General features: G+C 71.4%; 41 protein-coding genes and 2 tRNA genes. 33 read left to right on the top strand and 10 right to left on the bottom strand.

Translation table 11 applies throughout. The features are described from left to right. Nucleotides 1-167: 167 nt before the first annotated feature. A complete protein-coding gene (locus AAG827_RS11715; protein ID WP_341926164.1) occupies nucleotides 168-734 on the top strand; it encodes a hypothetical protein in 567 nt (188 codons plus the stop codon). A gap of 4 nt (nucleotides 735-738) precedes the next feature. Next, nucleotides 739-1647, top strand: coding sequence for an alpha/beta hydrolase (locus AAG827_RS11710; RefSeq protein ID WP_341926163.1), 909 nt, complete (start codon nucleotides 739-741; stop codon nucleotides 1645-1647). Here the strand turns inward: AAG827_RS11710 and AAG827_RS11705 are convergent. Then, nucleotides 1622-2686: a hypothetical protein gene (locus AAG827_RS11705; protein WP_341926161.1), complete on the bottom strand. Its 1065-nt coding sequence runs from the start codon at nucleotides 2684-2686 to the stop codon at nucleotides 1622-1624. The genes AAG827_RS11710 and AAG827_RS11705 overlap by 26 nt on opposite strands. A gap of 110 nt (nucleotides 2687-2796) precedes the next feature. Here AAG827_RS11705 and AAG827_RS11700 point away from each other — a divergent pair, with 110 nt between their 5' ends. From AAG827_RS11700 to AAG827_RS11645, 12 genes are all read left to right on the top strand, one after another. Next, nucleotides 2797-3297 (top strand): ribose-5-phosphate isomerase, encoded by a 501-nt coding sequence (locus AAG827_RS11700; protein WP_341926160.1) that lies wholly within the window; start codon nucleotides 2797-2799, stop codon nucleotides 3295-3297. Between the two features lie 5 nt (nucleotides 3298-3302). After that, on the top strand, nucleotides 3303-4151 hold the full coding sequence (locus AAG827_RS11695; protein ID WP_341926159.1) for a DNA-formamidopyrimidine glycosylase family protein: 849 nt from the start codon (nucleotides 3303-3305) through the stop codon (nucleotides 4149-4151). 28 nt (nucleotides 4152-4179) lie between these two features. Then, nucleotides 4180-5283 (top strand): PP2C family protein-serine/threonine phosphatase, encoded by a 1104-nt coding sequence (locus AAG827_RS11690; protein ID WP_341926158.1) that lies wholly within the window; start codon nucleotides 4180-4182, stop codon nucleotides 5281-5283. A gap of 125 nt (nucleotides 5284-5408) precedes the next feature. After that, nucleotides 5409-5482, top strand: a tRNA-Gly gene (locus AAG827_RS11685). A 44-nt stretch (nucleotides 5483-5526) separates the two neighbouring features. Continuing rightward, nucleotides 5527-5599, top strand: a tRNA-Pro gene (locus AAG827_RS11680). 40 nt (nucleotides 5600-5639) lie between these two features. Then, on the top strand, nucleotides 5640-7061 hold the full coding sequence (gene tig / locus AAG827_RS11675) for a trigger factor (RefSeq protein WP_341926157.1): 1422 nt from the start codon (nucleotides 5640-5642) through the stop codon (nucleotides 7059-7061). 78 nt (nucleotides 7062-7139) lie between these two features. After that, nucleotides 7140-8330, top strand: coding sequence for a hypothetical protein (locus AAG827_RS11670; protein ID WP_341926156.1), 1191 nt, complete (start codon nucleotides 7140-7142; stop codon nucleotides 8328-8330). Continuing rightward, entirely contained in the window at nucleotides 8327-8791 is a 465-nt protein-coding gene (locus AAG827_RS11665) for an SRPBCC family protein (protein WP_341926154.1), read from the top strand. Before AAG827_RS11670 ends, AAG827_RS11665 begins: the two co-directional genes overlap by 4 nt. 118 nt (nucleotides 8792-8909) lie before the next feature. Beyond that, nucleotides 8910-9515, top strand: coding sequence for an ATP-dependent Clp protease proteolytic subunit (locus AAG827_RS11660; RefSeq protein ID WP_341926165.1), 606 nt, complete (start codon nucleotides 8910-8912; stop codon nucleotides 9513-9515). A 5-nt stretch (nucleotides 9516-9520) separates the two neighbouring features. Beyond that, nucleotides 9521-10132 (top strand): ATP-dependent Clp protease proteolytic subunit, encoded by a 612-nt coding sequence (locus tag AAG827_RS11655; protein ID WP_341926153.1) that lies wholly within the window; start codon nucleotides 9521-9523, stop codon nucleotides 10130-10132. Between the two features lie 149 nt (nucleotides 10133-10281). Continuing rightward, the gene (gene clpX, locus AAG827_RS11650; protein ID WP_341926152.1) at nucleotides 10282-11565 is read left to right on the top strand and encodes an ATP-dependent Clp protease ATP-binding subunit ClpX; all 1284 of its coding nucleotides are present in this window, start codon (nucleotides 10282-10284) and stop codon (nucleotides 11563-11565) included. Between the two features lie 132 nt (nucleotides 11566-11697). Then, entirely contained in the window at nucleotides 11698-12282 is a 585-nt protein-coding gene (locus AAG827_RS11645) for a hypothetical protein (RefSeq protein ID WP_341926151.1), read from the top strand. A 22-nt stretch (nucleotides 12283-12304) separates the two neighbouring features. On the opposite strand, the gene valS is transcribed toward AAG827_RS11645, so the two are convergent. Then, nucleotides 12305-14917, bottom strand: coding sequence for a valine--tRNA ligase (valS, locus tag AAG827_RS11640; protein WP_341926150.1), 2613 nt, complete (start codon nucleotides 14915-14917; stop codon nucleotides 12305-12307). 75 nt (nucleotides 14918-14992) lie between these two features. Between valS and AAG827_RS11635 the strand changes: the two genes are divergently transcribed. Then, the gene (locus tag AAG827_RS11635) at nucleotides 14993-15874 is read left to right on the top strand and encodes a GNAT family N-acetyltransferase (RefSeq protein WP_341926149.1); all 882 of its coding nucleotides are present in this window, start codon (nucleotides 14993-14995) and stop codon (nucleotides 15872-15874) included. Between the two features lie 18 nt (nucleotides 15875-15892). On the opposite strand, the gene AAG827_RS11630 is transcribed toward AAG827_RS11635, so the two are convergent. Next, a complete protein-coding gene (locus AAG827_RS11630; protein ID WP_341926148.1) occupies nucleotides 15893-17002 on the bottom strand; it encodes an NAD(P)-dependent alcohol dehydrogenase in 1110 nt (369 codons plus the stop codon). A gap of 65 nt (nucleotides 17003-17067) precedes the next feature. Between AAG827_RS11630 and AAG827_RS11625 the strand changes: the two genes are divergently transcribed. Together AAG827_RS11625 and AAG827_RS11620 are read left to right on the top strand one after the other, a co-directional pair. Then, nucleotides 17068-18432, top strand: coding sequence for a folylpolyglutamate synthase/dihydrofolate synthase family protein (locus tag AAG827_RS11625; RefSeq protein ID WP_341926147.1), 1365 nt, complete (start codon nucleotides 17068-17070; stop codon nucleotides 18430-18432). Continuing rightward, nucleotides 18429-18824, top strand: coding sequence for a DUF4233 domain-containing protein (locus AAG827_RS11620; protein ID WP_341926146.1), 396 nt, complete (start codon nucleotides 18429-18431; stop codon nucleotides 18822-18824). Before AAG827_RS11625 ends, AAG827_RS11620 begins: the two co-directional genes overlap by 4 nt. Before the next feature lie 7 nt (nucleotides 18825-18831). On the opposite strand, the gene AAG827_RS11615 is transcribed toward AAG827_RS11620, so the two are convergent. The 3 genes from AAG827_RS11615 to AAG827_RS11605 form a co-directional block, all read right to left on the bottom strand. After that, entirely contained in the window at nucleotides 18832-19332 is a 501-nt protein-coding gene (locus tag AAG827_RS11615; RefSeq protein WP_341926145.1) for a SigE family RNA polymerase sigma factor, read from the bottom strand. Beyond that, nucleotides 19319-20710: a hypothetical protein gene (locus tag AAG827_RS11610; RefSeq protein ID WP_341926144.1), complete on the bottom strand. Its 1392-nt coding sequence runs from the start codon at nucleotides 20708-20710 to the stop codon at nucleotides 19319-19321. Before AAG827_RS11610 ends, AAG827_RS11615 begins: the two co-directional genes overlap by 14 nt. A gap of 66 nt (nucleotides 20711-20776) precedes the next feature. Further along, on the bottom strand, nucleotides 20777-22114 hold the full coding sequence (locus AAG827_RS11605) for a PLP-dependent aminotransferase family protein (protein WP_341926143.1): 1338 nt from the start codon (nucleotides 22112-22114) through the stop codon (nucleotides 20777-20779). Nucleotides 22115-22183: 69 nt separating this feature from the next. Between AAG827_RS11605 and AAG827_RS11600 the strand changes: the two genes are divergently transcribed. From AAG827_RS11600 to AAG827_RS11575, 6 genes are all read left to right on the top strand, one after another. Further along, the gene (locus AAG827_RS11600) at nucleotides 22184-22858 is read left to right on the top strand and encodes a pyridoxamine 5'-phosphate oxidase family protein (protein WP_341926142.1); all 675 of its coding nucleotides are present in this window, start codon (nucleotides 22184-22186) and stop codon (nucleotides 22856-22858) included. An 18-nt stretch (nucleotides 22859-22876) separates the two neighbouring features. Then, complete coding sequence (ndk, locus tag AAG827_RS11595; RefSeq protein ID WP_341926141.1) at nucleotides 22877-23284, top strand: nucleoside-diphosphate kinase; 408 nt, start codon at nucleotides 22877-22879, stop codon at nucleotides 23282-23284. An 80-nt stretch (nucleotides 23285-23364) separates the two neighbouring features. Further along, the gene (locus AAG827_RS11590; protein WP_341926140.1) at nucleotides 23365-23901 is read left to right on the top strand and encodes a hypothetical protein; all 537 of its coding nucleotides are present in this window, start codon (nucleotides 23365-23367) and stop codon (nucleotides 23899-23901) included. Next, nucleotides 23901-24200: a hypothetical protein gene (locus tag AAG827_RS11585; RefSeq protein ID WP_341926139.1), complete on the top strand. Its 300-nt coding sequence runs from the start codon at nucleotides 23901-23903 to the stop codon at nucleotides 24198-24200. The genes AAG827_RS11590 and AAG827_RS11585 overlap by 1 nt, the downstream gene beginning before the upstream one ends. Further along, nucleotides 24197-25951, top strand: a complete 1755-nt coding sequence (locus AAG827_RS11580; protein WP_341926138.1) for an alpha/beta hydrolase — start codon at nucleotides 24197-24199, stop codon at nucleotides 25949-25951. Before AAG827_RS11585 ends, AAG827_RS11580 begins: the two co-directional genes overlap by 4 nt. Nucleotides 25952-25962: 11 nt before the next feature. Beyond that, on the top strand, nucleotides 25963-26475 hold the full coding sequence (locus AAG827_RS11575; protein WP_341926136.1) for a hypothetical protein: 513 nt from the start codon (nucleotides 25963-25965) through the stop codon (nucleotides 26473-26475). Nucleotides 26476-26540: 65 nt separating this feature from the next. Here AAG827_RS11575 and AAG827_RS11570 read toward each other — a convergent pair whose 3' ends face one another. Further along, entirely contained in the window at nucleotides 26541-26849 is a 309-nt protein-coding gene (locus tag AAG827_RS11570; protein WP_341926135.1) for a GIY-YIG nuclease family protein, read from the bottom strand. A 366-nt stretch (nucleotides 26850-27215) separates the two neighbouring features. On the opposite strand from AAG827_RS11570, the gene AAG827_RS11565 reads away from it, so the two are divergent. Genes AAG827_RS11565 through AAG827_RS11530 form a run of 8 tightly spaced genes read left to right on the top strand, consistent with a single transcriptional unit; the run spans nucleotide 27216 to nucleotide 36070 of the window. Continuing rightward, the gene (locus AAG827_RS11565; protein WP_341926134.1) at nucleotides 27216-28244 is read left to right on the top strand and encodes a rod shape-determining protein; all 1029 of its coding nucleotides are present in this window, start codon (nucleotides 27216-27218) and stop codon (nucleotides 28242-28244) included. Next, nucleotides 28244-29176, top strand: coding sequence for a rod shape-determining protein MreC (gene mreC, locus AAG827_RS11560; protein ID WP_341926133.1), 933 nt, complete (start codon nucleotides 28244-28246; stop codon nucleotides 29174-29176). The genes AAG827_RS11565 and mreC overlap by 1 nt, the downstream gene beginning before the upstream one ends. Further along, nucleotides 29173-29685 (top strand): rod shape-determining protein MreD, encoded by a 513-nt coding sequence (gene mreD / locus AAG827_RS11555; protein WP_341926132.1) that lies wholly within the window; start codon nucleotides 29173-29175, stop codon nucleotides 29683-29685. The genes mreC and mreD overlap by 4 nt, the downstream gene beginning before the upstream one ends. Then, nucleotides 29682-31811, top strand: a complete 2130-nt coding sequence (mrdA, locus tag AAG827_RS11550; RefSeq protein WP_341926131.1) for a penicillin-binding protein 2 — start codon at nucleotides 29682-29684, stop codon at nucleotides 31809-31811. Before mreD ends, mrdA begins: the two co-directional genes overlap by 4 nt. Continuing rightward, complete coding sequence (rodA, locus tag AAG827_RS11545; RefSeq protein ID WP_341926130.1) at nucleotides 31808-33049, top strand: rod shape-determining protein RodA; 1242 nt, start codon at nucleotides 31808-31810, stop codon at nucleotides 33047-33049. Before mrdA ends, rodA begins: the two co-directional genes overlap by 4 nt. Before the next feature lie 59 nt (nucleotides 33050-33108). Then, on the top strand, nucleotides 33109-33666 hold the full coding sequence (locus AAG827_RS11540; RefSeq protein WP_341926129.1) for a hypothetical protein: 558 nt from the start codon (nucleotides 33109-33111) through the stop codon (nucleotides 33664-33666). A gap of 38 nt (nucleotides 33667-33704) precedes the next feature. After that, a complete protein-coding gene (locus tag AAG827_RS11535; protein WP_341926128.1) occupies nucleotides 33705-34391 on the top strand; it encodes a YcnI family protein in 687 nt (228 codons plus the stop codon). Beyond that, the gene (locus AAG827_RS11530; protein WP_341926127.1) at nucleotides 34388-36070 is read left to right on the top strand and encodes a copper resistance protein CopC; all 1683 of its coding nucleotides are present in this window, start codon (nucleotides 34388-34390) and stop codon (nucleotides 36068-36070) included. Before AAG827_RS11535 ends, AAG827_RS11530 begins: the two co-directional genes overlap by 4 nt. Nucleotides 36071-36076: 6 nt before the next feature. Here AAG827_RS11530 and AAG827_RS11525 read toward each other — a convergent pair whose 3' ends face one another. Next, complete coding sequence (locus tag AAG827_RS11525) at nucleotides 36077-36955, bottom strand: hypothetical protein (protein ID WP_341926126.1); 879 nt, start codon at nucleotides 36953-36955, stop codon at nucleotides 36077-36079. Continuing rightward, entirely contained in the window at nucleotides 36952-38073 is a 1122-nt protein-coding gene (locus tag AAG827_RS11520) for an ionic transporter y4hA (protein WP_341926125.1), read from the bottom strand. Before AAG827_RS11520 ends, AAG827_RS11525 begins: the two co-directional genes overlap by 4 nt. A 64-nt stretch (nucleotides 38074-38137) precedes the next feature. Between AAG827_RS11520 and AAG827_RS11515 the strand changes: the two genes are divergently transcribed. Together AAG827_RS11515 and AAG827_RS11510 are read left to right on the top strand one after the other, a co-directional pair. Continuing rightward, nucleotides 38138-40078 carry a TIGR03960 family B12-binding radical SAM protein gene (locus AAG827_RS11515; protein WP_341926124.1) on the top strand — a complete coding sequence of 647 codons (1941 nt, stop codon included), beginning with the start codon at nucleotides 38138-38140 and terminating at the stop codon, nucleotides 40076-40078. A gap of 567 nt (nucleotides 40079-40645) precedes the next feature. Next, nucleotides 40646-41941 carry an HNH endonuclease signature motif containing protein gene (locus AAG827_RS11510; RefSeq protein WP_341926123.1) on the top strand — a complete coding sequence of 432 codons (1296 nt, stop codon included), beginning with the start codon at nucleotides 40646-40648 and terminating at the stop codon, nucleotides 41939-41941. Nucleotides 41942-42715: 774 nt separating this feature from the next. On the opposite strand, the gene AAG827_RS11505 is transcribed toward AAG827_RS11510, so the two are convergent. Beyond that, nucleotides 42716-43212, bottom strand: a 497-nt coding sequence (locus AAG827_RS11505; RefSeq protein WP_341926122.1) for a hypothetical protein, incomplete at its 5' end; no start/stop codon positions are given.

Below are 43212 nucleotides of genomic sequence, written 5' to 3'. Positions count from 1 at the left end.
TCGCTGGCGCTCCTCGGGCTCGACCAGCGAGTGTTTCGGTGGTCGAGCCGCGAGGGCCGCCAGGCCCGAGGGTGTCGAGACCCGGTGAGGTGCCTGGGGTCTCGGGGCACGTCGTACGTCCTGGGTCTCGACGCGACCGGATCCGCAGGACCTTCTAGGCTCGGCCCATGACCGCCATGTACCTGCCGACGTTCTACGTCAAGCAGAAGTTCGCGATGACCACCAACCGCTACGAGCTGTTCGCGGCCAACCCCGACGGCACCTTCGGGCAGTCGATGGGCGTGGCGCAGCAGAAGCGGCTGGCCTTCAAGGAGGAGGTCACCTTCTACGCCGACGACACGATGACCCGGCCCGTCTTCAGCTTCAAGGCGCGCAAGAAGATCGACCTCAACGCCGGCTACGACATCTTCGACGAGGCCCACAACCAGATCGGGTTCTTCCGCAAGGACTTCGGCGCCAGCCTGATGCGCTCGACCTTCCACATCGAGGGGCCGGGCTACGCCGGCACCGGCCAGGAGCGCAGCCAGGCGATCGCGATCATCCGGCGCTTCACCGACATCCCGTTCCTGCCGATCCACTTCGACTTCGTCGGCGCCAACGGCGAGCCGCTCCTCGGGGTGGAGCGCCAGGGTTCGGTGCGCGACAAGTACACCGTCCACGTGCCCGACCAGCGCATCGACTTCCGCGTCGCCGCGGCGATGGCGGTCGGGCTCGACGCGCTCATGCAGCGCTAGGTCCGTGCTGTTCCCGGAGGCCCGCCGCGCCGTCGAGGCGGCGGCGGGCGAGCTGGCCGTGCACGACCCCGCCTTCGACATCGTCGCGGCACGCGCCGAGGCGCAGCGGGTCGCACTCGCCGAGCCGCGTGAGGACGTCGGTGCGGTGAGGGACGTCGACGCGGACGGCGTGCCGTGCCGGCTCTACGTCCCCCAGGACGCCCAGCCCGGGGTGGTGGTGCACCTGCACGGCGGCGGCTTCGTGCTCAACGACGTCGAGGTCCACGACGCCTCGGCCCGGCGGTTGGCCAACCGCACCCGCACGGCCGTGCTGAGCGTCGACTACCGGCGCCCGCCCGAGCACCGCTTCCCGGCGGCTCCCGACGACGTCGACACGGTGCTCGCCTGGCTGGCACGCGAGGGCGCGACCCACGGCCTCGACGGCCCGACGTACGCCCACGGCGACAGCGCCGGCGCCAACCTCGCGCTGGTCGCGGCCCTGCGCCACCCGGGGCGCTTCGACGCGGTCGTGCTGATCTATCCGTTCCTCGACCCCCAGCAGGGCTTCGACTCCTACACGACGGCCGCCGACGGCTTCGACCCGCGCGAGGCCGCCTGGTACTGGGCGCAGTACGCCGGCAGCCCGGCGGACCTCGCCGATCCCGACCTCGCGCCGCTGCTTGCCGAGCCCGACCGGCTCGCCACGCTGCCCCCGACGCTGGTGGTGACCGCCGAGCACGACCCCCTGCGCGACGAGGGCGAGCACCTCGCGGTGCTGCTCGCGGAGCAGGGGGTCGACGTGGTGGCCACTCGTTACCTCGGGCAGACCCACGGCTTCTGGCGCCACGACCGGGTCTTCCCGGCCGCCGGTCAGCTGATGCTCCAGGTGGCCGGCTTCCTCGACGGGATCAGGAGCCGTAGGTCTGCAGGGTGATGCGCGAGGCGACGCGGGACGCGCGCTCGCAGTCGCCGCCGATTGTGCAGCGCACCAGCACCTCGCGGTGCTTGCCGTCGATGCGCAGGTTCATCACGACGAGGAACGCCCTGCTGCCCTCGAGGACCAGTTGATCGTTGTCGTTGAAGGCGTCGTTGTAGCCGCCTTCGTAGGTCCTCAGGATCCGGCCGGTGCGGACGTCGCGCATCTGCGGTGAGTAGGTCTCGTACTCGGTGGTGAGCAGTACGGAGCCGTCGCCCGAGAGGTCGAAGGGGATCATCTCGTTCTCGAACCCTTGCTTCCAGACCACCCGGTCGGGCTGCGAGATCCGACGGAGCTCCGTGCCGTCGGAGGTGGCGTTGGCGAACCAGCCGTGCCGCAGGCTCGCGAACCTGACGTCGGAGTAGCGGTTGCCCGCCTGCACCCAGACCCGCTCGAACGTGCCGTCGCCCCGCCAGGCCTTGAGGACGCGCGAGCTGCCGATGAGCGCGCGGTGGGGCGTGACGTCGAGCAGGGTCCAGAACTCCTCCTCGGTCGAGATCCACGTGCGTCGGACGGTGCCGTCGACCAGGCTCACCTTCGCCAGCCGGGTGCGGTAGCGGGCGTCCGTGCTCGCGACGTAGAGCACGTCGCCGGCGATCTGCCACTCGCCCCCGCGGAAGAGGTCGCGGTGCGGCTCCCCGACGCGGACGACCCGGCCGGACGGTCGCACCCTGAAGGCCGCGCTCCTCCCGGCGCCGTACGGCGCCCAGACGATCGCGTCCCGCCGCCAGGCGCCGATCAGGCGGGCGCCGCCGGTGACCTCCGCGGGTGGGGTGAAGGTGACGGTGCGACCGCCCGGGAAGCGGACCACGTTGCCGACCATCGAGATGACCCGCGGTGCCGGACCGCGCTCCAGCCGGAGCGGGTGCTGCAAGGTGTCCGGAGGACCTGTCGGCGCCCGTACGGCGGCCGGGGCCGAGGCGGGCAGCAGGCTCACGGTGAGGGCGGCGAGGACGCCCGCGGCGAGGGCGGCGAGGCGGCGGGGGTGATGAGGCACAGGATCTCCCGAGAACGATCGTGGATGGGGTGTGACGTGGGGCTCTTCCAGAAGGTGTGACGCCTGGACGGCACGTCGGGTTGTCGCCGCCGTCTGAAAAGATGCGCGCCATGCGCGTCCACGTGGGATCCGACCATGCCGGCCTCGAGCTCAAGGACCACCTGGTGGCCTGGTTGAGCGAGCACGGCTACGAGCCCGTCGACCACGGCCCCTTCGTCTACGACGCCCTCGACGACTACCCCGTCTTCTGCCTGCGCGCCGCGGAGGGCGTGGCCGAGGACCGGACCGCGGGGCTCGACAGCCTCGGCGTGGTCGTCGGCGGCTCCGGCAATGGCGAGCAGATGGCCGCCAACAAGGTCGCGGGCATCCGCTCGGCACTCGTCTGGTCGGAGGAGACCGCGGTGCTCGCCCGCGAGCACAACGACGCCAACGTCGTGTCGGTCGGCGGCCGCATGCACTCGCTCGAGGACATGACCCGCTTCGTCGAGGTCTTCCTCGCCACCCCCTTCTCCGGCGACGAGCGCCACGTGCGGCGGATCGCCCAGCTGGGCTCCTACGAGCGCACCGGTGACCTCCCGCCGCTGCCGGAGTCCGCCGTCCGCGATGCCTGACCGCGATGCCTGAGGGCCACACCCTCCACCGGCTGGCCCGTGACCTGACCGACGCGTTCGCCGGTCGCACCGTGAGCGTGGGCAGCCCCCAGGGGCGCTTCGCCGACTCCGCCGCCCTGCTCGACGGCCAGGTGCTCGAGAGCGCCGAGTCCTGGGGCAAGCACCTCTTCATCGGCTTCCCGGGTGAGGTCTTCGTCCACGTCCACCTCGGTCTCTACGGCACCTTCGCGGTGCACCCGGACGTCGAGGAGGTCCCCGAGCCGGTCGGCCAGGTGCGCCTGCGCCTCGTGGCCCGCGATGCGCGGGGCTCGTCGTACGCCGACCTGCGCGGCGCCACCGCCTGCGACCTGGTCACCCGCGAGCAGCGCGACGCCGTCCTCGCCCGCATCGGCCCCGACCCGTTGCGCCTCGACCAGGACCCGGACCGGGCCTGGGACCGGATCCGGCGCAGCCGCTCGGCCATCGGCGGGCTGCTCATGGACCAGTCGGTCCTGGCAGGTGTCGGCAACGTCTACCGCGCCGAGGTCCTCTTCCGGCACCGCACGCACCCCCTGCGGCCCGGCAACACGCTCCAGGTGAGCCGTTGGACGGCGATGTGGGACGACCTCGTGGTGCTCATGGCCGAGGGGGTGCGCACCGGTCGCATCGACACCGTGCGTCCCGAGCACACGCCTGAGGCGATGGGCCGCCCGCCACGGGCCGACGACCACGGCGGCGAGGTCTACGTCTACCGCCGTCACGGCCAGCCGTGCCTGGTGTGCGGCGCCTCGGTGCGCACCGACGTCCTCCAGGCGCGCAACGTCTTCTGGTGTCCGCGTTGCCAGCCCACGTTCCGCTCGCGGGCCCTACGCTGAGGCCCTCCCCTCCGCCCCCAGGAAGCCCATGACTGCCACCGTCGACGCGCAGCGCTCCGCCGTGGCGCCTCCGTGGCGCCGCGCGTGGTCGCGCTACCGGCGTCGCGGCCTGACCGCGGAGACCCGGATCGCGTTCTGGCTCGTGGTGGTCGCCGTGGGCATCACCCTCGCCGTCGCCGTGTGGCCGGTGGATATGCCGTTCGTGGCGCTGATGCTGCCGCTGCTCGCGGCCAGCATCCTGCTGGGACCGCGCTCCTTGCCGTGGTTCGTCATCTTCCTGATGGTCCTCGTGACGGTCACCGTGACCCTCCAGGTCGACATCACCCCCCGCATCGTCGCTGCCACGGCCGTGCAGTTCGCCATGGGCTCCTTCGTGCTCGCGACCAGCTTCCGGCGCTCCAGCCTCGGCGTCGGCGGCATGCGCGGCGAGTCGATGTTCATCGACCTGCGCGACCGCATCCTCACCCAGGGCGGCATCCCCGCCCTGCCGGAGGGCTGGCTGGTCCAGTCGGCCCTCACCTCGGCCGGCGGCACGCCGTTCGCCGGTGACTTCGTGGTCGCGTCGCGGCGTCCCGACGGGTCGGCCCTCGACGTCGTCGTGGTCGACGTCTCGGGCAAGGGGGAGGAGGCCGGCACGCGCGCCCTGCTGCTCTCCGGGTCGTTCGGCGGCCTGCTCGGCGCCCTGCCGCCCGACCAGTTCCTGCCTGCGGCCAACGACTACCTCCTGCGCCAGGACTGGGACGAGGGCTTCGCGACCGCCGTCCACCTCTCGCTCGACCTCGCCAGCGGCGACTTCCAGATCCGTACGGCGGGCCACCCGCCGGCCGCGCACCGCCTGGCCGGGTCCGGTCGCTGGTCGGTGCTGCGCACGGACGGGCCGATCCTGGGGCTCATCGACGAGGCGGAGTTCCACTGCGCGACCGGCCGTCTCGGGCGCGGCGACGCGCTGCTGCTCTACACCGACGGCATGGTCGAGGAGCCCCGGCGCGACATCGACCTGGGCATCGACCGGATGCTGGGCCAGGCCGAGTCGCTGCTGCGCGGCTCCTTCGACGGAGCGGCCGCCCGCCTCACCGAGGCGCTCGGGTCGCGCGACGACGACCGCGCGATGCTGGTCGTCCACCGCACCTGACGAGCGCGGGTGGTGCGGCGGTGGGGGCGTGTCCGCCCGGCGGGGCCGTTTGGGGGTCTGTGCCGCCCGTGTGGCACGATGACAACCGCACATTTCACGCTCAGGACGGGTGTGAGGTGAGGCGCGCGGATGTAGCTCAATGGTAGAGCTCCAGTCTTCCAAACTGATTACGCGGGTTCGATTCCCGTCATCCGCTCCAAGGAGCTCCTCCGCACCCGCGGAGGGCGTCTTGAGCACGCAAGACGGGGCGTAGCGTAGTGGCTAGCGCGCCTGCTTTGGGAGCAGGAGACCGCAGGTTCGAGTCCTGTCGCCCCGACGCACCAGCCTTTCAATCCACATCCATGAGGAGAACACCTGTGAAGAGCGCCGTCGAGAACTTGAGCCCGACCAGGGCCAAGCTGACTGTCGAGGTGCCCTTCGAGGAGCTCAAGCCGAGCCTCGACGCGGCCTACAAGAAGATCGCCCAGCAGATCAACATCCCCGGCTTCCGCCGCGGCAAGGTGCCCCCGATGGTCATCGACCGTCAGGTCGGGCGCGGCACCGTGCTGGACGAGGCGATCAACGAGGTGCTGCCGCAGAAGTACATCGAGGCCCTCCAGGCCAACGACCTCCAGCCGCTCGCGCAGCCCGAGATCGAGGTCACCAAGTTCGAGGACAACGAGACCCTCGAGTTCACCGCCGAGGTCGACGTGAAGCCGAGCATCGAGCTGCCCTCCTACGAGGGCATCGAGGCCGAGGTCGAGGACGTCACGGTCTCCGACGACGACGTCGACGAGCAGGTCAAGGCCCTGCGCGAGCGCTTCGCGACCCTGACCGACGTCGAGCGCCCCGCCGCCGACGGCGACTTCGTCGTGCTCGACCTCAAGGCCGTCAAGGACGGCGAGGTCGTCGAGGGCGCCGAGGTCACCGGCATGAGCTACCAGGTCGGGCGCGGTGGCATGGTCGAGGGCCTCGACGAGGCGCTGGTCGGTCTGTCCGCCGGCGAGGACAAGACGTTCTCCTCCGAGCTCGTGGGTGGCGACCAGGTCGGCGAGGCCGTCGAGATCCAGGTCAGCATCAGCCAGGTCCAGGAGCAGGAGCTGCCGGAGTTCGACGACGACTTCGCCCAGCAGGCCTCCGAGTTCGACACGATCGAGGAGCTCTCCGCCGACGTGCGCGAGCGCCTCGGCCGGGGCAAGCGCCTCGAGCAGGCTGCCGCCGCGCGCGACGCCGTCCTCGAGGTCCTGCTCGAGAAGGTCTCCGTGCCGCTCCCCGAGAGCATGGTCACCGACGAGCTCAACGCCCGCCGACAGAACATCGAGCAGCAGCTCGCCTACGCCGGCATCTCGATGGAGAAGTACCTCGAGGACGAGGAGCAGACGGTCGAGGAGTTCGAGGCCGACCTCGACCGCCGGGTCCGCGACGCCGTCGCCGCGCAGTTCATCCTCGACGAGATCGCGAAGAAGGAGGAGCTCGGCGTCGACCAGCAGGAGCTCTCCAGCCACCTGGTGCGCCGGGCCCAGCAGTCGGGTCAGGACCCCCAGGAGTTCGCCAACCACATGTTCGAGCACAACCACATCCCGGAGATGGTCCAGGAGATCCTGCGCGGCAAGGCGCTCGCTGCGATCGTCGAGACCGCGGTCGTCAAAGACGCCTCCGGCAACGTGGTGGAGCTGAAGAACCTGCGTCCCGACGGCACGATCGGTGAGCCCGAGGCCCCCGCGGCCGAGGCCGACGAGGTGGCTGCGGAGTCGGACGAGACCCCCGCGGAGTCGGACGAGGCTCCCGCCCAGGCCTGATCCGGGCCGATCCTGGTGTGACACGGACCCTGCCGGATTGAGTGCACAACTGTGCACTCGATCCGGTAGGGTCCTGCCATGTCCGAAGCCTCCGTGGTCCCGCCAGGTCCCAGTGTCGTCGACGCCCTGTCGCTGCTCTCCGAGGTCGCCGGGGAGCTCGTCGTCAAGAGCGCGCGCGACACCCACTTCGCCATCGCCGACCGCGTGGGCAGCGTGGCCCGCCGCGCCACCGGCGGCACCTCGACGGTCCCCGACCTCCTCCACCGCGGCATCGCCGGAGCGGTCTACGGCGGCCTGACCGCCGGCCTCCACGCGGCCTCGGTCGGCCTGGACAAGCTCGCCGCCACCGGTGTCGGCCCCCGTCTCGAGGAGACGCCGCGCGGTCGGTTCGTCAGCTCGGCCGTCAACGGCCTGATCGGCGACACCCTGCTGCGCGACCGGCCCCAGATGGCGATCCCGATGGCCGTGCGCCTCGAGGGGCGCGACGTCGACCTCGCCCACGACGCCCTCGCCTCGTCGTACCCCGACGCGAGCGGGCGCCTGGTCGTCTTCCTGCACGGCCTGTGCGAGAACGAGTCCTACTGGGACCTGCACCGCGACGACCTCGGCACGACCTACGGCGAGGCGCTGGCCGGGCAGGGGTGGTCGCCGGTCTTCCTGCGCGCCAACACGGGACTGTCGCTGCGCGAGAACGGCGTCGCGCTGGCCGCGCTGATGCAGCGTCTGGTCGACGCGTGGCCGGTCCCGGTGACGCGGGTCGCCCTGGTCGGTCACTCCCTCGGCGGGCTGGTGATCCGTGCGGCCGGTGCCGTCGCCGCCGAGCCGCCGGCCTCGGGCCGGCCGTGGGCCGAGCGCATCTCCGACGTCATCACCCTCGGCACGCCCCATCTCGGCGCCCCGATCGCGTGGGGGATCGGTCACGGCAGCCGAGGGCTCGCCCGGCTGCCCGAGACGGCGGCGTTCGGGCGGATCCTCGACTGGCGCTCGGTCGGCGTCCACGACCTCGTCGCCGGGCTCGCGGAGGACGTGCCCCCGCTCCCGCACGCGCGTTACCGCCTGGTCGCGGCGACCCTCACGCAGTCGCAGCGCCACCCCGTGGGGCACGTCGTCGGCGACCTGCTGGTGCGCCCACGCTCGGCCTACGGGCGCGACAAGCGCGGAGGGGACCTCTTCCCGGGCGCCGACGTCCTGCACGTCGGTCGCTCCGACCACTTCGGCCTGCTGAACCACCCCGAGGTCCACGCCGCCATGCGAGACTGGCTCGCGTGAGCGCTGATCGTGAGCTGCGCGTCGAGACGGTCGTCGACGCCGCCCCGGACCTGGTGTGGTCGCTGCTGACCGACTTCTCGAAGATGGCGCGGTGGAGCCCCGAGCTGGTGCGGATGGTGCCCCTCAAGCCGGGTGGGCTCCGCGTCGGACAGGCCTATCTCGGGATCAACCGCCGCAAGGCCGTCGTGTGGCCGACCCGGTCGGTCGTCGCGGTCCTGGAGCCCGGGCGCAGCCTCGCCTGGGACACCCGCTCGAGCGGGGCGCGGTGGATCTGGGAGCTCTCGGCCGAGGGGTCCGGCACCCGTGTCGTGCACCGCCGACCGGTGCCCACGTCGCTCACGGCGATCAGCCGTGCCTTCGCCCCGTTGTTCCTCGGCGGCAGCGACGGCCATGCCGACGAGCTCGAGCAGGGGATGGCCGAGACCGTGGCCCGGCTGAAGGCCAGCGCCGAGTCCACCTGAGGGAAATCTGCTGTCGGCGAACAGGGGCCCAATGCCCGTGGAACTGTCGGTCCTTCGGGCTAGTGTCGAGCACGTGAACCAGATTCCCAGTCCCGCAGGCTCGTCGCACGGCCCCCAGATGGGCGCGGGCGGCGGGCTCAACGTCCTCGACGACCACATCTACCAGCGGCTGCTGCGAGAGCGCATCGTGTTCCTCGGCTCCGAGGTGCGCGACCAGAACGCCAACGCGATCTGCGCCCAGCTGCTCCTGCTCTCGGCGGAGGACCCCGAGGCCGACATCTTCCTGCACATCAACTCGCCCGGTGGCTCCGTGGACGCCGGCATGGCGATCTACGACACCATGAACTACATCCCCAACGACGTGGCGACCGTCGGCATGGGTCTGGCCGCCTCGATGGGCCAGTTCCTCCTCTGCGCGGGCACCAAGGGCAAGCGCTACGCCCTGCCGCACGCGCGGATCATGATGCACCAGCCGTCGTCCGGCATGGGTGGCTCGGCCTCGGACATCAAGATCCAGGCGCAGCAGTCGCTGCACATCAAGAAGGTCCTCCTCGAGCTCATCGCGGAGCACACCGGCCAGACGGTCGAGCAGATCGAGAACGACGCCGACCGCGACCGCTGGTTCACCGCCGACCAGGCGCTGGAGTACGGCCTGGTCGACCAGGTCATCAAGAGCGCTCGCGACGCTGCCGACGAGGGCCGCCCTGCGCGGCAGAAGGGCTGAGTGCCATGAACTACTACATCCCCCAGTGGGAGGAGCGGACCTCCTACGGGTTCCGCCGCATCGACCCCTACGGCAAGCTCTTCGAGGACCGCATCATCTTCCTCGGCTCGCCGATCTCCGACGACGTTGCCAACGCCGTCATGGCGCAGCTGCTCTGCCTGGAGTCGATGAACCCCGACCAGGACATCCAGATCTACATCAACTCGCCCGGTGGCTCCTTCACGGCGCTCACCGCGATCTACGACACGATGAAGTTCATCACCCCCGACGTGCAGACCGTCTGCCTCGGCCAGGCGGCCTCGGCGGCCGCGATCCTGCTCGGTGCGGGTGCACCCGGCAAGCGGATGGCCCTGCCCAACAGCCGGATCCTCATCCACCAGCCCTACACGGAGGGCACGTTCGGCCAGACCTCGGACATCGAGATCCAGGCCAACGAGATCCTCCGGATGCGCGAGCTGCTCGAGAAGATGATCAGCGACCACACGGGTCGTGATGTCGAGCAGGTCAGCCGGGACATCGAGCGCGACAAGATCCTCACCGCCGCCCAGGCCATCGACTACGGCCTGATCGACACAGTGCTCGACTCGCGCAAGGCATCGACGCTCGCCCTGACCTGATCAGGCACGCTGGCCACCTGACCTGACCAGGTGGCCAGACTTGTCCGGAGGTTGCCGTGTCCGACCCCCTCGCGGGGGTCCCAGCAGGTACCTTCGGGTGGTTTGCACCAACGCTCGACTCGCTCAACCGCATTCAAGGAGATGACCCCGTGGCACGCATCGGTGACGGAGGCGACCTGCTGAAGTGTTCCTTCTGCGGCAAGAGCCAGAAGCAGGTCAAGAAGCTGATCGCCGGCCCCGGCGTCTACATCTGCGACGAGTGCATCGACCTCTGCAACGAGATCATCGAGGAGGAGCTCAGCGAGGGCACCGAGGTCAGCCTCGAGGAGCTGCCCAAGCCGAAGGAGATCTTCGACTTCCTCAACTCCTACGTCATCGGGCAGGAGCAGGCCAAGAAGTCGCTCGCCGTGGCGGTCTACAACCACTACAAGCGCGTGCAGGCCGGCCTCCAGCCGGTGGCCGGCAAGCACAGCAAGGACGAGGTCGTCGAGGTCGCCAAGAGCAACATCTTGGTCATCGGCCCGACCGGTTGCGGCAAGACCTACCTCGCGCAGACGCTCGCCCGCATGCTCAACGTCCCGTTCGCGATCGCGGACGCCACGGCGTTGACCGAGGCCGGCTACGTCGGTGAGGACGTCGAGAACATCCTCCTCAAGCTGATCCAGGCCGCCGACTACGACGTCAAGAAGGCCGAGACCGGCATCATCTACATCGACGAGATCGACAAGGTCGCCCGCAAGGCGGAGAACCCCTCGATCACGCGCGACGTCTCCGGCGAGGGCGTGCAGCAGGCGCTGCTCAAGATCATCGAGGGCACCACCGCCTCGGTCCCGCCCCAGGGCGGCCGCAAGCACCCGCACCAGGAGTTCATCCAGATCGACACCACCAACATCCTCTTCGTGGTGGGTGGTGCGTTCGCGGGCCTCGAGCACATCGTCGAGCAGCGGGTCGGCAAGAAGAACCTCGGCTTCACCGCCGACGTCCGCACCGCGGCCGAGCGCGACGCCGAGGACCTGCTCGCGCAGGTGCGTCCCGAGGACCTCACGAAGTTCGGCCTGATCCCCGAGTTCATCGGCCGTCTGCCGTTGATCGCCAGCGTGACCAAGCTCGACCAGGACGCGCTCGTGCAGATCCTGACCGAGCCGCGCAACGCGCTGGTCAAGCAGTACCAGAAGCTCTTCGAGCTCGACGGTGTCGAGCTGGAGTTCACCGAGGACGCCATCAAGGCCATCGCGGACAAGGCGATGGAGCGTGGCACCGGCGCTCGTGGGCTGCGCGCCATCATCGAGGAGGTCCTCCTCCATGTGATGTACGACGTGCCCTCGCGTGGTGACATCGCCAAGGTCATCGTGACCGGTGAGGTCGTGCTCGAGGACGTCGCGCCGACCCTGGTCCCGCGCGAGTCCGAGGCCAAGAAGAAGAAGTCCGCCTGACCCGCTCTCGCTGGCAGACGTCGTGGTCTAGACACCCTCGCCGCTCACGTAGCCCGAGTTTGACCTGCCTCGTTGGCCGACCAGACTGGAAGCCAACATCCGGGTAGGCGAGGTCACGTGGGGGACACGAGCATGAGCAGGGAGCAGCGCCGGCCGTTGGTGGCCTTCTGCGCCGTGGCGATGGTCTGCGCCGTCATCATGGTCAGCGCCCTGCGCAGCGACGCCGTGCGCGGCTTCCTGACCACCGGCATCGAGTCCGTGCAGGAGGTGGCCTCGGGCGTCGAGATCGCCCCCCGGCCGCCCGTCAAGGCTGCTCCCGCTGCTGTGCCCGAGCCCGCCCCTGCTCCCGCGGTGGTCGAGGTGACGCGCCAGGTCGTGTCGACGCCGACCCACTCGACGTCCCGCCCCGATCGAGGCCGCGGGGCCAAGCCCGGCACGAACCACGGTGGCCGCGGCCCGGGTGATCGCGGACGCGGGTCCCACGACGGCGACCGCGCCGGCGGTGGCAAGGGACAGGGCCACGGCCACGGCACTGCTCACGGGTCGAAGCACGGTGACCGCGACGAGGACCGCGATCGCGGCGACAAGGGCAAGGGTCACGGGGCCAAGCACGGGGACCGCGACAAGGGCGACAAGGGCCACAAGGGCAAGGGCCACAAGGGCAAGGGCCACAAGAACAAGGGCGACAAGGGCAAGGGCCACCGGGGTCACCGGTAGCCCTCGCCTCATGCGTTGAGCATCACTCCGTCGGTGCCAGCTCCGCGGCCACGGACAGCTCGGTGGCGTCGGTGACGGTGAAGACCAGGTCACCCGTGATCTTGCCTGACGAGCGCAGGTCCGGCGCGGCGAGCTCGGCGGCGCGCACGAGGAGCTCGGGCCCGGAGATCTCCACGCGGGACAGCTCGGCGCGCATCGACACCTTGGCCTGGGACTTCGCGCTGCGGATCCCGACCAGGGCCGAGGCGACCGCGTCGACGGCAGCCGGGTCCGACGCGGCTGCGGAGCCGAGCTCGGCGACCAGCGGCCACTCGCTGCGGTGGATCGAGCCCTCCTGCCACCACGACCAGACCTCCTCGGTCACGTAGGGCAGGAACGGCGCGAGGAGGCGCAGCTGCACCTTCAGGGCCAGCGCGAGCGTCGCCTTGGCCGACTCCGTGGGAGCGCCACCGTCCTCAGCGTAGGCACGGCCCTTGACGAGCTCGACGTAGTCGTCGCAGAACTCCCAGAAGAACTTCTCGCTGACCTCGAGCGCGGTGGTGTAGTCGTAGGCCTCGAAGGCGTCCGTGGCCTTGGTGACGACGGCGGCCAGTCGTCCCAGGAGGGCGCAGTCGATGGGCTCGGTGACCTCCACCGAGTTGGCCGACGTCGCGCCCACGCCCCCGAGGACGAACTTCGAGACGTTGAGGACCTTCATCGCCAGGCGACGACCGACCTTCATCTGCGACTCGTCGAAGGGGGAGTCGAGCCCGGGGCGGGCGATGGCGGCGCGCCAACGGACCGCATCGGCGCCGTACTTGCCGAGGATCTCGTCAGGGACGACGACGTTGCCCTTGGACTTCGACATCTTCTTGCGGTCGGGGTCGACGATGAAGCCCGAGATGAGGGCGTGCGACCACGGTGCGGCGTGGTTCTCGAAGTGGGCGCGCACGACGCGGGAGAACAGCCAGGTGCGGATGATGTCGTGGGCCTGGGTGGCGAGGTCCATCGGGAAGACGCGCTGCCACAGGTCGTCGTCGGTCTCCCAGCCGCCGGCGATCTGGGGCGTGAGCGACGAGGTCGCCCAGGTGTCCATCACGTCGGGGTCGCCCAGGAAGCCGCCGGGCTTGCCGCGCTGCTCCTCGGAGTAGCCGTGCGGCGCCTGCGTGGACGGGTCGACCGGCAGCTCGGCCTCGGCGGGCATCAGCGGGTGGGCGTAGTCGGGCTCGCCGTCCTCGTCGAGGGGGTACCAGACGGGGAAGGGGATGCCGAAGAAGCGCTGGCGCGAGATCAGCCAGTCGCCGTTGAGGCCGCCGACCCAGTTGTCGTAGCGGTGGCGCATGTGCGCGGGCAGCCACTGGATCTCGCCGGCACGGTCGAGCATCTCGGTGCGCAGGGCGGCGTCGCGGCCGCCGTTGCGGATGTACCACTGGCGGGTGGCCACGATCTCGAGGGGCTTGTCGCCCTTCTCGTAGAAGTTGGCCATGCGCTGGGTCGGGGTCGGCTCGCCGACCAGGTCGCCGGACTCGCGCAGCGCGGCGACCATGGCCTCGCGGGCGGAGAAGACGGTCTTGCCGGCCAGCTCGGCGTAGGCCGTGGCGGCGCGCTCGGCGGCGAGCCACTCCGGCGTCTCGCGCAGGAAGCGGCCGTCGCGGCCGATCACGGTGCGGACCGGCAGGTCGAGCTCACGCCACCAGGTGACGTCGGTGAGGTCGCCGAAGGTGCAGCACATCGCGATGCCCGCGCCCTTGTCCATCTCGGCGGCGGGGTGGGCGACGACCGGGATCTCCACGCCGAAGACCGGCGAGGTGACGGTCGTGCCGAAGAGCGGCTGGTAGCGCTCGTCGTCGGGGTGCGCGATGAGGGCGACCACGCTGGGGATCAGCTCGGGACGGGTGGTCTCGATCGCGACCGTCTCGCCGTCAGGCCGGTGGAAGGTCACGCGGTGGTAGGCGCCGGCGTAGTCGCGGGCCTCGAGCTCGGCCTGGGCGACGGCGGTCTGGAACGTGACGTCCCAGAGCGTCGGTGCGTCCTGGAGGTAGGCCTCGCCACGGGCGTAGTTGCGCAGGAACGCCGTCTGGCTGACCTTCTGCGCCTTGGCGCCGATCGTCGTGTAGGTCTGGTCCCAGTCGACGGAGAGGCCCAGGGTGCGCCACAGGGACTCGAAGACCTGCTCGTCCTCCACGACGAGCCGGTTGCACAGCTCGACGAAGTTGGGACGCGAGATCGGGACCTGCTTCTTGGGGTCCGGCTTCTCCGGCGGGGTGAAGTCGGCGTCGTAGGGCAGCGAGGGGTCGCAGCGCACACCGAAGTAGTTCTGGACGCGGCGCTCGGTCGGCAGCCCGTTGTCGTCCCAGCCCATCGGGTAGAAGACCGACTTGCCGCGCATGCGCTGGAAGCGCGCGATCAGGTCGGTGTGGCTATAGGAGAAGACGTGCCCGACGTGCAGGCTGCCGCTGACGGTCGGCGGCGGGGTGTCGATGGAGAAGACGTTCTCGCGCGGCTGGGTGCGGTCGAAGGCGTAGGTGCCGTCGGCCTTCCACTGCGCCGACCACTTGTCCTCGAGACCCTCGAGGGCCGGCTTCTCGGGTACGACGACGGCGCCGCTGTCGGTGCGCGTCTCGTCCGGTGCCTGGCTGTCGATGATCTCGGTCATGCACAAATCCTAGTGGTGGCCATCACCCGCTTTATCCACTGGTCCCGAGCGCGTGACGACGCCTAGGTTCTGGGGATGGCGCACGTGGAGTTCTTCGACGATCCCGGCTCCTTCCTCGACGCCGCCGGGTCCCACCTGCAGCAGGACCCGGTGCTGACCACCGTGGTGTCGAGCGTGTCGCACCAGCTGCTCGCTGCCGACCGTCGCGGCGAGACCCGGGGCGAGCACCCCCGCTGGTGGGCCGTGGTCCGCGAGGGCGACGACGTGGGCGGTGTCGCGATGCGGACGGCGCCCTTCGCGCCGTACTGGCTCTATGTCCTGTCGATGCCCGAGACCGCCGCGCGCGCCCTCGCTCGGGCCGTCCTCGACCGCGGCGAGACGGTCACGGCCGTCAACGGCGCGCTGGTCGCGAGCGGCCACGTCGCCGACGAGATCTCCCGCGCGACGGGGGGTGGGGTGAAGATCCATGAGCACATGCGCCTGTGGGAGGTCACCGAGGTGGTGGCTCCCGAGCTGCCCGCGGGGCTGCTGCGTCAAGCCCGCTCCGAGGACGTCGACCTGGCCGTCACGTGGTGGAACGGGTTCGCTGTCGAGGCCGCGGAGCAGGCCGGGTCGGAGCCCCTGCAGGAGGGTGAGTCGATGGAGGCCGACGAGATGGCGCGGCGGATCGACGAGGGCCTGATCTGGGTCTGGGAGGATCAGGGGCATGTGGTCCACCTGACCGCGCACAACCCGCCGTCGTTCGGCGTGGCCCGCGTGGGGCCGGTCTACACGCCGCGGGAGGCGCGCGGTCGCGGCTATGCGAGCGCGGCCGTGGCGGCGGTGTCACGGCGACTGCTGGACGAGGGAGTGCGGGCCTGCCTGTTCACCGACCAGGCCAACCCGACCTCCAACAAGATCTACGAGGCGATCGGCTACCGCCCCGTCGAGGACATGGTCAACCTGGTGATCCGCTGATCCCTGTCGCGGGGACGCTCACCAGACCAGCACCGGCTTGACCACCTTGCCGGTGCTGACGTCGCTGATGGCGGTGTTGATCTGGGTGAAGGGATAGCTGACCATCAGGTCGTCCACGTCGAACTGCCCGGCCTGGTGCATCTCGATCAGCCGCGGCACCATCGTGAGCGGGTCGGAGTCGCCCTCGACGCTGCCGCGGATGACCTTGCCGTTCTGCATGATGTCGATCGCGTCGACCGGGAACTCCTCGGCGCCGAGGCCGAGGATCACCAGCTGCCCACGGACGCCGAGGGCCTGCGCGGCCTGCTTGATGACGGCCGGTACGGCGGTGGTGTCGACCGCTCCGGTCGTCCCGCCGCCGCTCAGCTCCTTGACGCGGTCGACCACCGGGCTGCCGAGCCCGGTCTGCTCGAGGTCGGCGGGGTTGACGCCGATCGCGCCGTAGCGGGCGGCGACGTCGAGGCGGCTCTGCATCAGGTCCACCGCGATGATCGTGCCGACGCCCTGGGCCTTCGCGGCGGCGATGGCGGCGAGCCCGACGGCGCCCACGCCGTAGACGGCCAGGCTGTCGGTGGGGCCCGACCGGAGCACGTTGAGGACGGCGCCGGCGCCGGTCTGGAAGCCGCAGCCGTAGGGCGCGATCTTGGTGAGGTCCAGCGCCTTGTCGACCACGACCACGTTGTCGGCGTACGCGATCGCGTGCTGGGAGAAGCTGGACTGGCCGAAGAAGGAGCCGAAGACGGGGGAGCCGTCGCGCGAGTAGGTGGTGGAGCCGTCCATCCGCATCCCCATGTAGTTGATCATCAGGCTGGACTCGCAGTAGCCGACCATCCCGGCGTCGCACTTCGCGCAGCTGCGGCACGACCGCAGGCTCAGCACGACGTGGTCCCCGACGGCGATGCCGCTGACGTCGGCGCCGACCTCCTCCACGACGCCCGCGCCCTCGTGGCCGAACACGTTGGGGAACATCTCCGGCGGCAGCATGGTGCGCATCGTGATGTCGGTGTGGCACAGGCCGGTGGCGACGATGCGCACCAGCACCTCGTCGGCGCGCGGCCCGTCGATCTCCACCTCCTCGAAGGTGAAGTCGTGTCCCTGCTCGTTGACGATCGCGACCGTGGTCCTCATCCCAGCACACTAGAACCTGTTCCAGTCTCGGGTCGAGGGGTCGGGTCCCTAGACTCGGAGGTGAGATGACCGAGACCCCTGAAGTGCCCCGTCTGGCCGAGACCTTCGCCGAGGTCGAGGACGCCCTGCTGTCCCGCTGGCCGGAGACCAAGCTCGAGCCCTCGCTCGACCGCATCCGTGCCTTCGCCGAGCTGCTGGGCGACCCCCAGGCGTCGTACCCCGTGATCCACCTGACCGGCACCAACGGCAAGACCACGACCTCGCGGATGATCGACACCCTGCTGCGCGCGCTCGACCTGCGCACGGGCCGCTTCACCTCGCCCCACGTGGAGCGCATGACCGAGCGGATCAGCATCGACGGCGAGCAGCTCGACGACGAGGGGTTCGTCCGCGCCTTCAACGACGTCGCACCCTTCACGCACCTCGTCGACGCCTCCGAGGCCCACCCGCTGTCGTTCTTCGAGACCGTCGTCGGCATGGCCTTCGCCGCCTTCGCGGACGCACCCGTCGACGTGGCCGTCCTCGAGGTCGGGATGGGCGGCTCGTGGGACGCCACCAACGTCGCCGACGCGACGGTGGCGGTGGTGCTGCCGATCGCGGTCGACCACAGCCAGTACCTCGGCGAGACGCCGGTCGACATCGCCGCCGAGAAGGCCGGCATCATCAAGGCCGGCTCGCTCGCCGTGCTCGCGCAGCAGACCCCCGAGGTCGCCCAGGTGCTGCTCGCCCACGCGGTCGAGGTCGGTGCCACCGTCGTGCGCGAGGGGATGGAGTTCGGCGTGATCACCCGCGTGCCCGCCGTCGGTGGTCAGGTCGTCTCGTTGCAGGGCCTGCGTGCCCGCTACGACGAGGTCTTCATTCCGCTCTACGGCGCGCACCAGGCGCAGAACGCCGCGGTCGCCCTGGCGGCGGTCGAGGCCTTCGCCGGTGACCAGCCGCTCGACGAGGAGCTCGTCCGGGCGGCCTTCGCGGAGGTCAGCTCGCCGGGCCGCCTCGAGATCGTGCGACGCAGCCCCACGATCGTCCTCGACTCCGCGCACAACCCGCACGGTGCCGAGGCCGTGGCGGCCGCGCTCGACGACTCCTTCGCCTTCTCCCCGCTGATCGGTGTGGTCGGGGTGATGGCGGACAAGGACTACGAGGGCCTGCTGTCGGCCTTCGAGCCCCACTTCGCCCACATCGTGTGCACCCAGAACTCCACGCACCGCTCGATGCCGGCCGCCCAGCTCGCACAGGCCGCGCTCGACGTCTTCGGCGAGGACCGCGTCACGGTCGAGCCCGACCTCGCCAGCGCCATCGACCAGGCCGCCGCGAGGGCCGAGTCGGGCGAGGACGCCGGTCAGTCGCTGGGCTCCGGCGCCGTGCTCGTCACCGGCTCGGTGGTGACCGTCGGAGAGGCTCGTGCCCTGATCAGGAGGCGTCGCTCATGAGTGACCGTCAGCGCTCACCCCGTCGCGGCATGTGCGCGGCAATCCTCAGCCTCGAGGCGATCACGCTCGGCCTGACCACGCCGGTCATGATCGCGATCGCCGACGTCGGGGTCGCCACGGCGCTCTCGGTCGGGCTCGGCCTGATGGTGGCCTGCCTGCTCGTCGCGGGCATGCTGCGCTCCGAGTGGGGCTACCGCCTCGGCTGGGCGATCCAGGCCGCCGCCGTGGGCCTCGGCTTCGTCATCCCGCTGATGTTCGTCCTCGGCGGGATCTTCGCGCTGCTGTGGGGCACCGCCGACTTCCTGGGCCGCAAGATCGAGCGGGAGCGCGCCGAGGCCTACGCCGCCCTCGACGCCGAGCTGGCCGCCGAGGCCGAGGGGCAGACCGACTGACGCGTGGTCAGCGGAGCGAGAGCTCGAAGTCCGGCAGCAGGACCCGCAGCCGCGCGAGAGCATCGCGCGCGTGGGACTTCACCGTGCCGACCGAGATGCCGAGCAGCTGGGCGGTCTCCCGCTCGGTCAGGTCGTCGAAGTAGCGCAGCACCAGCACGGCACGTTGGCGCGGCGAGAGCTGCCCGAGCGCCGCGGCCAGCTCGAGCCGACGGTCGTGGGCGTCGGGGTCGTGGCGGCCGTCGACAGGGTCGGAGGGGACAGCGCCGAGCGTCTCCCGCCAGCGCCGTCCGCGCCAGCGGTTGATGGACTCGCGCGCGAGCACCCGTCGTACGTAGGGCTCCGGTCGGTCGGCGAGACGACGCCACCGCGGGTAGCACTTGGCCAGGGCGACCTGGAGCAGGTCCTCGGCGTCGTCGAGGTCGCCGGTGAGGAGGTAGGCCGTGCGCAGCAGGGCCGCGCGCCGGGCGACGACGAACTCCTCGAAGGAGACGTCGTCACGCTCGGACACGGCGCCTCCAGGAGAGGACGCCGAGCAGGCCGACGAGGAGCACGGAGGTCAGCAGCCCGGTGGTGACGCGTGGGTCCCACGGGCGGGGAGGCTCGGGTGCCGTGATGCTCGGGCTCGCCAGGAGGTCCGTGGCCATCGAGCTCACGGGGAGCTGGGGAAACCCTCTGCTGATCACGAGCTGGCGGGACTCCCCGGTGGCGACGTCGACGAGGTCGATGGCGGCGTGGCCCAGGTCGGCCCCCTCGCCCATCTCGCTGCGAGCGACGGCGATCGTGCTGTCGTCGACCCAGCCGAGGACGTCGTTGGTGCGCCCGTTGTTGGGCAGCATCCGGCGGTCGAGGCCGGGGGGCGACGCGGCGCCGTCCCTGGACAGCGCCCCGGTAATGGTGGCGACATAGATGCGGTTGGGGTTGCTGCCGGAGATGCCTGGCCTCGAGGACCTCCCCGCGACGTAGGCGATGCGGCGGCCGGTGTCGTCGAGCACGGGCTGCGTGGAGAAGTCCGAGCCGACCGAGAAGAGGCGCTCGGCTCCCGTCACCTGGTCGCGAACCACGAACCCGCCGGAGGCTGTTGTCATCAAGACATTGCCGGTGGCGGCGTCGACCACGTCGGCTCCCGGGGGGAGTCCGGCCGCGACCGGGGCCGGGGTGCCCACGACCCACCGATGCCAGGTGTGGTCGTTCGAGGAGCTCTGGGCCATCTCGGAGTCGCCGTCGCCGCCCAGGTAGACGCCGAAGTTGAGCAGCAGGGTGTCGCTGTCCTGCCAGATGAAGCTGTCGGGCGCCAGACCGTGGTCACTGACGATGTCGTGGCGCACGGTCTCACCGGTGACGGTGTCAAAGACCGCGACGGCCCCGACGGGACCGTTGCCCTCGGACCTGGTGTTGGGCGAGAGCGTCGTGGGCCCCGTCGCCCAGAAGGCCACGTGGGTGCCGTCCGGGGAGAGGGCGACCTCCTCGCCCGGCGCGGCGCGCGGGAGGTCGAGGAAGCGGTAGACGCCGGTGGTCGCGGAGACACCGACGACGCCGGGGACGGTGCCGGTCCAGGTGCCGCGCTCGGCACTGATCAACAGCGAGAGCGGGCCCGGAGGGCTGCCTTCGGTGCCGTCGAGCCACCGGCTGGGTTCGTAGATCTCCTCGGGCAGCCCCTTCGCTGCACCGGGAGCAGCGGGCTGCACGCTGTCACGGGAGGTCAGCAGCGAGGCGGCAGCGATTGCGACCAGGGCGACGATGCAGACCAGCGACGTCAGGGTGGTGCCGAGACGGCGGTGGTGGGCGTAACGGCGACCACGGGCCTCCGCGGCGCCGGCCGTGCCGGGGTCGGGCCTGCTGTCGCTGAGTTCCGCGAGCTCAGCGAGCCGCTCGTGCAGTGCGTCCATGTCTCCTCCGTCGGCCTGGTCCGACCCCTCTACACGGGACGACCCGGGCAGGAGGAGGGGGCAGGATCACACATTTCTTCCACCGAGTGCACCGGCCAGCGCCGTGAGCGCCCTGTCGAGCTCGGCGTCGGTGCAGCCGCCGAAACCGATGATCAGGCCGTGCAGGTCGGCCGTGCGGCAGTAGTCCGACAGCAGTGGCGCGTCGAAGCCGGCGTCGCGGGCGGCCCGGTGAGCGGCCAGCGCGAGGGGGCGGGGGAGCACGACGGCGGCGTACATGCCGGCGACCGGCGCCTCGACGTACGGCGTGAGGGCGGCCGCCACGCGCGTCGCGCGGTCGGCGTAGACCCGGCGCGCGGAGCGGACGACCCGGTCGACGTAGCCGTCACGCAGGAGCGAGAGGAAGGCGCGCTGGACCGGCCACGACGCGGCGTCGTGCGTGATCGCGCGGTGTCGCTCGACGCGCTCTCGGACAGCCTCGGGCGCGACCAGCCAGCCGAGGCGCAGGCTGGGGGCGACGGCCTTGCTGGCGGTGCCGAGGTAGGCCACCCGGTCACGGTCGAGGCTGGCGAGCGCGGGGATCGGTGCCACGTCGTAGCGGAACTCCGAGTCGTAGTCGTCCTCGATGACCAATGCGTCCGCGGTGCGCGCGGCCGCCAGCAGCGCGAGCCGGTCGGCACCCGACATCGGGGGGCCGAGCGGGTGCTGGTGCGCGGGCGTGACGTAGGTGGCGACCACGCCCCGCAGGTCGGTGACGGCTCGGAGGGCTGGGAGGTCGACGATGCCCCGGCCGGTGGCGCGGATCGTCTCGACCGCGGCGCGGTAGCCCGGGTCCTCGACGGCGACGTCGCCCGGCGCCACGGCTGTCATCAGGTGCCGCAGGCCGTCGGTGGTGCCGGCGGTGACCAGCACCTCGTCGGGGTGGACGTCGAGCCCGCGGGTGCGGGCCAGCCGGGCGGCGAGCTCGGCACGCAGCTCGGGCAGGCCGCGGGGGTCGTCGTAGCCGCGCGGGGGAGCGGCCGCGCTGACCTCGCGCCAGGCACGTCGCCAGGCAGCCCGGTGCCGGTCGTCGATCCAGGGGGTGCCCGAGTCGAGGCGGACCAGGGGCCGCTCGGGGGCGGCGGTCGGATGCCGGGGAGCCTGGGGAGCCGTGGTCGGGCCGCTCGCGGCGACGAAGGTGCCCGAGCCGTGGCGACCCTCCAGCCAGCCCTCGGCGACGAGCTGCGCATAGGCCTGCTCGGTGACCGACCGGGCCACGCCGAGGTCCCGGGCCAGAGCCCGGCTGCTCGGGAGACGGTCGCCGGGCGCGAGATGTCCGCCGGTGATCCTCGCGCGGACCTGGCCGCTGAGCTGGAGGCCCAGCGACGTGGGCTTCGTGCGGTCGAGCTCGACGATCAGCGTGGCCACGAGTGTCCTGTCATAATTGGCGTGGATTGGCCCGTGACGACAGGCCACTGTGGGGTCGAGGCTAGACCCATGACGCTCGCGCCGCTCTCGCCCACCGCCCGGACCTCGGTCAACCGGGGTCGCAACCGCGCCGTCGAGGACCGGTCGGAGCTGCACGCCCTGCTCGATGACGCACTCGTGGCGCACCTCGGCGTCAGCGTCGGCGACCACCCCGTCGTGCTTCCGGTGGCCTTCGCGGTCGACCTCGAGGGTCCGGACGAGGGCGGGACGCTCTATGTCCACGGCTCGGTCGCCGCACGCTGGCTGAACCGCTCGGAGGCGACCACCGTGTGCGTGACGATCACCGAGGTCGACGGCCTCGTCGCGGCTCGGTCGGCCTTCCACCACTCGATGAACTACCGCTCGGCGGTGGTCGTCGGTGTCGCCCGGATCGTCACCGACGCCGACGAGAAGGCGCACGCGCTCGCGCGCACGGTCGACCACATGGTCCCCGGCCGCTCCGCGACCCTGCGTCCCAGCACGCGCAAGGAGCTGGCAGCGACCGCGGTGCTCGCCGTACCCCTGCACGAGGCGTCGCTCAAGGTCCGCGCGGAGGGCCCGGTCGACGACGTCGAGGACGTCGAGGCGGGGATCTGGGGCGGGGTGATCCCGATCCGCCGCGTCTCCTCGGCGCCCGTGGCGGCGCACGACGCGAGCGGACCGGTGCCCGAGGACGTGGTCCGGCGTGCTGCTCAGCTCGGCTGAGTCGCTAGGGTCGGGGCCATGAGCCAGCGCACCCTCGTCCTCCTCAAGCCCGACACCGTCAAGCGCGGCCTGGTGGGGGAGGTCCTGTCCCGCTTCGAGGCCAAGGGCCTCACGATCGTGGCGATGGAGCACCGCCTCATCGACGGCGCCAAGGCGGACGAGCACTACGTCGAGCACGTCGAGCGCGACTTCTACCCGCCGCTGCGCGCCTTCGTGACCAGCGGGCCCCTGGTCGCGCTGGTGCTCGAGGGCGACGAGGCGATCGAGGTCGTGCGCGCGATCAACGGCGCCACCGACGGCCGCAAGGCCGCTCCCGGCACGATCCGCGGCGACCTGTCGCTCTCCAACCGCGAGAACCTCGTGCACGGATCGGACTCGCCGGAGTCCGCCGAGCGCGAGATCGCGATCTGGTTCCCGCACCTCTGATCCGCACGCGGATCCACGATCCGGTCCACAGGTCGCGGGGTCCGGAGTTTCCTCCGCGGTGACCTGGGCACGCTCCCTCCATGGAGCTGCACCCCCTCTCGGACCCTGTCGGTGACCCGTTCTTCGACGTCCTGCGACGTCGGCACCGCGATGTCGACGTCGTGCTGCTGCCACCGGTGGGGCCACCCGGTGGCGGTGATCCGGTGTCCGACGAGGTGGTCGCGTCGACCCTGCTCCGGGTCGAGGCGGTCGCCCGGGGCCTGTGGTCGATGGTGGCTCCCGACAGTGACGACCGGCCGCAGTCACGGTGCACCTACGGCGCCGGCCCGGAGTCCGTCAACGCCACCGCGCGCCTCGTCACGCGTCGCGACGACGGCTTCCACGTCGTGGTCGCCCTGCGGGCCGAGCTCGAGTCCGACGGCTGGGCCGTCACCCGGCCCGACGGTCCGGTCGAGCGGCTGGTCGCCTACCTCGACGACCTCACCCTCACCGCGTCGTACGCCGAGGGGTCGGGCACGCTGCTCGTCGACCTGGCCGCCGAGTCCCTGCCGGTGGGGCAGGACCGGGCGCGGGCGCTGACCCGTCCTCCCGCCACGCCACAGGCGGGTGGTCGGTGATGGAGGTCGTGCCGCTCTCGGTCGGGGTCGCCTCCCAGCGGTGGGACGACCAGCACCTCGACCTCGACGCCGCCGCGGGCCAGATCTCCGGCGCCGGCAGCGACGGCTTCACCAGCGCCGTCTCGGGTGCCGCCTCGCGCTTCCTGACCCAGTGGCAGCGCCACGCCGAGGCGCTCGGCACCGACTCCGAGGCACGGGCCGACGGGCTGCGCATCGTCATCCGCGACTACGTCACCAGCGACGAGGCCGCCGGCGTCGACCTCTTCCTCCTCTCGACCTACGTGGCGGAGCAGCGATGACGACGATCACGCTGCCGCCGGCGCCCCGGGCTGTGCCCCTGCTCACCTGCCAGCCCGGGGCCGTCCGCGAGTGCGGGGGTGACCTGCTCGCGGCGTCCGCCCAGATCGACGACCTCGGCACCTTCGTGGCCGGCGACGCCCGCATCGACGACTGGACCGGTCGTGGGTCTGCGCGCTACCACGAGACCATCGCCCCGATCGGGCGCCAGGCGGACGCCATGTCGCTGGCCCTGCGCTCCGTCGCGACCCGCGTCGACGCCCACGCCGACGAGCTCCAGCGCCTGCTGGACCGTCGTACGGACCTGGAGGAGCGCCGCTCCTACCTCACCGGCGAGGTCGTGCGGCTGCGCGGCGAGGTCACGAGCGCGACCGAGGACGACGCTGCGGCGCTGCAGGCCGAGTGCGACCGGGTGCGGCGCGAGGTCGAGGTCTACGAGGCCGACGTGACCGCGTGGTCGAGCGACATCGCGGCGGAGGAGACCGCGATGGTGCAGGCCTTCCAGCGCGTGCAGGAGGCGGAGGCGGTCGAGCGGATCTACGGCGGTGTCGCCGACCCGGCCGACGGCGCGCTGGCGACCAAGCCCGGCTCCGGCGCGAGCCCGGCGGAGGTCAACGCGTGGTGGGACTCGCTGACACCTGGGCAGCAGCAGGCGATCATCGCCGCAGCGCCCGGCGCGATCGGCAACCTCGACGGCATCCCGGCGGGCGCGCGCGACGCCGCCAACACGGTGGCCCTCGACCGCGACCTCGCCGACTGGACGCACACCGAGTCGCTGGGCGAGCTGACCGACGACGAGCGCACCTGGCTGGAGAACGCCCGCGCCGCTGACGAGGCCCGTCGCAACATCGCCGACCGGGTCGACCCCGTCACCGGGGAGCCCATCGAGACCCAGATCTACCTCTACGACCCGGCCGCCTTCGACGGCGACGGGGCCATCGCGATCAGCGCCGGCAACCTCGACACGGCCGACAACGTGTCGGTCGTGGTGCCCGGTCTCGGGACCGAGGGCGAGAGCGCGGGCTACCAGGCCGACCGGGCCGCGACCCTCTACGAGTCCTCCCGCTACCTCGACCCCGACGCCTCCAACGCCTCGATGTTCTGGATCGGCTACGACGCCCCCGACAACGCGCCGTGGGACGAGGGCTTCGACGGCGCCGGCGTCGTCAGCGAGCAGATGGCGACGGCCGGAGGGGAGCGTCTCGCCGACACGATCGACGGCCTGAGGGCCAGCCGCGACGGCGACCCGGCGCACCTGACCGCGATCGGTCACAGCTATGGCTCCACGACCACCGGCCACGCCGCCCACGACCAGGGCATCGAGGTCGACGAGATCGTGTTCGTCGGCAGCCCCGGGGTGGGCGGCGACACCAACGACGCCGGTGACACCGGCATCGACCCCGAGCACGTGTGGGCCGGCGCCAACAGCCGCGACCCGGTCGCCGACCTGGGCAACCACGGCTGGGTGCACGGCGAGACCGTCCTCGGCGCCGGTCTCGGCGACGACCCCGCCGAGGACGACTTCGGCGCCAACCGCTTCGAGGCAGAGTCGGAGACCCGGGGCGGCGCCTTCTCGTTCGGCGACCACTCCAAGTACTTCGACCACGACACCGAGTCGCTCTTCAACATCAGCCAGATCGTCAACGGCAACTACGACGCGGTCGAGCACGCCGACCACGTCTACGACCCGTGGTACGACGGCGTGCAGGACCCGGAGTACGACCGCAACCCGACCAGCCCGGCCACCCGGTGACGCCTCGACACGTGCTGGCAGGCTGGCTCTCGACGGTGCTGGTCCTCGGCGCCTGCGGATCGGGAGACGACGACGTGGTGGACAGTGTGGCCCTGGAGCAGCAGCGCGACCGGGCCCGCGCCTCGGCGAAGGCGCTGGTGACCGGGGCGGTCGACGCCCTCGGTGGGCGTGCGTCCCAGACGACCGGGCGCGTCGAGGGGTGCGAGTCGGCCTCCGAGGACGAGGTCCGCACCTTCCGCTACACCGCCACCGGGCGCGTCGACGCCGGAGCGGCTGCCACCCGCCCCTACCTCGACGGCCTCGTCCCGGTGATGGAGGCCGCCGGCTTCGCCGACCCCACCCCCGGCTCCCGCCCGGGTGGCTCGACCCTCGAGGGCACCTCCGGTGACCTGACCGCCACCCTCTCCGAGCTCCCCGGCCAGGGCGACTACGTCCTGCTCTCCGTCGAGGGTCCCTGCCTCGAGGTCCCCGAGGAGGACCGGCGCGACTGGCAGCGTCGTACGGACCCGGAGTCGTATCTCTGAGGCTCTCAACGGTGGTTGAGGTGTGAGGGCCGCCAGGCCCGAGCCTCGAAACCACTCCGATCTCGCTACTGCGAGCTCCGCCGACCCCGGGCTCGCACCGATGGTCGCCGCGAGAGGTCGGGAAGGTGGTCGAAGTCCCCGCGGATGAGAGCCTCGCGCTTGGCGCGGCTCCAGCCCAGGACGCGCTTCTCGAAGGCGAATGCTTCTGCGATCGAGTCGAACTCCGCGTTCCAGACGAGGACGACTGGCTGCCGGTGGCGCGTGTAGGCGGCCCCGCCCTCGTTGTTGTGCTGCCAGACGCGCAGGTCGATGTCCCACGTGCTTCCGACGTAGTAGCTGCCGTCGTTGCAGCGGAGGATGTAGGTGTGCGGCATCTTGCGAGGGTGGCTGTTGGTCGGCGCAGTCACACCTGGTGAGACCGCGGGTTGTGGATGGCCGTCTGCTCGGGTGGTTTCGAGGCTCGCTGCGCTCGCACCTCAACCACCGTGGTCGTCCGGCGCTCGCACCTCAACCACCGTGGGTGGTGGTTTCGAGGCTCGCTGCGCTCGCACCTCAACCACCGTGGTCGGCCGGCGCTGGCACCTCCACCACCGCAAGTCACATCAGCAACACGCGCAACGGCGTGCCTGCGCGGAGATCGCCGGGTCGGAACCTACGCTCGACCTCGGGTACGGCGAGGCGTGCGCGCGTCGTCCCCTCTTCCCCGAGCGCACGCTGCTAAGAGCTGCGAGGCGTTGGGCATGGCGAACAGCTTCATCGGCCGCGACATGGCGGTGGACCTCGGCACCGCCAACACGCTGGTCTACGTCCGGCGCAAGGGCGTGCTGCTGGACGAGCCGAGCGTGGTGGCGGTCAACGACACCACGGGCGAGATCCTGGCCGTCGGCCACGACGCCAAGCGGATGATCGGGCGCACGCCCGACAACATCACCGCGATCCGCCCACTCAAGGACGGCGTCATCGCCGACTTCGAGGCGACCGAGCAGATGCTGCGCTACTTCATCCAGCGCGTGCACCGCCGCCGCTACTTCGCCAAGCCCCGCATGGTCATCTGCGTGCCCAGCGGCATCACCGCCGTCGAGCAGCGCGCGGTCAAGGAGGCCGGCTACCAGGCCGGCGCCCGCCGGGTCTACATCGTCGAGGAGCCCATGGCCGCCGCGATCGGCGCCGGGCTGCCCGTGCACCAGGCCACCGGCAACATGGTCGTCGACGTCGGCGGCGGCACGACCGAGGTCGCCGTCATCTCGCTCGGCGGCATCGTGACCAGCCTGTCCATCCGCACGGCCGGCGACGAGCTCGACGCCGCGATCGTGACCTGGATGAAGAAGGAGCACTCCCTGATGCTGGGGGAGCGCACCGCCGAGGAGGTCAAGATGACCCTCGGCTCGGCCTTCCCGAGCGCCCAGGAGCCCGAGGCCGAGATCCGCGGGCGCGACATGATCACCGGTCTGCCGCGCACCGTCGTCGTCTCCGCCGCCGAGGTGCGCCAGGCCATCGAGGAGCCGCTGCACGCGATCGTCGACGCCGTGCGCGCGACGCTCGACCAGACCCCGCCCGAGCTGGCCGGCGACATCATGGACCGCGGCATCGTGCTGACCGGCGGCGGCGCCCTGCTCCGCGGCCTCGACGAGCGCCTGCGCCACGAGACCGGCATGCCCGTCCACGTCGCCGAGGACCCGCTGCTCTCCGTCGCCCTGGGCGCGGGCCGCTGCGTCGAGGAGTTCGAGGCGCTCCAGCAGGTGCTCGTCTCCGACGCGAGGCGCTTCTGATGGCCCTCGACCACCACCGCGAGCGTCGTTGGGGGAGCTCCGACCGCACCCCTGGTCGCGGGCAGCCGCCCCGCGCGCTCGTCGTCGCCCTGCTGCTGGCCTGCGCGACCTTGATCACCCTCGACTACCACGGCGGCTCCGACTCACCCGTCGAGCCGGTCCGTCGCGCCATGGGCGAGGTCTACGGGCCCGTCGAGGTCACCGCCGCGGCCGTCGTGCGTCCCGTCGCCGCGATCCCGCGCTGGTTCACCACCCACGACTCCATGCGCGCCGAGATCGACGACCTCGAGGCTGAGAATGCCTCGCTGCGCCAGCAGGTCAACACCGCCGGCTACGACCGCAACAAGCTCGCCGAGTACGACGGGCTGACGGCCGCCGCAGGCAACCTCGGCTATGCGCTGGTCCCGGCCCGCGTCGTGGGGATGGGCCCCTCGCAGTCCTTCTCCAGCACCGTGACCATCGACGCGGGTGCCCGCTCCGGCCTGCGCCCCGACATGACGGTCGTCAACAACGACGGGCTGGTCGGTCGCATCCTGCGGGTCACCGCCACCACCGCCACCGTCCTGCTGCTCATCGACGCCGACTCCGTCGTCGGCGGCCGCGTGGGCGAGAGCATGGAGATCGGGATGCTCCACGGCCGCGGGGTGCTCGGCGACGAGGGGCGTCTCGACCTCGACCTGATCGACGAGTCGGTCGTGCCCCGCAAGTTCGACACCGTCGTCACCTGGGGCAGCGAGAGCGGTGCCCCCTATGTCGCCGGCGTGCCCGTCGGTCGCATCTCCACCGTCTTCTCCAACCTGCGCGACTCCTCGCAGCGCGCGGTCATCGAGCCCTTCGTCGACTTCGGCGCGCTGGACCTCGTCGGTGTCGTGGTGCCCTCGGGCACCACGAGCGATCGTGCCGTGATCGAGGCCGACGGGAGCCTGCGATGACCTCCGTGCGTGCCCTCCTCGCCGTCGCCGCGGTCAGCCTCGCGCTGGTCCTCCAGGTCTCGGTGTTCTCCTACGTCTCGTGGCAGGGCGTCGTGCCCAACCTCGTGCTCCTGGTCGTCGTCGGCGCCGCGCTGGTGCGCGGCTCGCAGTTCGCGATGCTGCTGGGCTTCGGCGCGGGCGTGCTGCTCGACCTCGCACCCCCCGCCGACCACGTGGCCGGCCGCTGGGCGCTGGCGCTCGTGGTCGTCGGCTACGTCGCCGGCCGGGTCGCCCTCGACATCAAGCCCACCGTCACCGCCGCGCTGGCCACCGTCGCCGCATCGTCGTTCCTCGGCACCTCGGTCTTCGCGCTGAGCGGCCTGCTGCTGCGTGACCCGCCGCTCACCGTGCCCGACCTGCTCCAGGTGGTCGGCATCAGCGTGGTCTGGGACCTCGTGCTGACGCCGTTCGTCCTGCCGCTGGTGATGGTGATGTTCCAGCGGCTCGAGCCCGAGCGGGCGATGTCGTGACCTCCGCCCGACCGCAGGCCGCCCAGCGCAGCAAGCTGCGCCTGCTCGTCCTGCAGGCCCTGGTGTTCTCGCTGTTCGCGACCCTCTTCGTCCGGCTCTACTACCTCCAGGTGGTCTCCGGTGACGAATACACCGCGCAGGCCGCGGCCCAGTCGGTGCGCGAGATCGTCGTCCAGCCCCAGCGCGGCCTGATCGTCGACGACCAGGGCCGGCCCCTGGTCACCAACCGCACCTCGTGGGTCGTCTCGGTCGACCGAACGGTCGTCGACAAGATGACCGACGGCGTGCGCGCCAAGCTCGTCGAGCGCCTCGGCCGCGTCGTCGGCGAGCGCGCGAAGCGCATCGAGAAGCAGCTCGTCACGTGCGGCGAGGAGGGCAGCGTCTCGGGCCTGTGCTGGAACGGCTCGCCCTTCCAGGCCGTGCCCGTCGCCCAGGACGTGCCCCAGGACGTCGCGCTGCGCATCCTCGAGCAGCCCGAGGACTTCCCGGCCGTCGTGGTCGACCAGCAGACCGTGCGCTCCTACCCCCAGCCCTTCGGCATCAACCTCGCCCACGTCCTCGGCTACCTCAGCCCGATCACCGAGGAGGAGTACGACACCGCGCAGGACGACGGCGACCGCTCCGTCAACGGTGCCTCCGCGGTCGGTCGAGCCGGCGTCGAGAAGCAGTACGACCGGTGGTTGCGCGGGATGCCCGGCTACCGCTCGGTCGCCGTCGACTCGATGGGCCGCGTGCTCGGCGACGACGGCGAGGTCGAGAGCCAGCCCGGAGACACGCTCGTGACCTCCATCGACGCGAAGGTGCAGGGGGTCGTCGAGACCCAGCTCGAGGAGGCGATCGCGGTCGCCCGCGCCACGCGCGACACCGTGACCGGCAAGAACTACGTGGCCGACTCCGGCGCCGTCGTGGTGCTCGAGGCCGACACCGGTCGCGTGGTCGCGATGGCCAGCCAGCCGACGTACGACCCAGGCCTGTGGGTCGGCGGCATCACCAAGAAGCAGCTCTCGCGGCTCTACTCCGAGGCGGCCGGCACGCCGCTGCTGGGCCGCGCCACCCAGGGCCAGTTCGCCCCTGGGTCGACGTGGAAGCCGTTCATGACGGCCGGTGCGCTCAGCAACGGCTACAGCACCGACACGATGCTCAACTGCTCGTCGTTCCTCAGCGTCGGCAACCGCGACTTCAAGAACTACGAGTCCGGTGCCTACGGCTACATCAGCTTCGCCAAGGCCCTCGAGGTCTCCTGCAACACCTTCTTCTACCGCGTCGGCCTCGACTACTGGCAGCGCTACGGCTCCGACGTCGCCGACGTCGACGCCCGTGACCCGCTGGTCGAGGAGGCCAAGAAGTTCGGCTTCGGCCGCGAGACCGGCATCGACCTGCCCGGCGAGGCCTCGGGCCGGATCGCCGACCGCGCCTGGAAGCGGGCCTACTTCGAGTCGCAGAAGGACTACTACTGCGACCTCGCCGCCAAGCCGCAGACGGCCGACACCTCGGACTTCGTCTACCTCTTCGCCCGCGAGTTCTGCGCCGAGGGCTACGCCTACCGCGCCGGCGACGCGGTCAACTTCGCCATCGGCCAGGGAGACACGATCGTCACGCCGCTGCAGCTGGCGCGGGCCTACGCCGCGATCGCCAACGGCGGCACGCTCTACGCCCCGCGCATCGGCAAGGCCGTCGTCAGCTCCGACGGCACCGTCATCCGCAAGATCGCCCCCAAGAAGGTCGGTCAGGTGAAGGTGCCCGACGGCGTCTTCGGCTACATCGACGACGCCCTCAAGGGCGTCACCCGTCAGGGCACGATGGCCTGGCGGATGGTCGGCTTCCCCCTCGACGAGGTCGCGATCCGCTCCAAGACCGGCTCCGCGGAGGTCTACGGCAAGCAGTCGACGTCGTGGGTCGCGTCCTACTCCGACGACTACGTCGTGGTGATGATGGTCAGCCAGGGCGGCACCGGCTCCGGCACGTCCGGCCCGGCGATCCGCAAGATCTGGGAGGCGCTCTACGGCGTCACCGAGGAGGAGGTCCGCCCCGCTGACGCGGCGATCCCCGGCGTGACCCCGCCCCGCGGCCTGCCGACCTTCCGGCGTGACGGCTCGATCCTGCCCCCGGCGACGGAGAAGCGATGACCACCACCAGCATCCGACCCCCCTCCCGCTCCGCCGGTCGTCCTGCCGGTCGCTCACCGAGCCGCTCCAGCAGCCGGCTCAGCCAGGTCAACGGCATCGACTGGGTGCTGATGGGCGCCGTGCTCGCGCTCACCGTGCTCGGCACGCTGCTCGTCTGGTCGGCCACCAGCAACCGTGAGGACCTCACGGGCGGTGACTCCTCGGCCTACCTCGGCAAGCAGGTCATGAACGTCGCGATCGGGCTGGTCCTGATGGTGACCGTGATGGCCACCGACCACCGGTGGGTGCGGATCCTGACGCCGCTGGTCTACCTCGCGTCGGTCGTCGGCCTGGTGCTGGTGCTGACGATGGGCTCCACGATCAACGGCTCGCGCTCGTGGCTGATGGTCGGCGGCATGTCCATCCAGCCCTCGGAGCTCGCCAAGCTCGCCGTGGTCGTCGGGATGGCGCTTGTCGTCGCCGAGCGCGCCGACGCGCGCTGGCGCACCCGGGTCGGGACCGTCGACGTCCTCGCGATGCTCGGCGTCGCCGCCGTGCCCGCCACCTTGATCATGCTCCAACCCGACCTCGGCACGATGCTCGTCCTCGCGGCCACGGTCTTCGGCGTGCTCGCGGCCTCCGGTGCCCGGCGTCGCTGGCTGGTCCTGCTGGCCGGCGGGGGAGTCGCCGCCGCGGTCGCCGCGGTGTCCGCCGGGGCGCTGAAGGCCTACCAGGTCGACCGCTTCCTCGCCTTCACCAACCCCGATCTCGACCCGCGCGGAGCCGGCTACAACGTCGAGCAGGCCCGCATCGCGGTCGGCAACGGCGGGCTCTTCGGCCAGGGCCTCTTCGACGGCTCGCAGACGCGCTCGGGCTTCGTGCCCGAGCAGCACACCGACTTCGTCTTCACCGTCGCCGGTGAGGAGCTGGGCCTCGTCGGGGCCGGGCTGCTGATCGGCCTGCTCGTGGTCGTGCTGTGGCGTGCCCTCTCGATCGCGGCCCACACCGACGACGTCTTCGGTCGGATCGCCGCGGCCGGCATCGCCTGCTGGTTCGGCTTCCAGGCCTTCCAGAACATCGGGATGTGCGTCGGGATCATGCCGGTCACCGGCGTCCCGCTGCCCTTCGTGTCCTACGGCGGCAGCTCGATGTTCGCCGGGATGCTCGCGGTGGGCCTCCTGCAGAACATCCACCTCAGGGCGATCTCCGCCCCGGCCGCTCGCATGACGCCGACGCCCGGGGTGCTCGTCCGGTCCTGAGCCTGCGGCCGCGACGCCCGGCACCCGCTGAGGAGTGCCGGTCTGGGAGGATCGGCGCCATGCTGACCGTGCGCGAGGTCCCCCGGCGGGGCACCTCGCTGCGCATGGTCGTCGCCACGGTCGAGATCATGACCGGCACCCTGCTGGCCCACGCCTGGGCCGGCGGCGCGCTGCCGTCGCCGGCGTGGATCGGGATGATCGGGCTGCTCGTCGCCGGCGGCACGTGGGTGGTGCAGCGCGGTCGGGTGTCCCTGGCCGTCGCGGTCCCGGTCCTCTCAGCGGTCCAGCTGTTGCTGCACTGCTGGCTGATGACGTTGGTGCCCGCGGAGCCGATGGCCGGGATGGCCCATGGCTCCGGCGCCGGCGCGGTCGGTCATCTCGAGCTCACCACGCCCATGCTGCTGGCGCACGTCGCCTCCGCCGCGCTCACCGCGCTGGTGTGGACCGCGCGCCGCCGGGCGGTCGAGGTGCTGCTCACCTGGGTGCGTGCCGTCCGGGTGCCCGTGCCTGCCGTCCGGCCGCTCGCTCTCCCGTCAGTCCCGTCGTACGTCGTCGTCGAGGGGCTGCTCTGCGTCGCCCCGCGGCGTGGTCCGCCTGCGCTTCCCGCGCCCGCCTGACCACACCCGCACGACCAGACACGACTGAAGGAACCACCATGACCACCCGACGTACCCTCGCGCGCCTCGGCGCGCCCCTCGGCGCCGCCACGCTGCTCACCCTGGGCCTCGCCGGACCCGCCTCCGCCCACGTCACCATCACCCCGAGCGACACGGCGGCCGGTGCCTACACCGTCCTGACCGTCAGCAACGGGCACGGCTGCGAGGGCTCGCCCACCACCGAGCTCACCATCTCGATGCCGGAGGAGATCAACGCCGTCACGCCGACGCGCAACCCGCTCTACGACGTGACCAAGCAGATGCAGACGCTCGACGAGCCGATCACGGACGTGCACGGCAACACCATCACCGAGCGGGTCGAGTCGGTCGTCTACACCGCCAAGGCAGCGCTGCCCGAGGGCTACCGCGATGCCTTCGAGCTGTCGCTCCAGCTGCCCGAGACCCCCGGCGAGACCCTCGTCTTCCCGGTGATCCAGACCTGCGAGGAGGGCGAGACCCCCTGGGTCGAGGTGCCCACCGAGGGCCAGGACCCCGAGGAGCTCGAGCGTCCGGCACCGACGGTCACCATCACCGAGGCCACCGATGAGGAGATCGCCGAGCCCGCCGCGGTCGAGGCGGAGGACGCCGACGACAGCGACATGCTCGGCTACGCCGGTGTCGGCGTGGGCGCGCTCGGCCTGCTGGTCGGCGGCACCGCCCTGGCCCGCAGCCGTCGTACGTCTTGATCGACATCACCGACGTCCGGACGCGGCGGCGGCTCTGCGGAGCCGTCGCCGCGGTCCTGGCCGTGCTCGCCCTGCTGCTCGTCGGGGCGGCGCCGGCCTCCGCCCACGCCACGCTCGTCAGCTCCGACCCGGCGGAGGGCGAGGTCGTCGCGACCGTGCCCGACGTCGTGACCTTCACCTTCGACGAGCCGGTCAACCTGACCGCCGACGCCGTGCGGGTCTTCGACGCCGCCGGTGACCCCGTCGACTCGTCGGCGGAGGCCCGCGACACGGTGGTGACGGCCGACCTGCCCGACGAGCTCGACGACGGCACCTACGTCGTGACCTGGCGCGCGGTCTCCTCCGACGGCCACCCGATCTCGGGGTCCCTCACCTTCTCGATCGGTGCGCCCAGCGAGACCGTCGTCGCACCGCCGGTCGACGCCGCGCCCAGCAACGACCTGCGCAGCGACCTCAGCGTGGTCCAGGCGATCCAGTACGTCGGGCTGCTCCTCGCCGCCGGGCTCGTCGTCTTCGGCACCTGGATCGGGGGCGCCGTGATCCCGGCGAAGGCGCGGGTGCGGATCCGCCTGGTCGCCGGTGCGGCCGCCGGTGCCGCGGTCCTGGGGGCCGCCGGTGCGGTGCCGCTCGCCGGTGCCTACCAGCAGGGTCTCGGGCTCGAGGGTGCCGTCAGCGCCGCTGCCTTCGACCTCTCCCTGGTCGGCGACGACCTGCTCGTGCTGGTCCTCGTGGTCGTCGGACTCGGTCTGGCGGTCCTGGGGATCGGCGAGGTGTCGAGGGTCGGTCGACCGCGGCTCCTGGCCACGACAGGCGCGGCGGTCGCCGTGCTCGCCCCCGCCCTCGTGGGGCACACCCGGGCCTTTGAGCCGGTCACGCTGCTGGTCGTCACCGACGTCGTCCACCTGGCCGCCGGCGCGACCTGGCTCGGAGGGCTGGTCGGCCTGGCCATCACGCTGCCGCTCCTCGCGCACCGTGAGCGCGAGGCCGCCCTGGTCGTCAGCCGCTTCTCCAGCGCGGCCGCCGCCGTGCTGGTCCTCCTCGTCGCCACCGGATCCCTGATGGCGTGGCGCGTCCTGGGGTCATGGGCCGGCCTCGTGGACACGACGTACGGCACGCTGCTGCTGGTCAAGGTCGGCATCGCGCTGGTGGTCGTGGCGCTCGCCGCCCACAACCGCTTCCGGCTGCTCCCGCGGGCCCGCTCCGCGGTCGGTCACCGTGAGCGCACCGCCACCTACTCCGTCGTACGACGCACGGTGCTGGCCGAGGCCGGCCTGCTGGCCGTGCTGCTCGCCGTCACCGGCTTCCTGGTCAACCAGTCACCGCGAGGCGACGCAGCGGCCGCTGCAGCCGCCGCGCCCAGCCGCGTGACGACCGGGAGCCTCGAGGACTTCACGGTGCTCGCGACGCTGAGCCCGGGCAGCCGCGGCCCCAACACCCTGAGCCTCCAGCTCCAGGACCTCGCGGGGGAGCCCCTCGACGGCTTCGCGGCGCCCGAGGTCTCGGTGCGCTCGGCGCAGGCCGACGTCGACCTCGGGCTGGTGCCCGTGGTGCCGACCGCGGCCGGCACCTATGCCGCCGAGGTCGTCTTCCCGACCTCGGGGACCTGGGAGGTGCAGGTCAGCCTGCGGGAGTCGGAGTTCGCCAACCCGGTCACGACGCTGAGCGTCGAGGTGCGCTGAGCAGCCTCAGGCCACGGTGGCGGCGAACGGCACCTGGTGCACGAACCCGTCGACACGCACCTGCAGGAAGAACCGGTAGGTCCCGGGCTGGTCGAGCTCGGTGTGGAAGGTGAGCTCGTCGCCGTCCGCGCCGGGCTCGGCCGCGCCCAGCGGGTGCGCGTGGACGAACTCGCCGGTGCCGGTGTGGAAGCCGGTCAGGTGGGCGAAGGTGCCGAGGTAGCTGCCCAGCGCCACCTTCTCGCCCGCCACCGAGGCGACCGTGATCGTCATCTGCCCGTCCGGACCGGCCTCGAGCGTCTCGGGGGCCCGCACCGCGATCACGCCGTCGTCGCCAACCGCCGTGTCGCTGATCGTCACCGGGTCCCAGCGGCCGGGCACCAGCTCGGTGTCGCCGAGGACCACGTGGCTGCCGTCGGAGTCGGGCGTGGCGGGGGTGAACTCCGCGAGCAGGCGGTAGGAGCCGGGGGTCGCGAGCGCGACGCGAGCGGTCCAGGTGCCGTCCGCGGCCAACGTCGGGTGGAGGTGGCGGAAGTCGGCCAGGTCGCTGCGCACGACGTAGAGGTGGAGCTCCTTGGTCTGCTCCGGGGTGTAGTCGGTGAGTGGGCGACCGTCCTCGTCGAGGATGCGGAACGACACGTCACCCGGCTCCCCGGGCTCGGGCAGCGTGACGTCGGAGAGGCGGTAGCCACCGGCCTGAGGAGCCGTCCCGTCCCCGATGCGTACGCCGGTCCCGCCGCCGCTGTGCGTGTGCCCCGCGCCGTCCGTGGGTGGGCTCAGCACGATCCGACCGTCGTCGACGGGCTGCTCGTCGGCGCTGCAGCCGACGAGCAGGGCCGCGGCGACGAAGGAGGCCAGCAGGGCCGCGCGGGACCGGACGCGCGTCACGGCTGCATCGACAGGAAGAGGAACGTGGCGAAGAGCACCAGGTGCACGAAGCCCTGGAGCGCCTTGGCGCGCCCCTGGACGACGGTCAGGCCGGACACCACGACGGTGATGGCGAGCAGCACCATCTGGGTCGGCTCGAGACCGAGGGTCAGGGGACCGTCGATCCAGATCATCGCGACCGCGATGGTCGGGATGGTCAGCCCGATCGAGGCCATGGCCGAGCCGAGGGCGAGGTTGAGGCTGTTCTGCACGCGGTCGCGGGCTGCGTTGCGCAGCGCGGAGATCGACTCGGGAGCCAGCACCAGCAGCGCGATGACGACACCGACGACCGCGTAGGGGAAGCCGAGGCTCTCCACGCCGTCCTCGATCGTGGGGGAGAGCAGCTTGGCGAGTCCGACCACGGACACCAGGGACACGACGAGCAGACCGGCGCTGAGCAGGGCCTCCTGCTGGCTGGGCGGGTCGGCGTGCCCGTCCTCGTCCTCGTCGAGCAGCCCGGTCACGAGGCCCTGCTCGTCGCTGGAGACGGGGAGGAAGAAGTCACGGTGCCGGATGGTCTGGGTGAACACGAACGCGGCGTACAGCGCGAGCGAGGCGACGGCGGCGAAGGCCAGCTGCGAGGCGGAGTACTCCCGGCCGGCGGCCGACGTCGTGAAGCTCGGCAGCACCAGGCACACCGACGCGAGCGCGATCACGGTCGACAGCGCCGACCCGGTGCCGGCGGCGTTGAAGCTGACCAGGTGGTGCTTGGCGGCACCCACCAGCAGAGAGATGCCGACGATGCCGTTGAGCGTGATCATGATCGCGGCGAAGACGGTGTCGCGGGCGTAGGTGCTGGTGCCCTCTCCGCCACTGGTCATCAGCATGACGATCAGGCCGACCTCGATCACGGTGACCGCGACGGCCAGGATCAGCGACCCGAAGGGCTCCCCGACCTTGTGCGCCACGACCTCCGCGTGGTGCACGGCGCAGACCACCGAGGCGACCAGCGCGGCGGCGATCAGCACCAGCACCGGCCACGCCTCGTGGCTCGCCCAGGTGGCCGCCAGGACGACCAGCGCCACGATCGGCACCGCCACGGTCCACTGGAAGCGGCCACGGAGTGTCGTCGCTGTCATGAGGCAACCCTACGGAGCGCCGTCGGATCGGAGGTTCTCCCCCTGCGCCGTTAGTCTGGAGCCCATGTCCGCCAGCGTCTTCCCCCGTCTCGAGCCCCGCCTCTCCTCGGTCTCCAAGCCGATCCAGTACGTCGGGGGCGAGCTCAACTCGACCGTCAAGGAGTGGGACTGCGCCCTGGAGGGCGAGACGGTCCGCTGGGCGCTGATGTATCCCGACGCCTACGAGGTCGGCCTGCCCAACCAGGGCGTCCAGATCCTCTACGAGGTCCTCAACGAGCGCGACTGGATCGTCGCGGAGCGCACCTACGCCGTGTGGCCCGACATGGAGGCCATCATGCGCGAGGACGGCATCCCGCAGTTCACCGTCGACGCGCACCGCTCGGTCAAGGACTTCGACGTCTTCGGCCTGAGCTTCTCCACCGAGCTCGGCTACACCAACATGCTCAACGCCCTCGACCTCGCCGGCATCCCGCTGCACGCCGCCGACCGCACCGACGCCGACCCGGTGGTCCTCGCCGGTGGCCACGCGGCGTTCAACCCCGAGCCGATCGCCGCGTTCGTCGACGCCGCCGTGCTCGGTGACGGCGAGGAGGTCGTGCTCGCGATCTCCGAGGTCGTGCGCGAGTGGAAGACCGAGGGACGTCCGGGTGGGCGCGACGAGCTGCTGCGTCGTCTCGCGGTCACCGGCAACATCTACGTCCCGCGCTTCTACGACGTCACCTACGCCGCCGACGGCACCATCGAGGCCGTCGTGCCCAACCGCCCCGGCATCCCGCACCGCGTCACCAAGCACACGCTGATGGACCTCGATGCCTGGCCCTACCCGCGCAAGCCGCTGGTGCCGCTGGCCGAGACGGTGCACGAGCGCTTCTCCGTCGAGATCTTCCGTGGCTGCACCCGCGGCTGCCGCTTCTGCCAGGCCGGCATGATCACGCGACCGGTGCGTGAGCGGTCGATCAAGACCATCGGCGAGATGGTCGAGAACGGCATCCGGTCGACCGGCTTCGAGGAGGTCGGCCTGCTGTCGCTCTCGAGCGCCGACCACACCGAGATCGCCGACGTCGCCAAGGGCCTGGCCGACCGCTACGAGGGCACCAACGTGTCGCTCTCGCTGCCCAGCACGCGCGTCGACGCCTTCAACATCAACCTCGCCAACGAGTTCTCCCGCAACGGTCGCCGCTCCGGGCTCACCTTCGCGCCCGAGGGCGGCAGCGAGCGGATGCGCAAGGTCATCAACAAGATGGTGACCGAGGAAGACCTGATCCGCACGGTCTCCGCGGCCTACTCCCACGGCTGGCGCCAGGTGAAGCTCTACTTCATGTGCGGCCTGCCCACCGAGACCGACGAGGACGTCCTCCAGATCGCCGAGCTCGCCAAGCGCGTCATCGCCGAGGGCCGCGCGGTCTCCGGGCGCAACGACATCCGCTGCACGGTCTCCATCGGCGGCTTCGTCCCCAAGCCGCACACGCCCTTCCAGTGGGCCTCCCAGCTCGACCACGAGACCACCGACGCCCGCCTCAAGCAGCTGCGCGACATCGTGCGCGAGGACAAGAAGTACGGCCGCGCCATCGGCTTCCGCTACCACGACGGCAAGCCCGGCACGATCGAGGGACTGCTCAGCCGTGGCGACCGCCGCGTCGGCGCCGTCATCGAGCAGGTCTGGCGCGACGGCGGCCGCTTCGACGGCTGGAGCGAGCACTTCTCCTACGATCGCTGGCTCGAGGCGTCCACGACGGCTCTCGCCGGGACCGGCGTCGACCTCGACTGGTACACCACCCGCGAGCGCACCTACGACGAGGTCCTGCCCTGGGACCACCTCGACTCCGGCCTCGACAAGGACTGGCTCTGGGCCGACTGGGAGGACGCCATCGACCCGTCCTCCGAGACCGAGGTCGAGGACTGCCGCTGGACCCCCTGCTACGACTGCGGGGTGTGTCCCGAGATGGGCACCGAGATCCAGATCGGTCCCACGGGGCAGAAGCTGCTGCCGCTCGCCGTCGTCTGACCAGGCGCCCCACCGTCTCGGTGGTCGAGCCCGAGGAGCGCTAGCTGTGATGACGCGTCGAGACCTCTTTCGTTGGTCGAGCAGCGAGCGAAGCGAGGGGCCGTCGAGACCCAGGACGTATGCCGTGCCCCAAGACCCCAGGCACCTCACCGGGTCTCGACACCCTCGGGTCTAGCGGCCCTCGGGCTCGACCGACAAAGCCCGAGGAGCGTCAGCGACGAGGCGTCGAAACCCCGCCCTCCGTTGGTCGAGCAGCGAGCGAAGCGAGCGGCCGTCGAGACCCAGGACGTACGCCGTGCCCCAAGACCCAGGCACCTCACCGGGTCTCGACACCCTCGGGCCTAGGCGGCCCTCGCGGCTCGACCACCGAAACACTCGCTGGTCGGGCCCGAGGAGCGCCAGCGACGAGGCGTCGAGACCCGGCGAGCCGACAGACAGCCCCGACCCAAGCCCCGACCCAGACCGGCCAAAGATCGATCGAAAAAACTTTCCCTTGTCGTCTCAGCAAGCGAGATCTGAGGCGCCGAAACGGGCCCCACTGTCGGTGGCCACGGCTTCAATGGATCTATGGCCGCGCAGCCCGGGAGCGACGACAGCACCACCGTGCTGACCGCTGTCCGCGCGGTCCGAGCGGTGCGCGACCAGGCCGAGGTCGAGATCATCGAGTCCATCATCGACTGGTGCGTCCTCCACCAGACCGACGACGAAGACACCGCGTCCTTCGGCGACCACGGCATCCCCCTCGCCGGTCACGGCGCCCCCTGGGTGCTGGAGTCCGCGGTCCTCGAGCTCTGCGCCGCACTCGGTCAGTCCACCGACGCCGGCAAGCGCTACGTGGGCGCCGTCCTCGAGGTCCGCTACCGGTTGTCACGCACCTGGGAACGCGTCGCCGCCGGCGACCTCCCGTTCTGGCGCGCACGCTCCATCGCGGAGCAGACGATGTGCCTGCCCGAGCAGGGTGCCGCTCACGTGGACCGTCACGTCGCCCACGTCGCGCACCAGGTGTCCTACCTTCAGCTCAAGAGGCTCGTGGAGGAAGCGCAGGCCCGGTTCGACCCCGTCGAGGCCGAGAAGAAGGCCCGCGCTGCAGCCGACGGCCGGCACGTCTCGATCCACACCCACCAGGTCGGGATCAACGGCACCGTCGACGTCACCGGCACCCTTGACCTGCGCGACGCCCTCGACCTCGACGACGCCCTCAACCGCGGCGCCGCTGCCCTGGGTGCCGCCGGGTGCGCCGAGTCCCACGACGTACGCCGCTCCCTCGCCGCCGGGGACCTCGCCCGCGGCCAGGTGTCCCTGCCTTTCGACGACGCGGGCGGGCAGGAGTCGGTGGTGCCACCGCGCAGCCGGGTCGTGCTGCACGTCCACCTCGCTGAGGCAGCACTCGCCGGCGACGACACCGTCGAAGGATGTCTAGCCCGGGTGGAGAACACCCGGTCCCCGATCTGGGCCGACCGCGTCCGCGACTGGTGCGCCAGCCCCGACGTCCAGGTGATCGTGAAGCCAGTGATCGACCTTGCCGAGCAGATCAGCGTCACCGCCTACGAGATCCCCGACCGACTCCGGGCCCAGCGCGAGCTCATCGACCACCACTGCGTCTTCCCCTGGTGCACCCGACCCGCCAGGTCCAGCGACATCGACCACATCACCCCGCACGACCAGGGCGGGACCACGTCCACCGACAACACCGCGCCCCTGTGCCGAGGCCACCACCGCGCCAAGACCCACACGCGCTGGACCTACGACCGCCTCGACGACACCACCTACCTCTGGCGCTCACCCAACGGCTTGTTCTTCCGTCGCGACCACCACGGCACCACCCCCATCACCGGCCCGACCACCCCACCCGGCGAGACCTGACCCCACCGCCCCACACCCCGCCGACGGCGGGGTCACAGGCACGTCCACATCGGGGCGACGCCGGCGCGAGACGTGTCTCGGCGGCAAGTGACAGAGTCCAGCAGTGCGCATGACCTTTCCACCCGTCGACTTCCCGCTCTATGGGCTCGCGGCCGACCTGCAGCTGCCGGGGCGCCTGTGGAACGTCGAGGGCAAGCTCGGCGCACCCACGTGGGCACTGTGGTGGTGGTTCGGACGAGTGGCGGAGCCGACGCATGGCGAGGCGTGGGTGCAGGTGGGGTGCCTGCCGCGTGAGCGGCACGCCGAGGTGATGACCCCTCGAGGCGGTGACCCGGTCCGGGAGGTGGCGTTCGCTGCCGCGTTCGCCCTGACCAACGCGACCCTGCCGAGTGAGACCGAGCGGCCGGACGGCTACCTGGACGAGGTCGTCGACTTCGCCGGTCGACTGGCCGATGGCTACGAGCGGTGGACGAGCGTCACCTGGCGAGTCGACGGGCGCGCGGTCCCTGCCCGTCTGGTCCGCTGGGCCGGAGCGTGGGCTGGGTTCACCACGGCTGCCGCCGTCGTCGACCCTGGTGGCGGTCGGTCACGGCCTCGATGGAGCTCACCTGTCGCTGGTCGAGCTGGCCGACACGTCGGCCCTCCACCCACGGAGACGTCGTCACGGGCTCCTAGCCCCACCGCCGACCCCGCACGCAGCAGCTCCCCGCACCCACGGACGGGGTGCGGGGAGCTGTCGGTGCCCGAAGGGTGGAGCTCAGTGCGGTGGTGCGGTCAGCGCAGCGACTCGGTGAGGTCGGAGCCGTCCTCGGCGAAGGCGACGCAGGCCAGCTTGTCCCCGGAGTCGGGCTCGGCGGTCTGGGTCAGGCCGATGTAGTTGTAGCCCTCGGTGATGAAGGTGTTGAGCTCCTCGTCGCTGAAGGCGATCGCCTCGTCGCACAGCGTGTTGGAGGCGTCGTCGCCGAAGTCGGCCACGTCGTCGCCCGACAGGGTGACGGTCGCGAGGACCTCGCCGTCGTGCGCCTCGCCGCAGCCGACCTTCTTGATCTGGGATACGGCCTCGTCGGAGGCATCGAGCCCCTTGGCGGTGATGCAGTCGCCCTTCTTGAGGCTGTCGACCGACTCGCCGCCGAGGATGACGCCGGCGGCCACGAGGGCGATCAGCAAGATGACGACGATGATGTCGATCACGATGGCTGCGATGGCCAGGCCCTTGCCGCCGCCCTTCTTCGCGAGCACGACGATCGCGAGGACGAGGGAGACCAGGGTCG

It is taken from the genome of Nocardioides psychrotolerans, assembly GCF_943371775.1.
Taxonomy (GTDB): Bacteria; Actinomycetota; Actinomycetes; order Propionibacteriales; family Nocardioidaceae; genus Nocardioides; species Nocardioides psychrotolerans_A.
This window is presented reverse-complemented; position numbering and strand designations above follow the sequence as displayed.

Coding starts and splice junctions, on each gene's coding strand:
- ndk (WP_341926141.1), top strand. CDS start 22,877: ATGAGCCAGCGCACCCTCGTCCTCCTCAAGCCCGACACCGTCAAGCGC.
- AAG827_RS11585 (WP_341926139.1), top strand. CDS start 23,901: ATGGAGGTCGTGCCGCTCTCGGTCGGGGTCGCCTCCCAGCGGTGGGAC.
- AAG827_RS11600 (WP_341926142.1), top strand. CDS start 22,184: ATGACGCTCGCGCCGCTCTCGCCCACCGCCCGGACCTCGGTCAACCGG.
- AAG827_RS11580 (WP_341926138.1), top strand. CDS start 24,197: ATGACGACGATCACGCTGCCGCCGGCGCCCCGGGCTGTGCCCCTGCTC.
- AAG827_RS11610 (WP_341926144.1), bottom strand. CDS start 20,710: ATGGACGCACTGCACGAGCGGCTCGCTGAGCTCGCGGAACTCAGCGAC.
- AAG827_RS11590 (WP_341926140.1), top strand. CDS start 23,365: ATGGAGCTGCACCCCCTCTCGGACCCTGTCGGTGACCCGTTCTTCGAC.
- AAG827_RS11535 (WP_341926128.1), top strand. CDS start 33,705: ATGACCACCCGACGTACCCTCGCGCGCCTCGGCGCGCCCCTCGGCGCC.
- AAG827_RS11715 (WP_341926164.1), top strand. CDS start 168: ATGACCGCCATGTACCTGCCGACGTTCTACGTCAAGCAGAAGTTCGCG.
- AAG827_RS11565 (WP_341926134.1), top strand. CDS start 27,216: ATGGCGAACAGCTTCATCGGCCGCGACATGGCGGTGGACCTCGGCACC.
- AAG827_RS11510 (WP_341926123.1), top strand. CDS start 40,646: ATGGCCGCGCAGCCCGGGAGCGACGACAGCACCACCGTGCTGACCGCT.
- AAG827_RS11625 (WP_341926147.1), top strand. CDS start 17,068: ATGACCGAGACCCCTGAAGTGCCCCGTCTGGCCGAGACCTTCGCCGAG.
- AAG827_RS11700 (WP_341926160.1), top strand. CDS start 2,797: ATGCGCGTCCACGTGGGATCCGACCATGCCGGCCTCGAGCTCAAGGAC.
- rodA (WP_341926130.1), top strand. CDS start 31,808: ATGACCACCACCAGCATCCGACCCCCCTCCCGCTCCGCCGGTCGTCCT.
- AAG827_RS11515 (WP_341926124.1), top strand. CDS start 38,138: ATGTCCGCCAGCGTCTTCCCCCGTCTCGAGCCCCGCCTCTCCTCGGTC.
- AAG827_RS11660 (WP_341926165.1), top strand. CDS start 8,910: ATGGGCGCGGGCGGCGGGCTCAACGTCCTCGACGACCACATCTACCAG.
- AAG827_RS11645 (WP_341926151.1), top strand. CDS start 11,698: ATGAGCAGGGAGCAGCGCCGGCCGTTGGTGGCCTTCTGCGCCGTGGCG.
- valS (WP_341926150.1), bottom strand. CDS start 14,917: ATGACCGAGATCATCGACAGCCAGGCACCGGACGAGACGCGCACCGAC.
- AAG827_RS11655 (WP_341926153.1), top strand. CDS start 9,521: ATGAACTACTACATCCCCCAGTGGGAGGAGCGGACCTCCTACGGGTTC.
- AAG827_RS11520 (WP_341926125.1), bottom strand. CDS start 38,073: ATGACAGCGACGACACTCCGTGGCCGCTTCCAGTGGACCGTGGCGGTG.
- AAG827_RS11540 (WP_341926129.1), top strand. CDS start 33,109: ATGCTGACCGTGCGCGAGGTCCCCCGGCGGGGCACCTCGCTGCGCATG.
- mreD (WP_341926132.1), top strand. CDS start 29,173: ATGACCTCCGTGCGTGCCCTCCTCGCCGTCGCCGCGGTCAGCCTCGCG.
- AAG827_RS11690 (WP_341926158.1), top strand. CDS start 4,180: ATGACTGCCACCGTCGACGCGCAGCGCTCCGCCGTGGCGCCTCCGTGG.
- AAG827_RS11570 (WP_341926135.1), bottom strand. CDS start 26,849: ATGCCGCACACCTACATCCTCCGCTGCAACGACGGCAGCTACTACGTC.
- AAG827_RS11695 (WP_341926159.1), top strand. CDS start 3,303: ATGCCTGAGGGCCACACCCTCCACCGGCTGGCCCGTGACCTGACCGAC.
- AAG827_RS11620 (WP_341926146.1), top strand. CDS start 18,429: ATGAGTGACCGTCAGCGCTCACCCCGTCGCGGCATGTGCGCGGCAATC.
- AAG827_RS11635 (WP_341926149.1), top strand. CDS start 14,993: ATGGCGCACGTGGAGTTCTTCGACGATCCCGGCTCCTTCCTCGACGCC.
- AAG827_RS11630 (WP_341926148.1), bottom strand. CDS start 17,002: ATGAGGACCACGGTCGCGATCGTCAACGAGCAGGGACACGACTTCACC.
- AAG827_RS11670 (WP_341926156.1), top strand. CDS start 7,140: ATGTCCGAAGCCTCCGTGGTCCCGCCAGGTCCCAGTGTCGTCGACGCC.
- mreC (WP_341926133.1), top strand. CDS start 28,244: ATGGCCCTCGACCACCACCGCGAGCGTCGTTGGGGGAGCTCCGACCGC.